At 40.8% G+C, this 57,671-nt stretch carries 54 protein-coding genes and 1 riboswitch (2 of these 55 only partly in view); of the genes, 45 read left to right on the forward strand and 9 right to left on the reverse strand.

The window, feature by feature from the left end; translation table 11 throughout:
• The 6 genes from ACXAFV_RS15335 to ACXAFV_RS15360 all read left to right on the forward strand — a co-directional run.
• A protein-coding gene (locus ACXAFV_RS15335; RefSeq protein WP_475127742.1) for a UvrD-helicase domain-containing protein crosses the window boundary here: on the forward strand, positions 1-364 show its end. It extends 1,322 nt beyond the left edge of the window; 364 of the gene's 1,686 nt are visible here — the last part of the coding sequence; its start codon lies off the left edge, out of view; its stop codon occupies positions 362-364.
• 150 nt (positions 365-514) lie between these two features.
• The gene (locus ACXAFV_RS15340; protein WP_475127744.1) at positions 515-3,592 is read left to right on the forward strand and encodes a UvrD-helicase domain-containing protein; all 3,078 of its coding nucleotides are present in this window, start codon (positions 515-517) and stop codon (positions 3,590-3,592) included.
• On the forward strand, positions 3,567-6,197 hold the full coding sequence (locus tag ACXAFV_RS15345; protein WP_475127746.1) for a hypothetical protein: 2,631 nt from the start codon (positions 3,567-3,569) through the stop codon (positions 6,195-6,197). Before ACXAFV_RS15340 ends, ACXAFV_RS15345 begins: the two co-directional genes overlap by 26 nt.
• 8 nt (positions 6,198-6,205) lie before the next feature.
• Positions 6,206-6,388 (forward strand): hypothetical protein, encoded by a 183-nt coding sequence (locus ACXAFV_RS15350; RefSeq protein ID WP_475127748.1) that lies wholly within the window; start codon positions 6,206-6,208, stop codon positions 6,386-6,388.
• A 61-nt stretch (positions 6,389-6,449) separates the two neighbouring features.
• Entirely contained in the window at positions 6,450-7,859 is a 1,410-nt protein-coding gene (locus ACXAFV_RS15355) for a 3'-5' exonuclease (RefSeq protein WP_475127750.1), read from the forward strand.
• 268 nt (positions 7,860-8,127) lie between these two features.
• Positions 8,128-9,393: a DNA cytosine methyltransferase gene (locus tag ACXAFV_RS15360; RefSeq protein WP_475127752.1), complete on the forward strand. Its 1,266-nt coding sequence runs from the start codon at positions 8,128-8,130 to the stop codon at positions 9,391-9,393.
• 36 nt (positions 9,394-9,429) lie between these two features.
• Here the strand turns inward: ACXAFV_RS15360 and ACXAFV_RS15365 are convergent, their stop codons facing one another.
• Complete coding sequence (locus tag ACXAFV_RS15365) at positions 9,430-9,852, reverse strand: very short patch repair endonuclease (RefSeq protein WP_475127753.1); 423 nt, start codon at positions 9,850-9,852, stop codon at positions 9,430-9,432.
• A gap of 368 nt (positions 9,853-10,220) precedes the next feature.
• Here ACXAFV_RS15365 and ACXAFV_RS15370 point away from each other — a divergent pair, with 368 nt between their 5' ends.
• The 15 genes from ACXAFV_RS15370 (at position 10,221) to ACXAFV_RS15440 (ending at position 26,617) form a co-directional block, all read left to right on the forward strand.
• The gene (locus ACXAFV_RS15370) at positions 10,221-11,978 is read left to right on the forward strand and encodes an AAA family ATPase (protein WP_475127754.1); all 1,758 of its coding nucleotides are present in this window, start codon (positions 10,221-10,223) and stop codon (positions 11,976-11,978) included.
• A gap of 1 nt (position 11,979) precedes the next feature.
• On the forward strand, positions 11,980-13,065 hold the full coding sequence (locus ACXAFV_RS15375; protein ID WP_475127756.1) for an McrC family protein: 1,086 nt from the start codon (positions 11,980-11,982) through the stop codon (positions 13,063-13,065).
• Positions 13,066-13,127: 62 nt separating this feature from the next.
• Entirely contained in the window at positions 13,128-13,334 is a 207-nt protein-coding gene (locus tag ACXAFV_RS15380; RefSeq protein WP_475127758.1) for a hypothetical protein, read from the forward strand.
• 70 nt (positions 13,335-13,404) lie between these two features.
• Positions 13,405-14,064 carry a hypothetical protein gene (locus ACXAFV_RS15385; RefSeq protein ID WP_475127760.1) on the forward strand — a complete coding sequence of 220 codons (660 nt, stop codon included), beginning with the start codon at positions 13,405-13,407 and terminating at the stop codon, positions 14,062-14,064.
• A gap of 510 nt (positions 14,065-14,574) precedes the next feature.
• A complete protein-coding gene (locus tag ACXAFV_RS15390) occupies positions 14,575-15,267 on the forward strand; it encodes a hypothetical protein (protein ID WP_475127762.1) in 693 nt (230 codons plus the stop codon).
• Positions 15,268-15,535: 268 nt separating this feature from the next.
• Positions 15,536-17,011, forward strand: coding sequence for a GIY-YIG nuclease family protein (locus ACXAFV_RS15395; protein ID WP_475127763.1), 1,476 nt, complete (start codon positions 15,536-15,538; stop codon positions 17,009-17,011).
• 391 nt (positions 17,012-17,402) lie between these two features.
• On the forward strand, positions 17,403-17,897 hold the full coding sequence (locus ACXAFV_RS15400) for a YehS family protein (RefSeq protein WP_475127765.1): 495 nt from the start codon (positions 17,403-17,405) through the stop codon (positions 17,895-17,897).
• 3 nt (positions 17,898-17,900) lie between these two features.
• On the forward strand, positions 17,901-18,608 hold the full coding sequence (locus tag ACXAFV_RS15405) for a M48 family metallopeptidase (protein ID WP_475127766.1): 708 nt from the start codon (positions 17,901-17,903) through the stop codon (positions 18,606-18,608).
• 221 nt (positions 18,609-18,829) lie between these two features.
• Entirely contained in the window at positions 18,830-19,258 is a 429-nt protein-coding gene (locus ACXAFV_RS15410; RefSeq protein WP_475127767.1) for a phytoene desaturase family protein, read from the forward strand.
• Positions 19,259-20,311 carry a phytoene desaturase family protein gene (locus ACXAFV_RS15415; protein ID WP_475127769.1) on the forward strand — a complete coding sequence of 351 codons (1,053 nt, stop codon included), beginning with the start codon at positions 19,259-19,261 and terminating at the stop codon, positions 20,309-20,311.
• A gap of 601 nt (positions 20,312-20,912) precedes the next feature.
• Positions 20,913-22,292 (forward strand): sigma-54 interaction domain-containing protein, encoded by a 1,380-nt coding sequence (locus tag ACXAFV_RS15420; RefSeq protein WP_475127771.1) that lies wholly within the window; start codon positions 20,913-20,915, stop codon positions 22,290-22,292.
• A 329-nt stretch (positions 22,293-22,621) separates the two neighbouring features.
• Complete coding sequence (locus ACXAFV_RS15425) at positions 22,622-24,172, forward strand: class I adenylate-forming enzyme family protein (RefSeq protein ID WP_475127772.1); 1,551 nt, start codon at positions 22,622-22,624, stop codon at positions 24,170-24,172.
• 11 nt (positions 24,173-24,183) lie between these two features.
• On the forward strand, positions 24,184-24,975 hold the full coding sequence (locus ACXAFV_RS15430; RefSeq protein WP_475127773.1) for an enoyl-CoA hydratase: 792 nt from the start codon (positions 24,184-24,186) through the stop codon (positions 24,973-24,975).
• A 23-nt stretch (positions 24,976-24,998) separates the two neighbouring features.
• A complete protein-coding gene (locus ACXAFV_RS15435) occupies positions 24,999-25,121 on the forward strand; it encodes a hypothetical protein (RefSeq protein WP_446246548.1) in 123 nt (40 codons plus the stop codon).
• The gene (locus tag ACXAFV_RS15440) at positions 25,118-26,617 is read left to right on the forward strand and encodes a sodium/proline symporter (protein WP_475127775.1); all 1,500 of its coding nucleotides are present in this window, start codon (positions 25,118-25,120) and stop codon (positions 26,615-26,617) included. The genes ACXAFV_RS15435 and ACXAFV_RS15440 overlap by 4 nt, the downstream gene beginning before the upstream one ends.
• Before the next feature lie 486 nt (positions 26,618-27,103).
• Here ACXAFV_RS15440 and ACXAFV_RS15445 read toward each other — a convergent pair whose 3' ends face one another.
• Positions 27,104-27,478 carry a hypothetical protein gene (locus tag ACXAFV_RS15445; RefSeq protein WP_475127776.1) on the reverse strand — a complete coding sequence of 125 codons (375 nt, stop codon included), beginning with the start codon at positions 27,476-27,478 and terminating at the stop codon, positions 27,104-27,106.
• 188 nt (positions 27,479-27,666) lie between these two features.
• Between ACXAFV_RS15445 and ACXAFV_RS15450 the strand changes: the two genes are divergently transcribed.
• From ACXAFV_RS15450 to ACXAFV_RS15460, 3 genes are all read left to right on the forward strand, one after another.
• Positions 27,667-28,026 carry a hypothetical protein gene (locus ACXAFV_RS15450; RefSeq protein ID WP_475127777.1) on the forward strand — a complete coding sequence of 120 codons (360 nt, stop codon included), beginning with the start codon at positions 27,667-27,669 and terminating at the stop codon, positions 28,024-28,026.
• Positions 28,027-28,238: 212 nt separating this feature from the next.
• Positions 28,239-28,338, forward strand: a riboswitch (purine riboswitch).
• A 53-nt stretch (positions 28,339-28,391) separates the two neighbouring features.
• Positions 28,392-29,390 carry an adenosine deaminase gene (add, locus tag ACXAFV_RS15455; protein WP_475127779.1) on the forward strand — a complete coding sequence of 333 codons (999 nt, stop codon included), beginning with the start codon at positions 28,392-28,394 and terminating at the stop codon, positions 29,388-29,390.
• 166 nt (positions 29,391-29,556) lie between these two features.
• Entirely contained in the window at positions 29,557-29,946 is a 390-nt protein-coding gene (locus ACXAFV_RS15460; protein ID WP_475127780.1) for an S-Ena type endospore appendage, read from the forward strand.
• A 474-nt stretch (positions 29,947-30,420) separates the two neighbouring features.
• Here the strand turns inward: ACXAFV_RS15460 and ACXAFV_RS15465 are convergent, their stop codons facing one another.
• From ACXAFV_RS15465 to ACXAFV_RS15475, 3 genes are all read right to left on the reverse strand, one after another.
• Entirely contained in the window at positions 30,421-30,549 is a 129-nt protein-coding gene (locus tag ACXAFV_RS15465) for a hypothetical protein (protein ID WP_286163102.1), read from the reverse strand.
• Between the two features lie 116 nt (positions 30,550-30,665).
• Positions 30,666-30,851 (reverse strand): hypothetical protein, encoded by a 186-nt coding sequence (locus tag ACXAFV_RS15470; protein ID WP_475127782.1) that lies wholly within the window; start codon positions 30,849-30,851, stop codon positions 30,666-30,668.
• 53 nt (positions 30,852-30,904) lie between these two features.
• Positions 30,905-31,735, reverse strand: a complete 831-nt coding sequence (locus ACXAFV_RS15475) for a type II toxin-antitoxin system SpoIISA family toxin (RefSeq protein ID WP_475127783.1) — start codon at positions 31,733-31,735, stop codon at positions 30,905-30,907.
• A 296-nt stretch (positions 31,736-32,031) separates the two neighbouring features.
• Between ACXAFV_RS15475 and ACXAFV_RS15480 the strand changes: the two genes are divergently transcribed.
• The 11 genes from ACXAFV_RS15480 to ACXAFV_RS15530 all read left to right on the forward strand — a co-directional run bounded on the left by ACXAFV_RS15480 (position 32,032) and on the right by ACXAFV_RS15530 (position 43,868).
• Positions 32,032-32,883: a hypothetical protein gene (locus ACXAFV_RS15480; protein ID WP_475127785.1), complete on the forward strand. Its 852-nt coding sequence runs from the start codon at positions 32,032-32,034 to the stop codon at positions 32,881-32,883.
• Positions 32,873-33,181 carry a hypothetical protein gene (locus ACXAFV_RS15485; RefSeq protein WP_475127787.1) on the forward strand — a complete coding sequence of 103 codons (309 nt, stop codon included), beginning with the start codon at positions 32,873-32,875 and terminating at the stop codon, positions 33,179-33,181. Before ACXAFV_RS15480 ends, ACXAFV_RS15485 begins: the two co-directional genes overlap by 11 nt.
• A complete protein-coding gene (locus ACXAFV_RS15490) occupies positions 33,132-34,457 on the forward strand; it encodes a replicative DNA helicase (protein ID WP_475127789.1) in 1,326 nt (441 codons plus the stop codon). The genes ACXAFV_RS15485 and ACXAFV_RS15490 overlap by 50 nt, the downstream gene beginning before the upstream one ends.
• A 74-nt stretch (positions 34,458-34,531) precedes the next feature.
• Positions 34,532-34,684 carry a hypothetical protein gene (locus ACXAFV_RS15495; protein ID WP_475127791.1) on the forward strand — a complete coding sequence of 51 codons (153 nt, stop codon included), beginning with the start codon at positions 34,532-34,534 and terminating at the stop codon, positions 34,682-34,684.
• Positions 34,685-35,463: 779 nt separating this feature from the next.
• On the forward strand, positions 35,464-35,985 hold the full coding sequence (locus ACXAFV_RS15500) for a hypothetical protein (RefSeq protein ID WP_475127792.1): 522 nt from the start codon (positions 35,464-35,466) through the stop codon (positions 35,983-35,985).
• 114 nt (positions 35,986-36,099) lie between these two features.
• The gene (locus ACXAFV_RS15505; protein ID WP_475127794.1) at positions 36,100-36,369 is read left to right on the forward strand and encodes a hypothetical protein; all 270 of its coding nucleotides are present in this window, start codon (positions 36,100-36,102) and stop codon (positions 36,367-36,369) included.
• Positions 36,370-36,645: 276 nt separating this feature from the next.
• Positions 36,646-37,650: a helix-turn-helix domain-containing protein gene (locus tag ACXAFV_RS15510; protein WP_475127936.1), complete on the forward strand. Its 1,005-nt coding sequence runs from the start codon at positions 36,646-36,648 to the stop codon at positions 37,648-37,650.
• A 329-nt stretch (positions 37,651-37,979) separates the two neighbouring features.
• Positions 37,980-38,807, forward strand: coding sequence for a BglG family transcription antiterminator LicT (gene licT / locus ACXAFV_RS15515; RefSeq protein WP_475127795.1), 828 nt, complete (start codon positions 37,980-37,982; stop codon positions 38,805-38,807).
• Positions 38,808-38,952: 145 nt separating this feature from the next.
• Positions 38,953-40,902: a beta-glucoside-specific PTS transporter subunit IIABC gene (locus ACXAFV_RS15520; protein WP_475127796.1), complete on the forward strand. Its 1,950-nt coding sequence runs from the start codon at positions 38,953-38,955 to the stop codon at positions 40,900-40,902.
• Between the two features lie 72 nt (positions 40,903-40,974).
• Entirely contained in the window at positions 40,975-42,411 is a 1,437-nt protein-coding gene (locus ACXAFV_RS15525; protein ID WP_475127798.1) for a 6-phospho-beta-glucosidase, read from the forward strand.
• Between the two features lie 17 nt (positions 42,412-42,428).
• Entirely contained in the window at positions 42,429-43,868 is a 1,440-nt protein-coding gene (locus ACXAFV_RS15530) for a glycoside hydrolase family 1 protein (RefSeq protein ID WP_475127800.1), read from the forward strand.
• A 103-nt stretch (positions 43,869-43,971) separates the two neighbouring features.
• Here the strand turns inward: ACXAFV_RS15530 and ACXAFV_RS15535 are convergent, their stop codons facing one another.
• Positions 43,972-44,289 carry a hypothetical protein gene (locus ACXAFV_RS15535; protein WP_475127802.1) on the reverse strand — a complete coding sequence of 106 codons (318 nt, stop codon included), beginning with the start codon at positions 44,287-44,289 and terminating at the stop codon, positions 43,972-43,974.
• 168 nt (positions 44,290-44,457) lie between these two features.
• Positions 44,458-44,640, reverse strand: coding sequence for a transposase (locus ACXAFV_RS15540; protein WP_475127937.1), 183 nt, complete (start codon positions 44,638-44,640; stop codon positions 44,458-44,460).
• An 829-nt stretch (positions 44,641-45,469) separates the two neighbouring features.
• Between ACXAFV_RS15540 and ACXAFV_RS15545 the strand changes: the two genes are divergently transcribed.
• The 6 genes from ACXAFV_RS15545 (at position 45,470) to ACXAFV_RS15570 (ending at position 51,785) form a co-directional block, all read left to right on the forward strand.
• Positions 45,470-46,006, forward strand: a complete 537-nt coding sequence (locus ACXAFV_RS15545) for a DUF4871 domain-containing protein (protein ID WP_475127803.1) — start codon at positions 45,470-45,472, stop codon at positions 46,004-46,006.
• Positions 46,007-46,262: 256 nt separating this feature from the next.
• Positions 46,263-46,547, forward strand: a complete 285-nt coding sequence (locus ACXAFV_RS15550) for a hypothetical protein (protein ID WP_475127805.1) — start codon at positions 46,263-46,265, stop codon at positions 46,545-46,547.
• Positions 46,548-46,850: 303 nt separating this feature from the next.
• The gene (locus ACXAFV_RS15555; protein ID WP_475127807.1) at positions 46,851-47,519 is read left to right on the forward strand and encodes a DNA alkylation repair protein; all 669 of its coding nucleotides are present in this window, start codon (positions 46,851-46,853) and stop codon (positions 47,517-47,519) included.
• Positions 47,520-48,154: 635 nt separating this feature from the next.
• A complete protein-coding gene (locus ACXAFV_RS15560) occupies positions 48,155-49,543 on the forward strand; it encodes a spore germination protein (protein WP_475127810.1) in 1,389 nt (462 codons plus the stop codon).
• Between the two features lie 8 nt (positions 49,544-49,551).
• Positions 49,552-50,640 carry a GerAB/ArcD/ProY family transporter gene (locus tag ACXAFV_RS15565; protein ID WP_475127939.1) on the forward strand — a complete coding sequence of 363 codons (1,089 nt, stop codon included), beginning with the start codon at positions 49,552-49,554 and terminating at the stop codon, positions 50,638-50,640.
• A complete protein-coding gene (locus ACXAFV_RS15570; RefSeq protein WP_475127812.1) occupies positions 50,637-51,785 on the forward strand; it encodes a Ger(x)C family spore germination protein in 1,149 nt (382 codons plus the stop codon). Before ACXAFV_RS15565 ends, ACXAFV_RS15570 begins: the two co-directional genes overlap by 4 nt.
• Here ACXAFV_RS15570 and ACXAFV_RS15575 read toward each other — a convergent pair.
• Positions 51,775-51,984, reverse strand: a complete 210-nt coding sequence (locus ACXAFV_RS15575) for a CLC_0170 family protein (RefSeq protein WP_475127815.1) — start codon at positions 51,982-51,984, stop codon at positions 51,775-51,777. The genes ACXAFV_RS15570 and ACXAFV_RS15575 overlap by 11 nt on opposite strands.
• Positions 51,985-52,315: 331 nt before the next feature.
• On the opposite strand from ACXAFV_RS15575, the gene ACXAFV_RS15580 reads away from it, so the two are divergent.
• Both ACXAFV_RS15580 and ACXAFV_RS15585 read left to right on the forward strand, forming a co-directional pair.
• The gene (locus tag ACXAFV_RS15580; protein ID WP_475127817.1) at positions 52,316-53,323 is read left to right on the forward strand and encodes a DUF3231 family protein; all 1,008 of its coding nucleotides are present in this window, start codon (positions 52,316-52,318) and stop codon (positions 53,321-53,323) included.
• Between the two features lie 437 nt (positions 53,324-53,760).
• Entirely contained in the window at positions 53,761-54,258 is a 498-nt protein-coding gene (locus ACXAFV_RS15585) for a DinB family protein (RefSeq protein WP_475127818.1), read from the forward strand.
• A 228-nt stretch (positions 54,259-54,486) separates the two neighbouring features.
• Here the strand turns inward: ACXAFV_RS15585 and ACXAFV_RS15590 are convergent, their stop codons facing one another.
• A complete protein-coding gene (locus tag ACXAFV_RS15590; RefSeq protein ID WP_475127820.1) occupies positions 54,487-55,089 on the reverse strand; it encodes a LysE/ArgO family amino acid transporter in 603 nt (200 codons plus the stop codon).
• Positions 55,090-55,187: 98 nt separating this feature from the next.
• On the opposite strand from ACXAFV_RS15590, the gene ACXAFV_RS15595 reads away from it, so the two are divergent.
• Positions 55,188-56,609, forward strand: coding sequence for an aminotransferase-like domain-containing protein (locus tag ACXAFV_RS15595; RefSeq protein WP_475127822.1), 1,422 nt, complete (start codon positions 55,188-55,190; stop codon positions 56,607-56,609).
• Positions 56,610-57,022: 413 nt separating this feature from the next.
• On the forward strand, positions 57,023-57,671 hold the 5' portion of the coding sequence (locus tag ACXAFV_RS15600; RefSeq protein WP_475127824.1) for a copper homeostasis protein CutC. 41 nt of this gene lie beyond the right edge of the window; 649 of the gene's 690 nt are visible here — the first part of the coding sequence; the start codon lies at positions 57,023-57,025; the stop codon falls past the right edge of the window.

The following is a 57,671-nucleotide window of genomic DNA, read 5'->3' on the forward strand; positions in this document are numbered from 1 at the left end:
GTCAGGATATCCACAGCATGGACCTAAGGTATATCTCATCGAGGCAAAGGCGACCAAAGGACTGGAATTCGATTATGTTTTCATTATGGATATGGATAAAAAGCATTATCCACACAAGGACGAGGTGGAAAACCTGAATAAAGTGAGACTCGTCAAGTCAAAGTCACCGGATTTCGAAGCTGACAAAAAGGAACTTGAGGAAAAGGAAAAAAGGATTCTATACGTATCCTTGACCCGGGCGAAGCAAGAGGTTTTTATGTATTACCACGCTCCTAGAAACCCTGAAATAATGATTTCCCGATTTGTGAAAGATTTTGAAACAAGGGATTACGAAGCAAGTGGATTCAGGAAGACATTATTATAAAATCAGATGTTCCCCTGACAATTCAGGGGACTCCATATTTTGTTGAAAGAAGTTCGAGGGAATTGTCGAGTTTTGTAAATTCATTCCCATTTCATACTTAAGTTTTAGTATAATGAGACTAACTCGGTTTATTTTGGAGGTTTGTTTACATTGTTTATTGAAGGAACGGTTGTTGATTACAGACCGGGAATCGTTGCAGAGCGACATGTTTGGGCCCATGTGAAATCATTATTTTCAGAGCGGGACAGCTTCGGTTTCCTTCACTTTCCCATGTTCAAGAAAAATCACTCGAAAAAACGGGAGATTGATATATTACTATTGGATCGCGTGTTGGGGGCGACCGTCATAGAAGTAAAAGGGCTCACCATTGACAATATTGTTGGAATCCAAGGCCATAAATGGCTATATGAAGATTTTTATTCAAAGCAAGGGGAGCCATACAATCAGGCAAATCAACAGCTTAATATGCTGTGCGATGATATCGAAAAGAGGGCATTGCTATACCGTTCATTCACTAAACGGGCGGTCGTGGCGCTTCCTTATATCACAAGCACTCAGTGGAAGGAGAAAGGCTTCGATGTTCTCCTCACAACCCCCCCCATCCTGTTCAAAGATGATTTTGAGCAAGGAACATGGGTACGAAAGCTTAATGGAATGGAAGTATATAAAGCAAGAAAGCCTTTGAATGACCACAAGTGGCTGGCACTGAAGAAGCATTTTTACATCAAGGAACATGAAGAGATGAATTTTGATCAGGAAGGTTCCTATTCCCGGTTATATCTCTTCCATGATAAGCAAGCTTTTTTAAAGGAAAAGGAAGCGATTGAAACTTTCATAAGAGACGGCATCAAGATTTATCTTTTCTCTACTTTTCCACTAGAGAAGGCTTGGTTGGATACATATAAGGGCTTTCGGAAAGAATTCCAACTCCAGGTGTTTGTGACTGATAGATGGAATGGGCATTTGGAGACGGTGGTTATGAAGGATGGGAAAGGTGATGTAGCATTCCTTAAGGATGTCCTCGCCCCTGCTTTCCCTGACTTTAACTATGGGCAGTTTACCGCAGCACATACACCTCCTTCAAACCACTTGATGATAACAGCTGGGGCGGGTACCGGGAAGACTTATGTGATGATTGACCGGATATTATTTCTAGTTGAAATGGCGAATATCAAATTAAAGGAAATCGTCATGATCACTTTCACTAATGCGTCCACAAATGAAATGAAGGAAAGGCTACAAAAAAAATTGTTAACCATGTTCGAACTGACAGACAAAACAAAGTACCTTTTATTGGCTGAAGATGTGAAAAACATGCAAATCAGTACGATTCATTCCTTTTCAAAGACCATTTTGACACAGCTGGCACATGAGTTGGGATTTGGTCGCAATATGAAGCTGAGGAGCTTCATCAAAAAGAAAAAGGAAATTATTGAGGAATTGGCAGATGCATATTTCAAAATCCATCCCATCACTGACTTGGTATCTCTTAAGCTTGATCATTATGAAGTTGTCAATTTGATGAACAGTTTTTGGGATGAAATGGAAAAGAAGGGTTTGACAAAGGAAGAAATCCAGAACTTGGAGTGGGGGAAGGTTATCGATGAAAGATATACCGTCCTTCATAACCTTTTCAAATTTGTATTCACTCGTTGTGAAACAATGCTGGAAGTTGAGAAGAAGAAAGAAAATGCCATTGACATGGGCGACCTTATCCGCAAGTTGAAGTTGTTTACAAGAGACGGTAATAAAATGAATCAGCTTGAAACTGGAAAGTACCTGTTTGTAGATGAATTCCAGGACAGCGATAATACTCAAATAGAGCTTGTTGCAAGTCTTCAAAGCCTCTTAGGTTATAAGCTATTCGTTGTGGGGGATGTAAAGCAATCCATTTATCGTTTCAGGGGGGCGGACTATACCTCTTTTGAGCGTCTGGAAGAGTTTGCAATGAAAACTAATCAATCAGGATTTGTTCCCATTTCCTTGAATCAGAATTACCGTACCACCAGGAGCTTGCTGAATGAATTGGATAAACTTTTTTCTGTGTGGGGGCAAAAGAAATGGGGCAAGGAGAAGAATCGTCAAAGCCTTCTTCCTTATTCCAAGGCAGACCGCCTTATTGGGATGGACACCGATTGTGCAGACAATGAATTCTGTACAATAGAATCGAAGGCAAAAGAACTTGAAGTAAATACGGTCCGTGAGATTCAGGATGCATTCCAACATGTCGAAAAGTTACCGGAAAAGGAAAATAAGAAAATTGCCCTTATCGTTAGGACCAATAAACAAGCGTTAGATGTCCGGGAATGGTGTGATAGAGCCGAAATAGGCACTGTGCAAAATCTGGATGGGACTTTCTTTAAGTCAGATGCTGTGCTGCACTTCAAGATGCTACTGGATGCTTTAATGTATCCACATGAGGCGACGCATTTGATCAACGTCTTGCAGTCACCGTATTTCGGTTATTCTATCCCTGGCAAACTTTTGGTTCCTTTCAAAGGGGATGGCGAGAAAATCATTAAATTCCTTCGTACCCATCTCAAAGGGGGGTTCGACCGTTACTTGGACGACTTGCGTTCATTACCTGCGATGGCGGTCATCCAGAAGGTGATTTCAGAAAATGGCCTGCTTTGTAATGTCGAGGAATTTTATAAGTCAACCATCGACAATGAAAGCACACTCAGGAATGCTATAAAACAATATGAAAAGAATCTGTTCCATCTCCTGAATCTCATACAACAACAATTCGATTCCATGAATGGAACGATATGGACCCTGCACGAGTGGCTGTCTTTGCAAATCCGTGTGAATCGTACGGAAAATGAGCCTATGATTAAGGCTGAAGGCGTGGCAGTAGAGATTACTACGGTTCACCGTTCGAAGGGATTGGAATATCATTCGGTAATTATTCCCAAGGTCGGCCATAAATTTTCGAGCGATAAGACCGCTTTTTACGTTCAGGATGAAAAGGAAATTGATGGGCATCACCGATTGGTTGGTTGGTCAATCAAAGAACACACGGAAAATGACCAATATTTATCCTTGAATTCTTATGAGGCGTTTGAAGTGGAGCGCGAGGAAACACGCCTACTATATGTAGCCATGACTAGGGCCAAGAAGCGATTAATCCTTATGATGCCGAAGAGGGTCCAGGACTTCACTTGGGGTTCCCTATTAGATCAGGCAGTTAAAGGAGTTCACAATGAAGATAAAAGTTTACACTTATGATGATCCTAAGGGGTGGAGGCATCATTCTCAGTTTGAAAAAATAAATAAAGCAATCCACATCTGCGCCACAAAAAATATGGCTGATGGCATTGCGGATGCATACAGGGACAAACAGAAGGGCGAGTTTCATTCCATTTTTACGATTCGTGAAGTCATCGACTCATTATTGTTCCAATGGAATATGCCAGAGGAGGAATTAAAGCAGTATCTTACGCTTTCAAAAGTAATAGCTGAAAGTAATCCTCTCAACCCACTATTGAAGGAAGCCTTCAGAAATAACATAGCTGATACTCTTGAAACCATCCGATTATTGACTAATACAGGGGTGATGCCCGGAGATTTATCAGGGCTTTGTCGCACTGAAAAAGAAGAGTACTTTCAGCAAATCTGGTCTGAGGCGGAGGAAGCAGATAAATCCTATAATGCAATCAGAAGGAAACTGAATAATGGTTGGTCTATCACTGATGTAATGAAGAAGTTAGTCGAAATTATTACGAAGAGCAACGAGAAAAATCGAACAAATTTTAGAATCAATACCAAGTGTGAAAGAATTGTTTTACATGGCTTTTACTTCATAACCCCTGAACAGCAGGTATTCTTACAGGCACTTGCAAAAGCGGGGTTTGAACTTGTTTTTTTCAATTTTTATGATCAACGATTTTCCGAGACATTTGACTTTACAAGGGCCTTCATTTCAGAACAATTCAATTGGACTGATGAGTGGGTTATTGAAAGTAACCGTGAAATCTTGAAGGAGACAATCGGAACTAACTTCCTATCGGCCTTTGAAGGGGGGGAAGCTCAGAAGAAAAATCATGGAAGGAATATCATTAAATATGATTCATTTTTTGAGTTCCTTAATGAAGTGATTGTACCTTCTTATCCAATCGGAATGGAAGAGGAAGATAAAGAGGATGTTCAAATAATTGCGACGAATGCCGACATGCTGAATGATATCCTTGTTCAGTACTACCCGGAAAGGTTTGCGGAGAAGCGAAATTTCCTACAGTATCCGATAGGACAATTCATAAGCAAAATTCACGGGATGTTGGAGGGGAAGAGGTTCATCCTTGATGAAGATATCCTGATGTCGACCTTTTCATCAGGCTGGCTTTACAATCCCAATAATAAGAAAAACGCGAGGGACTATACCTACATCCTGAAACAGCTTTTGCCATTCTTTTCGGGTTGCGAAAGTACACAAAGCTGGATGAAAAGATTTGAAGAGCTGCTGGGTCATTACGAGAATGTACTCCCACATTTCGAAGAACCCGGGGATGACAGGATAGTAAAGAGTGTCCGGAGTCCATTCACCAAGATTGCACACTTCTCTTTTACTAAAAAACAAGTGGTAGATGTCAAGTACTTCATCAATCAGCTGATATTCATCGCTGAAGAGTTGTTTGATGCAGGGGCAGAAGAAACATCGATCACACGACATTTCACTAAGCTACTCAGAATCGTTCAAAAGCGGAATCCCTTGAAACATTCAGTCTTATATGATAAAGAAATCAAGGTGATTAATGAGTTAAACAACAAGTTGGAGACAATCAAAGATGATAATTTCTTCCTTTACGACGACATCGGGGAAGCAATCAACCTTTATCTAAGCGGAAAACTTTCCAAAAAAGATAATACATTCATCAAGCCTTTCATCGAAGTCGATGGAGAAGCCTTCAAGAAGGATGTGAAGTCCTTTTATTTGACAGGGTTGGATGAGAAGGGCTTGCCTCTGGACGAGTTCAGTACGCCTTGGCCACTTCAGGAGGAGACGTTTGAAAAACTCTCACTACGTCATGAAGTGCTTGAATTGAACATTCTTCGGAACAAATCCATCAAGCAGATATCAAGGTACTTGCTTTTTATCGCCCTGGAATTTCTTGATGGAGATAACATGAACCTTGAACTTTCATGGATGGCGAACTTTTTAGATCGAAAAGATTTACAGCCGGCGGTATATGTCCATCAGCTTGGAATGAAGATATTGGACCCCAAAAAAAATGGGGAGGGGAAACAAGAGGAATTCTGTCCAAACCCTGTCAATTTCAATGAAGTGCAATCAAGCGGTATAGAAGAAGCCCTTCACGAGCTTTCTTTTGAAGATTACTTAGTTGAATTCAATCAATGTCAACGTAGATTCTACTATAGCTATGTCACGAATGAATATCCTGTTTTTGCTGATGATTTCGTCCATCAATTTCTTTACACTGAGTTGATTCGGACTGTGAAAAGAAGCACTACCCTGAAGAATGATGATATTATCCAAGTGGTTGGGAATTTATTTCCTCAATGGACGCTGTATAAAAAGGAATCTATCGCTCGGAAGTTCATCAATGGCGTCTCGCCTGTAAATCATGATGAAGTTAATGAAATGTTCAGCGTAAGTTCTTCAAGGAAAGTGGTTCAGTTCCCGGGATTGAGTTCATATAAACGAAACCGGCTGTTCCAAGAAACGTTGGAAAACAGAGAATCGTTACAAGAAATGATGATTGAAAGTTTTCAAGATGATTCAACATTCCCACCAGCAACAGCAGGAGAACATTGCAAGTTTTGTCCGCACCAAGATACATGCATGGATGCAAGACTGGCCATAGATAAGGGGTGAAGTGAAGAATGGATTCCATATGGAAGCAAGTCGCTGCTAACTGGAGAATGCTGATTGATGATGCCCCTTCAACTTCAATCGAGGATTTGACTGATGAAGCGTTGGATTTGATTGAGTTGGGAGGATTGATTGGCCACCATCAGGACGAATTCGACGATGAGGATGATGACGACGATGATGACTGGCCTTAGAGTGATTGAGGATTGAGAGGTGTAAGGAGTAAAAGGGGATTTTATTCACCTTTTATGTATTATGACAAATTTAGAACCGACTCTGACGAAAGAACAACAAGATATAGTGGATTACAAAGGCAGTGAAGTATTGATAAGAGGGATTGCAGGAAGTGGAAAAACCCTCGTAATGTTGAAAAAAGCCAAGAAGACAGCCATTAAATACCCGGGAGATAAAATTGTCATCTTCACATATGCCGGGGCCCTGAACAATTCAACAAAGCATATTATTGAAAAATATGACCTTAAAAACTTGGAGGTCAAGACCTTCCATTCTTGGGCAATGGGAGCATTCATGCGGGCCATGAAAAAGAAATATTGGTTGGTGAAAGGGAAACAGCAGGATAATTTCATTAAACAAGGAATCGAAAAGGTGAAGTCTAACCGCTCGCATAGATTCGTGGACACGGGCGATTACTTTGATTTCTTGAAGGAAGAAATTAAATGGATTAAAGGTAAAGGCATACAAACCAAGGATGAATACCTGGATGTCAACCGAAGGGGCCGTGGCACAAGTACACGTGTAACGATGGGAGACCGTGAAATCATATTTGATATTTTCGAAGCCTATAACAAGGAAAAGGACTATCGGAATGACTTTGATGATGCTGCAGTGGCGTTATTCTTTAATAAAGAAAAAATCTCTGATGGGGATAAATACGACCATATCTTTGTAGATGAGGCACAGGATCTTCAGCAAGTCCAATTACAGGTGCTAAAAAATATAGCACGTAAATCGTTCATTGTTGCGGCTGATAAAGGTCAGAAAATCTATAAGACCTCGTTCACCTGGAAGGAAATTGGGATAAATATCACTGGTGGGCGCACGAAGGTCCTCAAGGAATCTTACCGCTCCACCAAACAGATAATCGAATTGGCAAATAGTCTTCAGCAAAATGACAGTGTAATTCATGATGAAGAATACGTAGCACCGACATTGCCGACAAGGGAAGGCCCTGTGCCTATCCTGTATAAATGTAAATCGGAAAGTGTCCAGGACGATGAAATCATCAAATCGATAAAAAGAATTCAGGCGAAAACTCCAGACTGCACGATAGGGATATTATATCGTAATGGGCTTGCTTGGAGGAAAGATTCATCCAGGAACCGGATACTTAGAAAATTAGAGACAACAGGGTACCGACCTGAGGATATCAAAGAAGGTGGCAATCCACATACACCTGGTATTAAGTTATGTACGTTCCACTCTGCTAAGGGACTGGAATTTGATTTTGTATTCATCATCGATTTAGTTGAACCCTCCAGTGCACCTGACGAAGAAAAAGAAGAAAACTATTGGGAGATTGAAAGACGTTTATTATACGTTTCAATTACACGTGCCCGAGCACATCTTCAATTATTCACTCATGGGGAGCCATTGCGTCTTCTGAAAGAGTTGGATACACAATTATATAAAAGTATGAAATTGTAATAATATAAGAGCTGGAGATGCCGGCTCTTCTTTTTTTGTAATGAATTTACTTATCACAACCATAAATATGCATTTATTTACTATTATATTAAATTATGGAATAATGATTCAATTTAAGAAATTTACCTATAAAGGAAGACCATTGTTCTGCTATAATATACTTTTGTAAACTTATAATATATTTTATTTTTTGAGATAAAAAAGTTGATCTTTTGGACAACTTTTATTATAATGAACCTAGGTAATAAAACCGAAAGGATGTTCGGTCATGATAAATGTAATAGAATTATTTGCCGGAGTTGGCGGCTTCCGAATCGGCCTTGAAGCTGCAGGTGGATTCGATGTTGTATGGGGTAATCAATGGGAGCCTTCCAAGAAGGCGCAGCATGCATTCGACTGTTATGCACGTCGATTTGAAGGTCAAGGTGAACATTCCAACGAAGATATCAGCATGGTGGATGGAGAGACATTCAAGAACCAGGGTATCGACATGATCGTTGGTGGATTCCCCTGCCAGGATTATTCAGTGGCGAGGAGTTTGAATGGGGAAAAAGGACTTCAAGGAAAGAAGGGTGTCCTATTTTGGGAAATCACCCGACTGATGAGGGAGACAAGCCCCAAATATGTTTTGCTTGAAAATGTCGATAGATTGCTGAAGTCCCCTTCTAAGCAACGGGGAAGGGATTTCTCCATCATGTTGGCAAGCCTCAGAGACTTGGGATATTCAGTGGAGTGGAGAGTCATCAATGCGGCAGAATATGGACAAGCCCAGAGAAGAAGGAGGGTATTCATCTTTGCCACGAAGAATGAAACCCCTTATGTCGTTAATAGAAGAGGGTTCGATGAAAGCCAGATGATACACGAGAAAGGCTTCTTTGCGAAGGCATTTCCGGTGAAGGAAGGTATTTCTGAAAAGAAAAAGCCTCAATCTTTCATCATGAAGAAGGATCTTGTCGAGATTTCAGATGAGTTTTCGATGAATTACTATAATGCTGGCATCATGAGGGACGATCTGGTTTATACGGAAGAAGTTACACCTGTAGTAGAAGAATCACCGACTCCATTGAAGGATATCCTTCAAACCGATGTTGACGAAAAATATTATTTGTCGGAATCGGCCGTTGAAAAGTTCACATACCTAAAAGGTCCCAAAAGGATTGAAAGGACGTCAGCAACAGGGCATAAATACACATTTTCCGAAGGTGGCATGTCTTTTCCTGAGCCATTGGACAAGCCTGGAAGGACGATGTTGACGAGCGAAGGCACTGTCAATCGCAGCACTCATGTGGTGGAAGATCCCCAGACGAAAAGGCTGCGTATCCTGACACCTGTAGAGTGTGAACGCCTGAATGGATTCCCGGATGAGTGGACGGAAGGGATGACTGACAGGATGAGATACTTCTGTATGGGGAATGCATTGGTCGTCGGTTTGATAGAGCGGATGGGTAAACGCATCTCGGAAATCGAGAAAGAAAATATCGAGGGGAATCAAGTTGAACTTGATTTGGTCTTTTCGGATACGGACTCACAATAAATAAAGGACTTTCCTGGATTGATCCAGGAAAGTCCTTTATTTAAATTCCGCTTTTGCTTCATCGATAAAGTCACATATCTTATGGATGGCACTTTCGAACTCCCCGCGTATCTCATGCTCCCAGAGGCGTAGGATATACCAGCTTCTTTCCTTATAAAATTCCGTCACTTCCTTGTCGCGCTCTTGATTTCTGGTCAGTTTTTCCGTCCAGAACTCGACGTTGGATTTAGGTATCTTGCCATGGATTGGACAAAGATGCCAAAAGCAGGAGTCGATGAACACCACTACTTTATACTTCTTTATGGCGATATCGGGCGTTCCTTTTAATGACCTTACATTTCTCTGAATCCTGTAGCCTCGGCTCCACAATTCTTCGGTCACCATATTTTCCAATTTCGAGACAGCTTTGATGGACCCCATGATTTTGCTTCTTTCCTCTGTTGTTTTAGGGTTCTTCATTTTAACGAACTCCTTTGAAGGCTATATGTTTATACTACCTAGCTTATTATAAAGATAAACATATTAAACAATTTTTATCAGAAAACCTGCTTATAGCCTTGGTGATTTTGTGCATAGGCTTTCCAGCAGTATATAGTGTTTGGGGAATAGATATTTTATGGGCAAAATATTTTTCTACTGAATAATATTTTTGATTTACCTCGTGGAAACTGTAGACGCTGCTTTTGGAGCTTTCATATATACTCACCATTCTACTGCAATATTATTGAAGTAGAGTGGTGAATACAAAGTTTGAGCTTATGTGATAAAATGTAAATTATGTAAAATGTATATTGCAACATACACATTTCCAGGGGATGAGATTATAAGTGATTGATTTATATAAAATGACAGTAAATGAGTTCCGTGATTTATATAACGATGAAGAGAATGAAACGTCAGAACGGTTACTGAGAGGCCTAGTAAAGGTGATAAAGGAAGTAGAAAATAGATCGGTATATTATGGATTTTTGATGGTGTTGATAGGTAAACAAAGCCCAGGTAGAAGATTTTGTGAGATTAGCTTAATGGAAAAACTAACTACAAATATTCATTCTATGAAAAATAACTTTATTCAGAATGGGAATAAAATATGGAATTTCAAAGATGAGGTTGGCTTCTGTAATATTTTGTTTGGTGACAGAATTAATGCAAAAGATGATCGAAAGATGTCTGATGATATGGAAGCTTTTATAAAGAAAGAGGTTTCTATTGATAACACAATTGAGGATTGTTATCGTGACTTATTATTAAGAATTGAAAATAGTATCTATTCTAGCGTAGAAAATCGGCAAAACTTAATCGCTAAGATAATTAAATGCTACGACGAAATGAATATTTCAGGTGAATATCTTGAAGCAAAGGAAACAAACTTATCGTCACCAGACAAAATTAGTACGGAAAAGTGGGTGGAACTCTTACAGAATGAGGATGTGTTCGGAAAGAACGATCTCCTCTACCTACATAAAATGTATGAGCTTGGAGGAGAGGCAACAGCTACTCATTTGGCTGGTGCGCTTGGGAAGCATCATTCTTCATTCAATGCTCCGGTTGTTAATCTTGCAAAGAGGGTGATTGATGTAACGGGGATTCAGGTGCCAGTAAAGGATGAGGGTACTGATTGCTATTGGTACGTACTTTTTAACGGGGAATATGAAGAAAACAACCACTTTATCTGGCGATTGAAACCGAATTTAAAAGAAGCAATCGGGATTATTCATGAGTATACTGCGGAAGAACTGGAGAGCTATTCGAAAGTGGATTTCCTTGAAGAAGTGTTCATAGATGAAAACCAATACAACAAAATCACCAGCCTTCTCCGCTACAAGAAAAACATCATTCTTCAGGGGCCTCCGGGAGTAGGGAAGACTTTTGTGTCCAAGCGTTTGGCTTATTCACTTATAGGAGTGAAGGATTCTTCCCGGATTGAGATGGTTCAGTTCCACCAGAATTATGCTTATGAAGATTTTGTGATGGGGTTCAGGCCGGATAAGCATGGCTTTTCCCTTCAGTATGGGGTGTTCTTTGATTTCTGCCAGCGGGCATTGGAAAATCCGGATGAAGACTATTATTTCATTATCGATGAAATCAACCGCGGGAATTTGTCCAAGGTGTTCGGCGAGCTATTTATGCTGATTGAGCGTGACAAGCGGGATGAATATGTCACGATGGGGTACTCGAAGAAAAAGTTCACGGTGCCGTCCAATGTGTATTTGATCGGTACGATGAATACGGCTGACCGTTCCCTGGCTCAGCTTGAAGTGGCCATTCGTCGCCGATTTGCCTTCATTACGCTCCAGCCGGCATTTAATGAAAAGTGGTATAAGGCTGTTCAGGAGACAGGAGTATCTCAAGGCATGATGCAGCGAATCACGAATACAGTCACAAAGATTAACGATGAGATTGTAAATGACTTTCAACTTGGTGCGGGATATGCAATCGGTCATTCCTTCTTTGCCGGTAAGCCTGAGGAGATGGATGAAGAAGCTTGGTATCAAGGGGTTCTCATGTTTGAAATCCAGCCGCTTTTGGAAGAGTACTTCTTTGATCGGCCGGATATTGTCACCTCTCTCGTAGAAGGTCTGTAAGATGGAGAGGATGTTCAAAGTACCAATCCGCAATCTATTCTGCCTATTAAGCTATGTCAATGACATGCCGGAGTTGATTGAAAGTCTGAATGATGTCGATGAAGATCTGATTACCTATGACTTCATCGTCAATCAATTTATCCGGGAAGTGGAATGGCTTCACAGGCGGGGATTCGTCAAGGACTATGTCGAGAAGCGGGAAGTGACTAACCGGCTGGGTGGAAGGATGATGATTAACGAATCTATCCCCTACCTAGTCGGAAGAAAGCCGATGCTTGTTTGTGAAAAGGATGAGTATTCACCTGATATCTTGCTGAATCAAGTAATAAAATCAACGCTGCAGTCAATCTGTGTGAATCAATATGTGAAAAAAGAGACCCGGAAGAAGAGTTTCATGCAATTGGATTATCTCCATGAGGTTGGGGAGATCCAGCTAACAAAGAAGATATTTTCGCAGATCTATTTTGGAAGACATAATGTGCATTACAAACGGATGATTCATCTGGCTAAGATGTTATTCGAGCTTAGTTTGTTGTCTCACAAGCAAGGCAAGTGGAGCTTATTCTCCGCTGAACTTGATGAAAAGGCACTGAATGGGATCTTTGAAAAGTTCTTGTTTCATTTCTACAGGATAGAGCAGAAGGATTATCGTGTGTCCTCAGAGGTGCTAAAGTGGGGGCTTGAAGGGAATACTGCCTTTTTGCCGCAGATGAAGACGGATGTATCGCTTACCCATAAAAATGGCCAGGAGAAGGTCATCATAGATGCGAAGTTTTATAAAAACGTCTTTCAGGAGCACTTTGGGAAGTCCTCTTTTCACAGCCACAATATGTATCAGTTGTTTACGTATTTGATGCACCAGAAGAAGGAGCTTCAACTAAGAGGGATCTTAATCTATCCGACAAATGGAACGGAAGTTGATGAGAAGTATCAGTGGAATGAGAATGTCTGGATGGAAGTGATGACAGTTGATTTGGATGGTTCTTGGAAGGAGATTTACGGGAGGTTGATCCGTGTGGTCCAAGGTGAAGATTCAAAAAAGATAGAACAGATTCAAGCAAGAATTGATGAAATCTTCAAGGGATAGAGATCCGGCCGGAATATTCGACTGAGGTCTTTCTTATCACGGAGTATAAGTGGAATGGGAAGATGAACGATTTTAGAGTTGAGTATTTTGTCGAAAGTACGAAATATGTGTTTCATTATCCTGAAAGGGTTTGCCCAGAGCTGGCTGTTTATAAAATCAGTGAAGATCCCTTGGAGCAGTTTGAGAACGAAGTAATGTATGTGAAAAGAATGATGACTAGAGGGATTGGGGCGAAGGAGTATTATCCATTGACGGAGGTTCTGAGATAAGAGTTCCGGAGCAGAAATTGTAAAGGAATCCCTTTTTACTGTGGGGTATGGAAATGAGGAGGAAAAAGTTTTGCGGAATATTTATAAGTATGTTGCTGCATCCTTTCTGTGCGGAGCAGTGTTGGCCGGTTGTTCAGCTGAAGAAGCGGCAGAACCGAAAAAGACCGAAGAAACCGCAGCGAGTGTGGAAGTGAAATCGAAGTCGATTGACACGAAACCGGAGTCTAAAGACAACGAAGTCGTTATGAATAACAGGGAAGATGCGGTGAAAGTCGTAGCCAGCTTAAAAAGGATTCTGGATGAGCCCATGGATCCGGCCCTTGTGGAAAAGGGATTTGATAAGGAATATGACTGGTATTTGAAGTCAAAGTTAGTATCTAATGAGGTTGATAGATTTTTAGCACGACAGGATGAACCGATATCCAGTGACTTGAGGAATGTGAGGATGCTTGCCGGAATGATCGGCCATCTGCAGTATGTGAGAACAGCTCATATTGATGATACAGGCGGAGAGACAGAAGCTCAGACAGCAGTTGAAGATTGGAAGCCGGCAAGCCTTGGTCTGAATTATTCTTATATGTATATGAAGAGGATTGTCCATGATTTAGGTGTTGCTTTGAATCATGATGGTCAAGGAGAGACGTATGGCGTTACTTATTTGCTTGATGGTGAGAAGTTGGAAGAGTTGAAGTCGTTTATGAATGGTGGGGAATATGTAGGGGATGAGTAGTCTTCCCACTTGATTCAAGCCGTCAGTATCCATAAGGGAGCCATTCTATAAAAATGGTATCAAGAACTATGAGCATGGGGTGTATAGTATGTTTAAATCATTGAAAGCGCGACTTATCTTATCTCTCTTTGTAGCCGGGGCGTTTATTTATCACTCTCTCTCTTATGTTGAATTCACCGGGGAGTTTAGGTTCAATCAGGTGCTTATGTATGTGATTATGGTTGTGTCAGTGTATAATGCGGGGCTGATTACGCAGAGGTATGTTGAGGCAAAAAAGAAGGATCATTGATAAAGGTTTTTTGTGAAGTTGCGCAGTTTCCAGTTCTACTTTTCTCATTTACAAAAATTAGGGTAATAACCGTTCTAAGATGACGCTATTTTAATTTTTGGTGGTGTGAGGATGTGAGAAGTTGCTGGTAGCAAAAAAAATTCTTGTTTAGTTAAACCGAAGTTATAAAGATTAGAGTTGATTCTGAAAGCATATTAACACTCTGAAAGTGGGGAAGTAATTTGTTTTGGGAAAATGAATGGGTTATTGGAATTAGTGTTGGGATTATTAGTGGCTTGATAATTTACTTTATTCAAATATTTGTTGCTTCTTTTCTTACAAAAAGGGAATATTACAAAAATGTAGAATCTGCCAACGAAGAAATATTATCACTGTTGAAATCAGTAATTTCCGAAGGGGAGTATCCTTCTATATTAATTCAAAATTCTCTTATAAAATCAATTGCGAGAAAATATAGAGTGAAAATAGATGATTTAAACACAATTCCAGATGTATTAGATGACTTGATTAGAGAGGTTTTTGATACTAGTTTCATGTCAATAGATAAAAAAATTGAGAGTGCAAATAAATTACTAGAATTAAAAAACCAGTATAGTTCTCAGAATACTGATAATGCAATTAATGTTACTTTAAGGAACACATATTATAAGAATACTACAATTGCATCTACTTTAACCACTTCTACCTTATTGGCAGTATCTAGTGCTTTTATAGTTAGCATAAATAATAGTAATAAATTTTTTTATGAGGATTTAGTAGATAAGTTGTCTTTTTCGTTAATACCAATAGGAATAACCTCATTATCCTTAGTACTAGGGATATTGAGCTTTATAAACTACAAAAAAAATAAAGAGTTAGATCAATACATACAGAAGACGTTAGAAAAATTCAAGAAATTTAAAAGGAATGATTAGTTGGCAGAAAGGAAGCATAGGGACGGTTCTCTTGCTTCGGAAGCGCAAGAACCCTCCCCATGTTTCACGCCTAAAATGTATTAATATTGAGAAGGAGTCCATTAGTCATAACCGGACTTCTTTTTTTGTTTGGTACCATGCATATTTTTTGAAAGGGTAGAAATTTATACTAAGATTAATAGCTACTAAGAATTAGTAATAATTGCAAATGGAAAGTATAGGGATATTAAAGTAGTATTAATAATACTGAATAAATGGGGGATAGAACATGTTCAAGAACATAAAAGAGTTATTTACGATCAATAAAACACTACCATTAAAAGAGCAGCAACTTAAAGAGCTGGATGAAAGGATTGAACACCGCGAGAAGCTAATTGAAGAATTGAAGATAGAGGTGAAGAAATCACTTCAAGAAGAAAGCGACCTAATAATAACGGCTGCACGGGAAGAGGCAGCGTCGTTGCGTACCCTTGCTCAAAAGGATGTATCTGAGCTAATAGAGAGAAAGAACGACTATGAGGTGAAAATATCTGAAGTAGAAGAGGATTTAAACCAGAAACGTACGGAACTTGCCAAGATCGTAAAAAAAGCAAGGAAGTTTAGTACTGAAAGTCATGGTATCAAGAACTTGATTGAAAGATTTCCGATAGCAGTCAATTTTGATGAAATCCAAAAAGAACTTGAGGTCCTTGAGGAGTCATTAAGAGAAGGCGTATTAGATACGATTGTTCATCTTGATCTTCACCATAAAGATTCAAAATTGCTTCGCAAAGAGATGACGACCAATAACCGTGACATTAAGAATCTGTTAAAATCCTATCAATCACGGTATACCACGAAGGCCAATATCGCAATCTATAACCTTATGGTAATCGGGTTACAAGCTGAATTACAAAACATCTTATTTACCTTAAGCTATTCTAAAATAGATAAAGCCGAGGAAAATGCCAAGGCCTTGATTAATAAGTACTTGACGATAAGCGGTGAAGGGAATGCCAGCATACTTCCAACGGTAACACGCTTCCTGACGGAATTGGAACCGTTATTTATCAATGCTATCAGGATAGAATACAAATACTATATTCAAAAGGAAAAAGAAAAAGAAGAACAGCGCCGCATTAAAGAACAAATGCGTCAAGAAGCTGAAGAGAAGAGATTACTGGAGCAGGAACGTAAGAAGATTGAAAAAGAAGAAGAGAAGTATCTCAATGAGATGGCAAAAAACCAGGCACTTCTTGAAAAAGAAAGCGACCTTGATAAAATTGCCGCTCTTCAAGCAAGACTGGCTGAGCTTAAAAGCCAAGTGGATCAACTTGAAGAACAAAAAGAAGAAATTGTTAAAAGAGCGAATGGACGGGCCGGATATGTATATATCATATCTAATTTAGGTTCATTTGGAGAAAAGACGTTTAAGGTTGGTATGACGAGAAGACTGAATCCATTAGATAGAATAGATGAACTTGGAGACGCATCAGTACCTTTTAAATTTGACGTTCATGCCATGGTATTTAGTGATAATGCTGTAGAGTTGGAGCAACAACTTCATCAGAGACTTGAAAGCAACAGGGTTAACAGAATAAACCTAAGAAAAGAGTTTTTTAATACGGATGTACAAGAATTACAGGAACTTGTCCAAGAGATTGACCCTACGGTTGAATTTACAACAACTATGAAAGCAGTGGAGTTTAATCAGAGTCAAAGTATCATGAAAGAGGAACAAGAGGAGTTGGAGCATAGTGTTTAAATATTAATTTTTATTATTAGGTGGGGACGGTTCTTTTAATGAAAGGGAACCGTCCCCATTCTTACCAAAACACCTTAGTTTTTCAGGGAATGCAATCCGTCCCTGTTAATCCTTATTGCTGATATTTTGAATTTTCTACCTAATACAGGCGGCATGGGGACGGTTCTCTTGCTTCCAAAATACAAGAACCGTCCCGTGCTTTCATGTTGGGTCTACGATGGGGATGTGGTTTTTTGGTTTGATGTAAGTTGTGGGGTGGGGAGGGTTCCCGCTCTACTTTTTTATTTAAAGAAGCAGGATGAGAACCGTCCTCAAATTAATACTATGTAACAAAGCTTCTAAAGTGATAAGCTAGTGATTAAGTGTCAAGATAATGAACAGGAGGTCAATCATGAATATAGATAACAACGATATACTGATTCGTTTACGATATGCTTTGGATATAAAAAATACAGAGATGGTGGAGATTTTTAAGCTTGGCGGCATGGATTTCTCTAAAGATGAGGTGATGAAGGTCCTGACCAAATCAGTGGATGAGGATGATCAACAGGAAAATCATATCCCATGTGATGATGAAATGTTCGAGTCTTTCTTAAATGGCTTCATTACATATAAAAGAGGCAAACAGGAGCCTAAGCCAGGACAGCCGGAACGGCCGGCAATAACGTATGAACACGTAAATAATCTTCTCCTCAAGAAAGTGAAAATTGCGCTCTCTTTGACAAGTGAAGATATGATCGACATCCTGGGAGATGCGGGTGTGAAGGTCACCAAAGGCGAAATGAGTGCCATTTTACGGAGAGAAGGCCACAAGAATTACCAAATTTGTGGTGACCGATATGCCAGGAATTTCTTAAAAGGATTAACGATTAGATACAGGGGATAAGTCATGAATCATACTTTTTTAGGTGAGACGATACATTTTGATATTAAGTACAAAAATCGAAAATCCATCGGTATTTATCTTGATAGTTATGGAAATGTCGAGGTGCATGCCCCGAAAGGCACACCGGACGAGTCTATCATTCAATTAGTAGAGGATAAATGGGATGTGATTCTAAGGAATTCGAAAGAAAGGAAGGACCGTCTGAATGGGCCCCAGGAAAAGGTGTATGTTCAGGGTGAGCAGTTTCTATATTTAGGTAAGGTCTTTCCTATAGAAGTCCATCACGATCCATCCAACCCGCAGGATCACGTCCTGTTTGATGAAACGACAATCCATGTCTATGTCAAACAGCTGGAGGATGAACGAATCAAACAAGCTTTGAAACGTTTTTATTACCAACAGTGCAAAGCGTTAGTAGAGAAAAGTATTTCTTCACACCAGCATTATTTTAAAACAAAGCCGCATTCCGTCCGAATTACAGACAGCACCAAAACATGGGGAACCTGTAACGCCAAAAGGCAGCTGACCTTCAATTGGAAGCTGGCCATGGCTCCCCGGGAAGTGATCGATTATGTAGTCGTCCATGAAATGTGTCACATGGTGCATCTCAATCATGACCGTTCCTTCTGGAGACTTGTTGGAAAAATCGTGCCTGATTATAAAGAAAAAGAAAACTGGCTGGCTGCATCCAGTTGGAAAATGACGGTGTAGCAGGGTGGGAGAGTAGTGTAATCCGGTTTGACGGAAGCTTTGCTGAGGGAGCGGTTGAGGGTAGGAAAACCACGGGGACAGGTACCCTGGTCTTTTGATAAAAGACCGGAGTACCTGTCCCTCTGGTTTTTGCACATCCCAACACCTCCATTTTTATCATCTCAAGTCATTAAGGGTATAATGTTGGCAAACGACAAGGAAGCAAGAGCGGAGGTGATCCCTTGTCTAAGTCGGTTTGTATTATTGGTGCGGGTGTGGGCGGATTGACGGCGGCTGCCTATTTGGCGAAGGAAGGGTATAAGGTGACGGTCCTTGAGAAGGCCACGACCATTGGAGGTTCAGCGGGGTGGTATGTACGGAAGGGCCGGAAGTTTCCGACAGGCGCAACGATTGCGTTTGGATTGGAGGAAGAGGGCCTGTTGAGAGCCGTGTTGAACGAGCTGGATATCGACCTACCTGCTGAGGAACTGCTTCACCCCATGGATGTCATTTTGCCGGAAGGGAAGGTTTCGATCGTTAAAAGTCCAGCGTTGTGGGCACAGGAACTGAAGGAAGCGTTTCAGCCGAGAAGCGGGGATGTGGTCAGGTTCTGGGAGGCTCTTCAACGGATAAGTGATGATGTCCTGGCTGTGACAGAAAGCAGGGTTTAGTTGCCCGTCAGAAAGCTTAATGACTTGGGAAGCCTGCCGCGTCACGCTGTACGGCATCCAAGATCGATGGCCCGCTTGGCACGATATGCGCTGTATACAGTGGAAGATCTCATGAGAAAGTATCAACTTGACTCGTATGAACCACTTCGTCAGCTGCTGAACGCCCAGCTTCTTGATGCGGTGCAGACGGATGTCAGGGAGGCAGCCTTGCTTCCATCAAGTCTGGCCCTGACGATTTACCGCAGAGGCAGTTTTTTTATAGAAAATGGTATGGGCCAGCTGGGAAAAGCACTGGCACATCGCATTAAAGAGCTCGGCGGCGAGATTGTGAAAGTGTCTCCGGTTGAAAGCCTTGTCTATGATAAGAGCCGGAAACAATGGGATGTGGCCAGTCGCAAATGTACGTCTTCGTTCGATTTTGTGATCAACAATTCAGGCATCTCCTTCGGGGAGGGAACGAGCTACGAGAGCGAGGACGAGTTTTCCTGGGGAGCATTTAGAATCGATGCCATTTTAGCTGAAGAAGGGTTGAGCGGGTCGTTAAAGGAAATGACATTCCCTTTCGCTTATCAAATCGTTCCGAGTCTGGATTCTCCCTCTCTCAGGGCAAACACCCATGGACCTGTCAATGTCACCTTCAATCATACTGTTGACCGGAAAGGTGAACGGGTTGAAGGGGAAGTGATGATGACGGTCTCACTGCATACTGAATTAGAGAGCTGGTCGGGATATACAGAGGGTGAGTACAAGCGAATCAAGGAGCAGGTGACAGAAGAAATTCTCGCTGAGATCGGAAAGGTCATCCCGGTAAAAGAGAACCTGCTGTTTGCAGAAGCGGGCACGCCCCTGACCTATGAGCGCTATATCGGAAAAATGGCCGTCGGGGGCTTTCCGCTGAACGTTCGAAATGCCATCACCAGGCCGAAAAGTGTCCGGTCTTCACTGCCGCAGCTGTACATTGTCGGCGAACAGGTCTTTCCGGGACCGGGGACGTTGTCTTCGGCTCTTAGCGGGTATTATGCGGCTAGGAGTATTATGTGGGATGATAAGTGAGGGTGTCGTATGTTTCGAAGAGCATTACGACATTTTTTTGTTTTTATTGATCACCAGGGTAGAGTGGGGACGGTGGTACCCGTCCTTATGATTTTTTGCAGGATTCTGTTCATTTTTTTGCCTAAATGGACGAAAAAATTAGCAAATTTCTATATGGGGCAGGGGACCTCATGTTGAAAACCGCAGGGGTAAGGGATTTTTAGATGAATGAGGAGCCTTTTTAAAGTTCCGATTTTCGTTTTCGATCCACTTTTCATCTTTTTCAAACCACATTTTGAAAATACGATCCACTTTCCAGATTTACGTTCCAGATTTTCATTTTTCATTCCACTTTCTTTTATTTTCGTGCAACTTGTCGAATAATCTTTATGGTAGTTATGAATTTTCAATGAGAAGTTTATGAAAAGCCGCGGGGACAGGTACCGCAGTTTTTATCTGTAGAAATACCGGCATCCCTGTCCCCATGCTTTCACCGGAGTACCTTACCCTATGGCTTTATGAATTTATATCTGACTATTTTTAATTTTCAATTTACTAATACTTAAACCTGGTTAATCATGCTACTATAAAAGATAGAAAGCCAAAAAAAGGGGATGGTCTTATGAGGGGTACCGAGCTGTTTATTAATGACCACTTGCTTGATCTTATATTTGAGAGTGCTTATTACGGGATTGTCATTGTGGATCGCGATGGGATGATCCAATACATAAGCAATAACTATTGTGCGTTTCTAGGGGTAGACCGGGATACGGTGATTGGCGAGCATGTTACTGATGTGATTGAAAACACCAGGATGCATCTGATACCGCGGACAGGGCAAAAGGATATGGCAGATGTGCAGCTGCTTAGGGGGGAGTTCGTCATCGCCAATCGAATTCCCATCATTGAAAACAATGAAATCCTGGGGGCGATCGGGACCATCCTTTTCAGGGATCTGGATGACTGGAAGAAAATGAACAGTCATATCAAGGATGTCCTTTCAGAACTTAATTATTATCGCAATGAATGGGAAGCTGAAAATGGTCTTAAGTATTCTCTGCATGATCTAATCGGGCATACACCGGAGGTCACGGGGTTAAAAGAACGTGTGAAGCGGGTGGCGAACGGGGATATTTCCGTCCTTCTCAGGGGAGAGAGCGGGACCGGAAAGGAGATTCTGGCCCAGAGTATACATAAACTGAGTGAGCGGAGCGAGAAGCCATTCGTCAAAGTCAATTGCGGTTCGATTCCGGAGCATTTACTCGAATCGGAGCTTTTCGGGTATGAGGAAGGAGCCTTTACGGGGGCGAAAAAAGGGGGGAAGATCGGGAAATTTGAGTTCGCGGCCGGCGGGACGATTTTTCTCGATGAGATCGGGGATATGCCGCAGCATATGCAGGTAAAGCTGCTGCGTGTTCTGCAGGAAAAGGAATACGAGCCGGTGGGGGCACTGCAACCCAAAAAGATCAATATCCGTGTCATTGCCGCAACGAATCGTCCCTTGGAAAAAATGATCGAAGACAAGCTGTTTCGTGAGGATTTATTTTACCGGATCAATGCTGTTCAGCTGTTCATCCCTCCGCTAAGAGCACGGACGGAGGATATCCGTTTGCTTGTTGATCATTTTCTTAAAAAAGTAACGGCCAGGATTGGCAAGCGTGTCACATCTGTCAGCCCAGAAGCCCTATCCCTTATTGAACAATATGACTGGCCGGGGAATATAAGGGAGCTTGAGAATGTCATCGATGCAGGTGTCCATCTATCAGACGGTGAAGTAATGGGGATTGAGGCGCTGCCGGATTACTTAAGAAACAGCCAAACCACCAAGATGGAAAAGCGAAGCCTGAAGAGCATCATAGAGGAAACAGAAAAGAAAGCAATTGAGAGAGCGTTAAAGCAGTGCGGTTACGACAAAAATAAGGCTGCTGAATCGCTTGGAATAGGGAATTCCACGATATACGATAAAATTAAGAAGTATGCTATTACGGAGTGTGTTGAATAAATCCGGGAGCTCGGAATCTTTTCCGAGCTCCCGGATTTTTCTGCTTTTTATCCATATTCAATGTGTTTAAAGGATTTACTTGTCCAAATAAATAAAAAGAAAATTCAGAAAAGTAAAAACATATTCTAGGGATTCGGAAAAAACACCCATTTTAGATGCTCGCAAATTCCAGGGAAATCAAGTGAATCCAGGATTTTTATTTTTGGCACGAATCTTGCAATAGGTATTTGTAAAGGGAAAGAGAAGGGAGGAAAGCATGTAAAAGAGGAAAAAGATCGTACATTCTTACTCGAAATTGTATGCGCTTACATACAAAGGGAGGGAGTCTATTGGATGTCGGATATTTTACAAGAAGAATGGCGAACGATTTGAACCCCCAGAATCCATCTAAAATCGCCATTAGAGAAGAGTCGGGAAATTCGTGGACATACAGGGATCTTCATGAGGTATCGAATGCTTATGCAAATAAGCTTCGCGAAATGGGTGTGAGAAAAGGGGATCGCGTTGGGATTCTGCTCTATAACTGCCTGGAATATTTCGGTCTTTATTTCGCTGCTGCCAAGATCGGGGCGATTGCTGTCCGGCTTAATTTTAGGCTCTCAAGCAGGGAGTTTGAATATCTGCTGAACGACTCTGATACAAAAATACTCTGTTTTCATTCTGATTTGGCCAGTGAGCTGGAGCCGGTACGGAGCGGAGTCTCAGTGCAGCGGTATATTTGCCTTCAAAACGAAGACGGGCACATTCCAAATTGGGCTGAGAGTTGGCGGATTTTAGAAAATGGTCCAACAGACGAACTGAAGTCTGAATCTATAAAACTGAACGAACCGGTCATGCTGATGTATACGTCGGGCACGACCGGCAGGCCCAAGGGTGCCATCTGGACTCACGAAACGACCTTTTGGTTCTCGTCTATGCAGGCATTAAAGTGGAATTTTATCGGAAATGAGATTGGCATGACGACCGGACCCCTTTACCATGTGGGTGCCATGGAGGATATCGCCCTGCCCATCCTGATGATGGGCGGAACGGTAATCATTACAAAAAGCCAAGGATTTGAGATTGGCAGGATCTTGCGAGTGATGGAAAAGGAGCGTGTGAGCGATTGTTTTTTATTCCCCTTCATGATTTATGAAATGCTGAATGATCCGGATATTGGCAGGTATCAATTGAACGACTTGAAGACGATTTACACAGGTGGAGATCCCCTCATGCCCTGGGCGCTTGAAAAATTAAAAGATCATTTTCCGCATATAGGGGTCGTTCAGGTTTACGGGCTGACGGAAGGGACGCCGATTGCTGCCTCATTGAATCCAGAGGATGTATTTTCAAAAGGTCATACGGTTGGGAAACCTCTGCCTCTTACGGAGATTCATATTATTGATGAAGAGGGGAATCCGCTTCCTGCAGGGGAGGTTGGGGAGATTGCCATCAAGAGTCCTGCTGTTTCAGCAGGCTATTGGAGAAAGCCTGATGCCACACGGGAAACATTCGTGAACGGTTATTGCCGGACAGGGGATTTGGGCCGGTTCGATCAGGATGGCTACCTGACAATTGCAGGCAGGAAGAAAGATATGATTCGAAGCGGCGGCGAGAATATTTATGCAGCTGAAATCGAGGATGTACTCTACCGGATTGATGGCATAAGGGAAGTCTCGATTATTGGCGTACCGGATCCTCACTATATCGAAGCGGTTTGCGCCATTGTCGTGAAAAAGGAGGGAGCGCATCTTACAGAACACGAAATTATTGATTACTGTAAAAGCCAGCTTGCCAGCTACAAAAAGCCAAGGAAGGTCATATTCGTTAATGAATTGCCGCGCACACCATCCGGGAAGGTGCAGAAATTTATTTTAAGAAATCAATTCAGCCATAGATAAGGAGGGTACGGATGAAAAAAATCCAAGTTGTTTCATGGTCAAAACAGCAAGGTATCGCCACGGTCACCATTGATAATCCACCTGTGAATGTGCTGAGCGCCGAGGTAATTGAACAATTGTCAGCTGCCGTTGATGAAATTGGAAGCGATTCCAGTGTGAAGGTCGTCATTCTGACTGGGGCCGGTGAAAAGGCATTTGTAGCTGGAGGAGATATAAAGGGTTTTCCTGACTGGACTGGCAAAGGGGTGGAACTGGCCAAGCGAAAGTCACTTTGGCTGCAGGAACCGCTCAATAAGATTGAACGGCTGCCCCAGCCTACGATCGCGGCGATTAATGGCTTTGCATTAGGCGGCGGCTGCGAACTTGCTATAAGCTGTGACATTCGGATTGCTGAAGAACAGGTCAAGATCGGTCTTCCTGAAATAAAGCTGGGGTTATTCCCGGGGGCGGGAGGGACGCAGAGACTGCCGAGGCTTATAGGGAAAGCAAGGGCGAAGGAAATGATTTTTACCGGAGAGCCATTGACCGCTGAAGAAGCGAAACAAATTGGCCTCGTCAATCACGTTGTTGCAAAAGGCGGGTCATTGAATAAAGCAGTTGAGCTTGCCGAAAAAATCAGCCGGTATTCTTCTCCATCCTTATCTTTTGCCAAACTCTCCATTGATAACGGTTTTGAGCAGCATGTGGATGAAGGGCTTGTCACCGAAGCTGAATATTTCGGGCAGGTATTTCAAACGAAGGACGTAAAGGAGGGGGTAGAGGCTTTCATCCAAAAACGGGAGCCGAATTTTCTTGACAGGTAATTATTTTAAAAGGAGGAATTGACTTGTTTGGATTATCACCGCTATTGACATTCATGTTATTTGTATTTTGGCCAGGTGCCATCGTGGCAGCAGGAATTTGGGGAGCATTGGCATTTAAAAATAATGAAGAGGAGGATGTTTCATGATATTAGCCATTGGGATCATTTATTTGCTTGTGATATTGGTTATCGGACTGCTTTCCATGAGGCATCAAAAGGATATGGATACGTTTTATACGGGAGGGAGGAGGTTCGGGCCCTGGCTTGTGGCTCTCGCCGTTTCTTCCACCACCATGTCGGGGTACGGGTTTATCGGGCTGACGGGACTCGTTTATGAACATGGCTATGCCATATTTATGATCGGGATCTTTGCCACGGCAGGAATATTTGTCAGCTTTTTAGTTTTGGCAAAGCCGATGAGGCGGATCACACAAAAATTTGGTGCATTGACGATTCCAGATCTTCTTGAAGTCCGGTACAACAGTAAGGCCATTCGTGCGATCACCGCTCTTGCGATATTAGGCGGTGCGATCGGCTACCAGATGGCTCAATACAAAGCGCTGGGGAACATGCTGCAAACTGTTCTTGGTGTGGACTATAAGCTCGCCCTGTTCATCGGTGTGGCGATCTTGACGGTTTACGTGGTCGGCGGAGGTATGATCAGCGCTGTCTGGACGGATTTCATTCAGATGATCGTCATGGTGGTAGGTGCTCTGATCGTCTTTATCGGCGGCATGAAAATGGTGGGCGGTATGTCCCAGCTTAACTCCGAACTTTCGGGCATAAACCCTGATATGGTGCAGGCATTCCATACAACAGGCCCGATCGGCATTTTCGCATTCATCTCTTATTTCTTCATTTATGTAATCGGACATCAAGGACAACCGCATGTTGTATCGAAGTTTTACATGATCAAGAAACTTTCCATGCTGAAATGGGCGTGTATCATTGCCGCAGCTACATATGGACTCACTGCCCTCTTATGGTTTGTCGGCTTGTACACAAAAGTCATGGTCAATCGCGGGGAAATGGCGGCTCCTGCCTCTCCGGATATGGTGGCACCCATGTTTATCGAAAACTTCTTCCCGCCAGTGATTGCCGGATTGATCTTCGCCGCAGTCATGGCTGCCATCATGTCGACAAGCGAGGCGTTCCTGCTAGTTGCCAGCTCATCCATTGTCAGGGATATCTATCAGCAGATTATTAAAAAAGGAGAAAAGCTTCCGGAAAAGAAAGAATTGTCCCTGTCGAGATGGTTTACATTGGCCATCATCGTTTTGACATTCCTGCTTTCGCTGAATCCGCCGGATCTCGTCGGTTGGCTCGGCAACGCTTCATGGGGCATTTTTGCCGCTTCATTGGTGCCGGTATTAAGCATCGGAATCCTTTGGAAACGAGCAACTCGGACAGCGGCCATCTGGTCCTCGGCCCTTGGATTTGTCTTCAGTATCGGCCTTTATATTTTAAAAGTGAAGGGCGTCTATGTTCCAGCCCTTGACACGGGGGCCATTGCGATGATTATCTCAACCGTGTCCCTGGTCGGAATCTCCCTTATTACCAAACAAGAAGCAAGTCCTATATTCGAAAAAGCCTCAAAAGAAAAATCAGCTGGGGAAGACCCGACCGCAGCGAACTTTTCATAATTGCTGGTGACAGGTGCTTTTGCGCTTTGGGGCGTGGAGGGTGCCTGTCGTCTTTTTTGTGATGAGAAGTGAGCGGGGGACAGGTGCTGTGGCTCATTATTTATGAGATCGGAGTACTCTTTCCAAGAAAATTTGCTGGATTCTATTCATTTTCTAACATAAATGAAAGAAAAGGCAGTAATTCTTTAAATGGGCCACGATACTTCAGATTGTAACCCCCGGTACTAAGGGATTCTTAGATTAACGAGGAGGAGGTTTTATGCATCCATCGGACGTTTTCATTCCACTTTTCATCTTTTTCAAGCCACATTCTGAAAATACGTGCCAATTTCCAGATTTACGTGCCACATTTTCATTTTTCAAGCAACTTGTCGAAGAATCTTTAGATGGTCGTTCGGAAAATGATCGGTTTCCCAGTGGGGGAGTGCGAAGGGACAGGCACCAGCCGTTTTACAAAATAGGCCAGAGTTCCTGTCCCTTTGGTTATTATTCGTTCACTATTTCTTTTGGCACATCCCAAATAATATAATGCTTGGAATATTGTCTTGTCTCAATTGTGATGACTTCATCCTTTTTTTCAAATACCAGTCCTGAACCTATTTGCTCCTTAAATGTCCAGCCTGCGTTCTTCATCCATTCCTTAGCCATGCCTCGCGTGTCTTTATTTCCATTTTCGGATAAGTACCTGATTTCGTCAGTTGCTGTTTGGTGTACTTTTTCATACGCGCTTCCGGACAGTTCATATTTAGCGGCTGAAATCAGGTAAGGTATTGGATTCCCTTCTTGTATTAAGGCACTTCCAAACCACAATGTGATGAAACCGGCAATTAATAAAAGTATGACGGAAACTGTTGCTGCCACCCTTTTTATAGTGAATCCCCCCTTATAGACAGGTTCATTTTATCATGAAATTTCCAATATCGGCTGAGGTATAAAGGATATTCCTTGTATAAGTCGAATTGTGATATATAGGTATATTGTAGTGTGACGGTGTGGTTATTACTTTAATACTGCCCTGGTAAGGATAGGGGCTGTAAGGGGGCAAGGATATGGCTTGGGAAACTCTTCCTGCTTGGTTTTGGGCTGTGTATTATTTCTTCTTTTTAACAGCGCTGGGAACTGCAGCGTGGTGTGTTGTAAAGAAAGTTCATAAGTGGGCGGCTGCTATAGCGTTATTATTTTCGGTCACGATTCCGGCGGTGGGTATGATGAAAGGCATTAAGAGAGCGGAAGGAATGAATGAAGTTGATTATTTTATCAGTCAATTGCAGCAGGGGGCCGGTTGGTCTTTCTATTCTGTGGTCGGGTATTTGTTCTTGGCAGGGTGGATGTTCATCTTTGCGTACAAAGGTATGAAGAGGTTGATACGTGCAGGGGCAGACGGAGGTAAGTATAATTGGGGGGAATGAAATCAAGAGGATTACGATCGTATCAAATTCTTACGTCACGACGGGTATCCTTTTTGGGGATGCTAACAACGTGCTTTTTCAAGAAAATGACTTTCCTTGTATATGCCCTTGACTGATCTCCTGCTTTTTGTTCCCTCTCAATTGAGCCACTGTACCTGTCCCCCCGGCTCTCCACTTGACAAGAAATGAACATTTTATTATCTTAATATAAAGCTTAATATGATTTTCACATTCGTATAACTCCAATAATATGGTTTGGAGGTCTCTACCAGGAACCAAAAAATCCTGATTACGAAGAAGATACTTTTTCTTGTATTTTCTTCGTAATCAGGATTTTTTTTATGAAACATTGAGGAGGTCCATTAATGAATATTGCTAAAATGCCAAAAATTGAACTGCACTGCCATTTGGATGGGAGTGTCCGTCCTGAAACAATCATAGATATTGCCAAAAGGGATGGCATCCGTATCCCATCTGTGGATATAGAAGAGATGAAGGAAGAACTCATTGCTCCGTTAGACTGCAGGTCATTGGATGAATACTTGGAGAAATTTTCGATTCCCAATGCTGTTATGCAGTCAAAGGAAAATTTAAAGAGGATTACCTTCGAGCTATTTGAAGACGCTGTAAACGAACAGGTGAAATATATGGAGGTCCGGTTCGCGCCGTTGCTTCATACACGACAGGGATTGACGGTTGAAGAAATCATTGCAAGTGTGATCGAGGGGTTGCAGGAAGCAGAAGAGCAATTTGATATCAGAGGGAATATCATTTTATCCTGCATGAGGACGATGGCTCCTGAACGTGCTTATGAGGTCGTTGAAAAGGGGAAAGCCTTCATTGGAAAAGGAGTCGTCGCGATTGACTTATGTGCTTCCGAAGAGGAAGGATTCTGCGCGAAATTCATTGAACCCATTTCACTCGCCAGGGAATATGGCTACAAAGTCACGATCCACGCGGGTGAAACGGGAATCGGAAAAAATGTGCTCGAAGCCGTTGAATTGCTTGGGGCTGAAAGAATCGGCCACGGTGTATATATAAAAGACTGTGAAGAAGCCTATCGGGTTGTGAAAGATAAAAGGATCGTGCTGGAGATTTGCCCGACCAGTAATGTGCAGACTAAAGCTGTTACTAGATTCCAGGATCATCCCTTATACGATTTCCACAGGGACGGAATCAGCATCACCATCAATACCGACAACAGAACGGTATCCGATACAACGATGACAAAGGAATTTAATGTTGTCTGGAATCAGTTTGAAATGAGCGATGAGGATTATAGGGAGATCTATATGAACAGCGTGGAAGCATCATTTGCGTCGGATGACATAAAAGAAGAATTGAAGAAGTATTTGTTGGAGTAGAGAGGCAGGGGGACAGGTACCGCGTTTTTTTGATAAAAAAAACCGGAGTACCTGTCCCTTTGGTTTCATCGTACTGCGAAATTCACCTTTAAGTGAAAAATGTATAAAAGTCAAGGTACGAGCTTCTCTTTTAATTAATATAATATTAAATAAGGGGGTGATATTATTGAAAGAATGTAATTCGAGAAAAAGTGAATGTTCAAATACTTGCGGTGCCTATACAATCTCTTCTCCACCTATAAACTTTGGTTTTGTACAACTTCCATGTGAGGGACAGACAATCCAAGTTTATAAGGCAATTACAAAACACCTTCCTACAATTACACTCACTGCTCGGGGTGGGTTTGGAACACCTAATTGTCCCTATCAATTAATTGTGAAGCAAGTAGACAAAGAGCGTAGTTTCGAAATACCGCCAAGAGAAACTTTTAACTTTACATTTGATTGTGTTAAAGAAATAAGCGTTATGTGTGCAAATAACCCCTCAAGTTTTTGTAATGTCTCTTTAGATATGTATATTTCTGGTTGCATTTCTTGTTGTAAAAGGGAAAGTTAGAGAAACTTAAGTATCTCAATTTTAATTAGTCTATTACGTAGTATGTGTCTTTAGTGCATTTGTTCTTACCATTATTTTAACACCTTTTTTTATATGCAGTGCAAAATTGCATATTAAAACATTAAGACAATGCACAATCATTATAGCAACCTGAATAACAAGAGTCTGCTGACTAACAGACTCTTGTTATTCGCTATGCGAATTACGAAGTGTATTTGGATGATAAATCGTCCATTATGTTGGTAAATCAACAAATAACCAAATACCAATTGGTATGCGAAATATGTTGTTAAAAGTGGTGCGAATTACTCTTTTGTACTTCAAAACCGAACCCTTTAACATGATTAGGGGCTTTTTATTTTGGAGATAGTAGTTACCCACCATATACACATCAAAAAAAGCGAGCTCTATGCTTGCTTTTTTGATGTTTCCGATTCTTTTTAGAACGATTCCATCCTGCTGCTATCCACGAACTTACCCAAACATCCCTTTAATCGATTTAATGACCTTCAGTGCTTCTTTATTCTTTTTATCTATTTTGGTTTCGCCTTTGAGATGCGTGACTTTTTTGGGGGTTGGTTTCTTATTTGGGTTCTTGTCCATGTTTTTTCCCTCCTGTCAGGGTTTCATTACTATCCATCTTATTCAGGAGGGGGAAGAAGTATACAGCTAAACAAAAAAGCAGGATGCATGATTGCTTCCTGCGAGTCGTGTTACTTCTATTGATTGTTGATAAATTGCAGCACCTTTTTATTCAACTGCTGGACATTGCGAGACATTTTACTCGTTGATTTCTCAGATAGATGGGTCACTCTGGAAGCGGTGGCTGACACTTGCACCCGCCGGCCGTTTACCGTGATCACTTTGCCTTTTCTTGATTCTTTTTCTTTAAATTTCCCGATCATGTTAAACCCTCCCTTAATGAAGTGGTCTTTCTATCATTATACCACGGTTCGTTTTAAAGCGAATAGAAGAGATAGATTAAATTGGTGATGTGGATCGCATCTACCTCTAACACATCACCCATTTCCTTTTTTAAGACGATAATGAACTGGTCTGTATTCATAAATACCGGTACAAGCATGCTTTCGTCATCAACAAGGGACACGACAGCTGATTGTGCCAGGCTTTCTACATCATCTTCCTCACTGTTTAAGTCAAAATTATTAATGGTTTTGATTTGTTCTACTGTCATCCTGATTCCTTCTGTTAAGCGATAGGCTTCGACAAGCATTTGGATCTCATCATCAGTCAGTCCTCCTATCACGGCCGGATCTACATCATCTGCTGAAAACTCTATATCCCTGACCCGGTGAATCTGCACGTTGAATCCAAACTTCTCAGCGTACATATCCAGATAATTTTTTAACTCTTGTTCCGTGTAACTTCTTGAGGGTGAGAGAAGCTCATTGTTTTTCTGAATCATTTCAGACATCACTTCAACGCGGTAGACCATGGCCTTATGAATCTTGTCATTGGTCTTGATGATATCTTCCACATAATCGGTGTATTGAAACTCGGCACTCCAAATCTTCATAATGCTCGGAGTCAGAAGAATGGCTAAATCCATGAAAATCACAATTGCAGTCAGGGTCAAGATAAACTCCCAATTAGACAATTGGAGTTCATCCATCAACAAACCGAGGGATACCGCTCCTATAAACAATGTATAAAGGGTTTTCCGCAGTGTCCGCAGAGACAAATGATATTTTAATGGTTGAAAAATGAAGAAAACCAAATTCGCCACCGAAAATACCAACAAAACCACGATGAAAATTTTAAACGCCATATCAACCCTCCATTGCTTATTTCGTTTCCTGTCTAACAATCTATTATTCTAATTTTCAGTAAACTGTCTGTCTATTTTATCTTACCGGAAAATAGGTAGTTGATTCCATTTATTTTCCTTAGGTAGAGGGGGGCTTACCCCGTGCTTCTTTATTACAGCTGGGAATGGCCCGTCCCGGATTGCGTGAATGCAGTGGGACGGGTTTTTTATCTTTTTTGAAAAAGATTTGAATCAGGGTGTCCTTTTCAACGCTCATTCACTATATAGAAAGTGAATATGAAAAAGGAGTGATTTGTATGTTGTTAAGTGGATGGATGAAGGTTGAGAAGGAGATTTTGCAGTCGAAGGTGTTCTTTCACCCCGAGGATGTTCGGATTTATTTGTGGATTGCGGGTCATGCAGCAGTGAAAGATGGTGCCGTATTGGGGGACCGGGTTCTGAAGAAGGGGCAGTTTGTGCAGTCGATCAGCAAGATTAGGGAAAACCTTTGGTTCTATAGCGGGAATAAGAGGGATGAATATAGTAATTCGAGGATCCAGCGGTCGATTAAAAGGCTGGAGAAGTTCGGGCTGATTACGACAGAGAAGTTCAAGCATGGTTATGTGTTTACGGTGCGGGATGCAAATGATCCGGCAGGTGATTCAGAAGTTCTGGACGTAACTGGGAACGAAGGGGATGAGGCGGATAATGAGAAGCATGAAAATCGTGCTGATATTTTTTTGACTTCGAGACTTGAATCAGGGTTGGGGGAGCGTTGCGATAGGGTTGAAAACAAAAAGAAGATTGTAAAGAAGGTAGAGAAAGAAAAGAAAAAAACACTCACCACCCTAACGAATACTATGGCAGATAAGTTGACGCTGATCACGGAGCATTTCCTGGTTAGGAGGGGAGGAAGCTTTTCCCTGTCACCAGTCGACCAGATGGCGCTTGAGAAAATCAGCCTGCATGAGATGTCGGTGGACGAACTGAAGGCATTTATGGATGAGCAGTTTGAAAAAATCAAGGTGCATGAGCCGAACGCAACGATTCACAGTCCGAAGTATTTGCTGAAGGCGCTAGAGAGAGTGGAGTCACCGAGGGTAAGGATGGACAAGCTGGATGAGATGCTTGACCGGCTGGAGGAGAGCCTGAAAGACTATGACAACTGATGAGTTCAGGGAGCTTATGAGACAGCTGCATCTGGCTTATCCGACAAAGAAGCTGCCGGATACAACGATGAATATGTGGTTCGGACTGCTTCGGGAATGTGATTATCATCAGGTGAAGAGACGATTGGAAGAGCATATTAGACAAAACAAATATATACCGAGTGTATCGCAGCTTTATGTGATTCCTGAAGCGGAAACGACGGTGCTCGACATGCTGGGGGAATGGGAGAAGGAGGGGGTGGAAAGGATTGAACACGTTGAGCGGTGGGGAGGACCCAAGAAACCTTGGCAGCGATGAAGCGGTCTTACGGCTGCTGCATGAAGCAGAGAGTATGATCCTCGGGGCTGTGCTGTTGGAGCAGGAAATGATCCACCAGCTCACCCTTGAACCGAAGCACTTCACACAGTCGAGGAACCGGATCGTGTTCGGGGCGATGAAGGAGCTGCAGAAGAAGAATGTCGATATCAATCCGGTGACACTTGTGGAAGAGCTGCAGGATCAAACCGAGAATGCAGGCGGCGTCACGTACTTGCTGGAGTTGACGGCTTATTGTCCGACGGTCTTCAATCTCGAACACTATGAAAAAATCGTAAGGAAATACTATGAACTGAGCCTGATAAGGAATTCGGCCAATCATTTTTTGAATGATTACACACCGGAATCCGCACAGGATCTGTACAAGGCACTCATCGAGATGCACGCCGAACGGCCGCAGGATGAGGAGACGAAAGAGAGCATCATCATGGCACTCTATGAATCTCTTTATGAGGAGCGGAGCGGGATGCCGGGGGTGAATACCGGGTTCCCTGCGCTGAACGGACTGACCGGGGGCTGGAAGGAAGGCGAACTCATCATTCTGGCGGCACGGCCGTCGATGGGGAAGACGGCGCTCGCGATCCAGCTCGCATGGGAATGCACGCGTGAAGAGGGGGTGTCGCTCCTCTTTTCCCTCGAGATGAGCTCGAAGCAACTCATGCAGCGGCTGCTCTCCAATCTGTCCGACATCAACATGATGAAATGGCATAACCCGTATAAATACTTATCGAAGGACGAAATGCCGAGGATGCAGGAGGCGTTGAACTCAGTCTATAAAGCGAATCTGCAGCTCTCGGAAAACGGGCTGATCACGCTGATGGAGATCAGGCAGCGGATCCTGAATCTGAAGCGAGAACATCCGACAGAACCGTTCCTCGTCGTGATTGATTACCTGCAGCTGATCAATGTGAAGGAGCGGTTTGACCGGCACGACCTGATGATCGGGCATATCACGAAGCAGCTGAAGAGCATGGCGAAGGAATTCGGGATCCCAATCATCCTGCTGTCCCAGCTGTCGCGGGGCGTGGAATCGAGGGATGATAAGAGACCGAGGCTGTCGGATCTGCGGGATTCCGGTAACATTGAGCAGGATGCAGATATTGTGTTGTTCCTGTATCGGGATGAGTACTACAACAGCGGTACTGAAACGGCGAATGAAGTGGAATTGAAGGTTGCGAAGAATCGGAATGGTCCGGTGGGGACGGTGAAGCTGAGGTTTAAGAAGGAGTGCGGGCGGTTTAGTGGGAATGGGAAGTGAGGGGGACAAGGGGACAGGTACCTTGACCCGGTTGGGGTGGTCAATTTTATAAAAAGAAGAGGGGGATGATGGCGATGTTTATGACAAAGGCTGCGGTTGAGGCGGGGGATTCTTTTTTAGAGGAGGGAAGGAAGGTGTATCGGCTGGTGATCGACTTGATGGGGGCAGCGGATATGAGGGAGGATGGGCTGGGGTTCTTGAGTTATGGGGAGATTTGGCGGGCTTGATGTGAGCGGGGGATGTTTTTGTTAAGGGATGAGGGATTTGCGGTGATGATGGATGTGTTGACTTGGATGGAGGAGGAAGGGCTTTTGAGGAGGGAGAGGGTTACTGGGGGGAGTTGGTTTGGGGTTGGTGGACTTTGATTTGAATGAAACTGTGGGCGGTTCAATTATAGGATCCTTTAATTGAATAACTTATTATTACAATGTAGGCGATATACTGTGCAACATCGATGCATAAATTAGGAGAAAAAGAACAGCAATTTTTTTCCCTGGTATGATTTTTGTATGGATATTTCTGATAATGGGAAGTTTTTCACTTAAACTGATAAGGAGAAAAAATGAAATGGAGGTGGCTTGAATGTTCGATCGAATACTTAGATTTTTTAATATGGTGAGTAAAATAAAAAAATGGTTCAAAAGAAACGGTTTCGTTTTATTTGTAGCTATAATAATTTTAGGGATGCTTATTTTTGCTATTTTAGTTTGATGAGGTTGTTACAACGCAAATCTTTTGTTCAAAGGATTTTTAATGGAATAAAAGATTGTATATAATCACTTTTTTTGAAATAATTGGTATCATTATAATTATTTAATTTAGCAGAGTAGAAACCATCCCAAGTTAACCACTGTGATGGTTTTTTATTTGTTGAGAAAGAGAACAAAGAGCGGCCGTTTGTCTCAAATGAGGAAATCAAAAATACGTTGGAAGAGAACGATAGATAAATAGAACTGTCGTGTGATGGTCAGTCATTCTTCAGCCAACTCAATCGCAGGGGGATTTTATGGGTAAGAGAAAAATAACGATCTTGATCGCTGCAGTGGTGATTGTTGTCGCCGCCTATGCCTGGTATCAATCTACTAAGGTATACGGTAATGATAAGCAATCCATCATCAAGGTGATAAAGTCGGTGGATGGCTATGAGGATAAAGACATTCACGTTGTGCAAATCAACGATTTTGATGATGTCAGAATTGCAGGGTTTCTAGCCAATCATCAGCCGTCCTATATTGAGTTTGCTAAAAACAATAAGGGGAACTATGTGTGGCAACATATTGAATCCAATCAAAACGAGGCACTTGCGATGTTTTTACCTGGCAGGGACATAGAAAAAATCATGTTCGTGGCGAATCATGAAAATGACGTTGCGAAAATGACGGTAGATATTAATGGGGAGACACTGGAGCAAACGTTCCCTCCTGAGCCAAACGTAACCTGGGTTGATTTGCCTGAATCAACTGATGGTGGATATGAGTATCGAAACTACAAATATTATGATGAAAATGGGGATTTGATTGAATGGTGAATCTTTAAGGATGACTGGAGATTGTGGAGGGTCCCTCTCTACCCACCCTGGGGGACGAGATGCATTGGGAAAAGTAGAGTGAGATAGTACCCTATTAATAAGAAGGGAAGATATATGAATATGGACGAGATTTGCAAACATTTAAGACCGATCCTTAATAATGCTTTAGAAAATAACAATTATGTTAAAGAAAAAAGCAAAGGCTGGTCATATGCAGATTTAGTATATGATATGGCAATGCCACTGAACTTTAAAGAAATCAGTAAACTATGCTTAGATAAATGCGTAGTTTTATGGGCTAATAAAGACACTCATTATAGCATTCAGGATGGCTTTTATTGTAATATTTGTAAGCACTCCATTGCTGGACCACCTGCAAAGTAAATACCTGGGTAGAGTGGGGACTGTTCCCACTCTGCTTTTTTATTTTGTCAACAATGAACCGCGCCAACAAATAGCTTCACTGAACGGCGGGGACACCCTCCACGAAAACTAGACTTAGAACCGTCCCCGTCTACTCTGGTCTACTTCCCCTTTTTGGGTTTTCAATAGCTGCTTGAGTCTTTTTTTTCGTAACTCAAGCATCACTTGATAGGAAAAACAGTCCCCGGCACCTACACTTGATTTATACTAATGAAAGAGGTGATGGGTTTGTTTGATATGAAGAAAGTTGGGAAGGTAATAGCTGGGTTAAGGAAGGAAAAGAAGATTACCCAAATGGCGCTTGCGGATCATATGGGGGTCAGTTTTCAGGCGGTGAGTAACTGGGAGCGAGGGGAAACGATGCCGGATATCTCCAAGCTGCCCGATCTTGCCAGGGTATTGGATGTGAGCATTGATGAGATTTTATCTAATGCCAAAGGGACACAGTTGGTTAAGAGTCTGGTTGAAGACGAGGTGAAAATGAAGGTCACATCAGTGGATAAGGACGAACTTTTACAAGCGGCTCCGATTATTACGCAGGATCAAGCAGATATGGTGTATCGGAACCTGGATGGTGAACTGTCATCGAAGGAGCTTTCATTGATTGTCCCATATATTGGCCAAGACTTGATTGATCGTTTAGCAGAGGAGGAGTTTGATAAGAACGGCTTAAAAGGTCTGGCGGCTATCGCTCCTTATATCGGTCAGGAAAAAATCGATTCGCTGGCAGAAAAGGAAGCCGGGCAAAATAATTTTTCGGCTTTGGCTGTCGTTGCACCTTTCATAAGTCAGGAGATCATCGACAAATGTGCTTTGAGGGAACTTGAATCTAAAGGACTTGCAGGTTTAGCTGCATTGGCACCATTTATCAGTCCGGAAGTTGTAGATGAATGTGCCCGGAAGGAATTTGAGCGATCTGGTGGAGAAGGCTTGTCTCCTTTAGTACCCTTCATTAGCCAAGAGGTCATTGATGAGATTGCAGTTGAGGAATTTAAACGGAAAGGGCTGGGAGCTTTATCGGCAATGGCCCATTCGATAAGCGCGGATGTACTAACGGAATGTGCACAGAAAAGCTATGAAGAAAAGGGAATTCAATCGCTTTTACCTGTTGCTCCTTTCATTGATAAAGCCCTATTGAATGAACTCGCTTTGGATGCTTTAAATAAGAAGGGACTCAGTGAGGTCAGTTCTGTCATGCCGTTTATTGATTCGAAACTGTTTCAGGGTTTTTTTAGTAAATAACCATTGATTTTGTTGGGGGGGCTTTCTCGATTTAGTGAGGAGGCTTCTTTTTCGTGAAAAGGTTTTAGGGGGGACAGACCTCCCCCTAAAACATATGGGGAAGCATGGGGACGGTTCTCTTGCTTCGGAAGCAGTAGAACCGTCCTTGTGCTTCTGTACAGATAACCATATTTCTGAATTTTATAAAAAGTGGTTGCATAGAACTAACACATCATGTAATATACTAAGTAAGCGCATACAGAACGGGTTGTTACTGTTAAATCAGGCAAAACCGATTCCTTATTAGAAAAGGGAAGGTTTTGCCTTTTTTGTTATCGGGGGTGAACGAAGTGAAGATTAATAAAATACTGAACAACAATGTGATAGTCTCCTTGAAGGAGAAGCAGGAAGTAATTGTAATGGGGCGGGGGGTCGCCTTTAATAAGCGGGTTGGAGAAGACATCGAGAAAGATATGATAGAAAAGATCTTCACTTTGGAAAACCAGGATGTTACAAAGAAGTTTAAGACCTTGATTGCGGAAATCCCAATGGAGTATATGGAGTTGTCGGAGGAAATCATTCACTTCGCCAAGCAAAAGCTTGGAAAGAAGCTGAATGACAATATCTATATCTCTTTGACAGACCACATCCATTTTGCGATTGAACGTTTTCATAATCATCTTCCAATCAAGAATAGACTGCTTTGGGAAACGAAGAACCTTTATAAAAAGGAATTCGAAATCGGGCTTGAAGCTTTGAATATGATCTGTGAAAGCTTCGGTTGTCTTTTGCCGGAGGATGAAGCGGGATTCATCGCACTGCATCTTGTGAATGCTCAGCTGAATGAAGATATGACAAATACGGTTGACATGACCAAAGTGATTCAAGATATTTTAACCATCGTGAAATACAGCTTTAAAATTGAATTTGATGAAAGTTCACTAAATTATCATCGGTTTATTACTCACTTGAAGTTCTTTGCCCATCGGCTGGTCAAGGGCGAGCATTATAAAGAGAGAAAAGACGATCTCTTGAATGTCATAATCAATAAATATCCTGAAGCCTATCAATGTTCCTTGAAGATCAAAAAATTTGTGGAAAAGCAATATCGATATGAATTAACGGAAGAAGAGATCCTTTATCTGACGATTCATATTGAAAGGGTTGTAAAAAAGTAAATAACTTATTCCATATTAGGATTGTTACTCTGTGAGGCAAAACCTAAATTACGGGAATGACGGGCGTTTTATGTCTGGTCTTCACGTAGTTTAGGTTTTTTCTTTATAAAAAAATGGACTACAACATTATTTGGGGGTGTATGGCATGAGCCATCAACAGCTGGCAAGACAAATTTTAGAACTGGTTGGCGGTAAGGAAAATGTGAATAGCGTTTTTCATTGTATTACAAGACTTCGCTTCAAATTAAAAGACGAATCAAAAGCAAAAACAGATGAACTGAAAAAGTTAGATGGTGTCGTAACTGTCAGGCAAAGCGGCGGACAATATCAAGTTGTTATAGGAAATCATGTGCCCGATGTTTACAAGGAAGTTACAGCAATAGGAGGTTTTTCAACCAAACAAGAGCAAGTTGAAATCGAAGAAGAAGACAAAGGGAATCTATTGTCACGTTTCATTGACTTGATCTCTGGAATCTTTACCCCAATCTTGGGCGTATTAGTAGCAGCAGGTATGATCAAAGGTTTTACTGCTTTATTTGTTGCGCTGGGTTGGGTAATCAATACAGGAGGAACTTATCAAATTTTGAATGCAACTGGTGACGCGCTGTTTTATTTCTTGCCTGTCATTCTTGGTTACACAGCAATGAAGAAATTCGGCGGAACACCGTTCATGGGAATCGTCATTGGTTCTGCGCTGGTTTATCCCGCCTTATCCACAGTAACTGCAGGTGAACCCCTTTATACATTGTTTGCAGGCACTCTTTTTGAATCACCAGTATTTATTGAGTTCTTAGGAATTCCGGTTATCTTGATGACTTATTCATCGAGTGTTATTCCGATTATTTTAGCCTCTTTCTTCGCTGCAAAAGTAGAACGGGGATTTGCTAAAGTTGTACCAAGTGTTGTAAAAGCATTCCTGGTTCCAACATTGACTTTGTTGGTAGTTGTACCATTAACGTTTATCGTTATTGGACCTATTGCTACTTGGGCAGCTAATTTTGTTGGTCAAGGAACCATTTGGGTATATGATTTAAGCCCGATAGTTGCAGGGATTATACTTGGGGCTTTCTGGCAAGTGTTTGTTATTTTCGGTTTGCATTGGGGACTTATTCCGGTTGCCTTTAATAACTTGGCAACACAAGGTTTTGATCCTATTCTAGCCATGATTTTCGCAGCTTCTTTTGCTCAAACAGGGGCAGTACTTGGAGTCTGGTTAAAAACAAGAGATCAAAAATTAAAAACCCTCAGTGCGCCTGCATTTATCTCTGGCATCTTTGGGGTAACAGAACCAGCTATCTATGGTATTACACTCCCGAAGAAAAAGCCATTTATCATCAGTTGTATTGCAGCTGGGATTGGTGGAGGAATGATTGGCTTTTTTGGAACTAAATTACACGTTATGGGTGGATTGGGGGTATTTGGATTCCCAAGTTTCATCCATCCTGTAGAAGGAATGAACACAGCATTCTGGGGATTCGCCGGGGCAGTCCTGGCAGCCACTATTCTAGGTTTCGTTTTAACTTACTTCTTCGGCGGCGTGAACAAAAATGAAACGCCTGTAGAAAAAACAAACAGTACAGTGAAACGGGATGTCACAATTGACAGCCCGTTAAAAGGCCAGATCGTCCCAATAAGTGAAGTTTCTGATCAAGTTTTTGCTTCAGAGGCAATGGGAAAAGGAATTGCTATATTACCAACTGAAGGACGCGTTGTTGCCCCAGTCAGCGGAACGGTTACAACATTATTTAATACAAAGCATGCAATCGGTCTTTCTTCAGATGGAGGAGTGGATATCCTGATTCATGTAGGAATTGATACTGTTCAGCTAGAAGGTAAACACTTCACTTCTCATATCAATCAAGGAGACAAAGTAAAGGCAGGAGATCTGCTTGTAGAATTCGATATTGAGAAAATTAAAGAAGCCGGTTATGAAGTGGTAACACCCGTGATCATTACAAATCACAGCAATTTTGGAGGCGTGGAAGTTACAAAGGTGAAAGCTGTAAATGCTAATGATCCGTTAATTTCTATTAAAGCTCCAGAAGAAATAAACGTAGAAGTTAACGAAAATAACTTGGCAGATGTAAGAGCTTAGTAATTGAATAGATATGGTTTTTGCAATGTGAAAATCATATCTTTTCTTTCTTATGAATAGGGAGGTAATAGGATGGAGAAAGTTAGTGGGTTTTCAAGCGATTTTTTATGGGGCGGTGCAATTGCGGCAAACCAAACGGAAGGGGCTTACCTTAAGGGTGGAAAAGGATTAACCATTGTAGACTTACTTCCGACTGGCAAGAAACGCTGGGACATCATGAATGGAAAGATTGAAAGTCTCGTGCCGGAAGATAATGAATTCTATCCAGGGCATGAGGCTATCGATTTCTATCATCGTTATAAAGAGGATATTGCCATCTTTGCTGAATTGGGTTTCAAAGCGCTTCGGCTTTCTATTTCATGGGCAAGAATTTTTCCAAATGGGGATGATGAAACACCAAATGAGGAAGGTCTGAAGTTTTACGACGATGTATTTGATGAATTATTAAAATATGATATTGAACCGGTTGTCACAATCGCTCACTTTGATGTTCCGGTCAATCTGATAGAAAGGTACGGCAGCTGGAGGAATAGAGAACTGGTTGGTTTCTTCGAGCGTTATGCCAAAACAATTTTTAATCGCTATAAAAATAAGGTGAAATACTGGATGACCTTCAATGAAATCAATATGCTGCTTCATTTGCCTTTCATTGGTGCTGGCCTTGTTTTCAAAGAAGGAGATCATAAAAAACAAATTCAATATCAGGCGGCCCATCATCAGCTGCTTGCAAGTGCATTAGCCGTGAAGGCAGGCCGTGAAATGAATCCTGAATTTCAAATCGGCTGCATGCTGGCTGCCGGGATGACTTACCCATTTACTGCAAATCCTGATGATGTTTGGGATGGAATGGACAAGGATAGAGAATCATTCTTCTTTATTGATGTTCAAGCAAGGGGAGCATATCCGGGTTACGCAAAACGCTACATGTATGAGAATGGCATTGAAATTGACATGCATCCTGAAGATGAAGAAATCTTGAAAAACGGTACCGTCGATTATATCGGCTTCAGTTATTACGCATCCCGGACGACAAGTACTGATCCTGAAGTGCTTAAAGACCAAACATCAGGAAATGTATTCGGTTCAATTGAGAATCCTTATTTGGAAAAATCAGAATGGGGATGGACGATAGACCCGAAAGGTTTCCGTATTACGATGAATCAATTGCATGACCGTTATCATAAGCCGTTGTTCGTTGTTGAAAATGGATTGGGTGCCCAGGATGTGCCTGATGATAATGGCGAAATTCAAGATGATTATCGAATAGACTACCTTCGTAAACATGTGGAACAAATGAAAGAAGCAGTGAAAGATGGTGTTGAGCTCATCGGATACACAAGCTGGGGACCAATCGACATTGTAAGTGCGTCAACAGGTGAGATGAAAAAACGCTACGGCTACATATATGTCGATAAAGATAATGAAGGTAATGGAACGTCAGACAGAAAGAAAAAGAAAAGCTTTTACTGGTATCAAAATGTAATTAAAACAAACGGTGAAGATCTATAAATATAGGAGGTAAAAGTATGAGCAAAACATATCATTTTCCTGAGAACTTTTTATGGGGCGGCGCAACAGCAGCCAATCAATTAGAAGGTGGATACAATGAAGGAGGCAAAGGGCCGAACCTTGCTGACGTTTTACCTGGAGGGAAAGTTCGTCTAAAGCTTTTATCGCAGTCTGGTTTTGATTTTGAATTGGATACAGATAAATATACGTATCCGAACCATGAAGCGATTGATTTTTATCACCGCTATAAGGAAGACATTGCACTGTTTGCTGAAATGGGCTTCAAAGTGTTCCGAATGAGTATTGCGTGGAGCCGTATTTTCCCTAAAGGTGATGAACTTGAGCCAAACGAAGAAGGCTTGGCATTCTATGACCGTGTCTTTGATGAACTTCATAAACACGGAATCGAGCCGTTTGTAACGATCGCCCACTATGAAACTCCGTTGCACTTAATCAAAGAATATGGGGGATGGAAGAACCGTAAATTGGTAGAATTCTTCGAGCGTTATGTAACAGTACTGTTCAACCGTTACAAAGATAAAGTGAAATATTGGCTGACGTTCAATGAAATCAACGGGGCAACACACTTCCCTCTATTCGGGCTTGGATTCTCAGCAACAAGTGACGAAACACGCTTGCAGGAAAGCTTCCAAGGATTGCATCATCAATTTGTGGCAAGTGCTATTGCTGTAAAGCTTGGACACCAAATCATTCCTGGTTCTCAGATCGGCAATATGCTGATTTATGCACCAACGTATTCTTATGATTCCAATCCGGAAAACGTTATGTATGCATTGGAGGATGCAAGAATGTTTAATTTCTTCTGCGGAGATGTTCAAGTTCGCGGAGAATATCCTTCGTTTGCAAATCGATTCTTAAAAGAAAATGATATTGTCATTGAAATGCAAGAAGGTGATTTGGAGACGATCAAAGAAGGAACGGTCGATTTCATTTCTTTCAGTTACTACATGTCAAGAACAGAGAAAAAGGAGAAAACACCGGAGGAGATCGGAGAAGGAAACTTGATCGGCGGTGTGAAAAATCCATTCCTGAAAGCAAGTGACTGGGGTTGGGAAATTGATCCCACTGGACTTAGGATTGCATTGAATGAGCTGTATGACCGTTATCAGAAACCGCTGATGGTTGTTGAAAATGGTTTGGGTGCTTACGATATGGTCGAGGAAGATGGAAGCATCAACGACGATTATCGTATTGAGTATCTGCGTGATCATATTAAAGCAATGGGCGAAGCAATTGAAGATGGTGTGAATCTGATTGGTTATACATCATGGGGATGCATCGACTTGGTGAGTGCATCGTCAGGGGAATATTCCAAGAGATATGGTTTCATTTATGTTGACAAGCATGATGATGGCAGCGGGACATTGGAGAGAAGTAGAAAGAAATCTTTTTACTGGTATAAGGATGTTATTGCTAGTAATGGGGAGGAACTGTAATTTTTATATCAGGTGGAGGGCGATCCTTCCACCTTTTGGGGCTTTCTCGATTTAAGAGGAGGCTGCTTTTTCGTGAAATAGTTTTAGGGGGGCAGACCTCCCCCTAAAACCGATGGATATTCGTAATCTGCGTAATCGGCACGCCGGCCATCGGAAGCAGCAGCTGCAATTCATCCGCGATGACACTGATGTAATCGGCACCCTCGCGGAATCCATACCGTTCTTTTATATTGATGTCGAAGTTGCATTTGACCTGCAGGGCGATATCGCCTTCCCGGTCGAACGGGGGTGAGACGGTTTGGACGTCGAATCTATTGCCATTTTTGCTGAAAGAATTGATGGTTTTGATTGCTTTTGGTTTATAGTTTTTGACGGCTTTGGGTGTATAGGAAAAGGTCACCCACCCGGTTGCATTAATCATGATGAACACCTCGGATTTTAGTGAAAGGTATTCTAAAAGTATAGCAAAAGAGTGGGGAAGTGGATAGGGATGGGATTGGGAAGCACTGGGACGGTTCGAGACCGAGGAAAAAGTCCGTATTCAAATGTGATAAACGTTATGTTTAAGAACCTCCAGGCTTTTCAAAAACTAAAAGACCCCATAAAAAGAGAAAAGTATAGTGAGAACCGGTTCTTTTGCAGGCCGTCCAAAGTTTTTACAATAGGAGCTCTCTAGTAGACTATTAATAAAATTGAAATATACAGCTCTCAAAACTTTTCTAAGTATATGTTTTTCGGTGATTTTATCAAGAAAAAATAGGGGCCTTTTCATCAAAAAGCTTTACTGCACGGCTTGATCCACCGTAAAAAGCAGCAGAAGTATTGCCACCAGCCACCTAAATTCGCCTACAATTAAGATTACAAGCCACTTTCAGAATTTACGTTCCACTTTTGAAAAATACGATCCACTTTCCACGTTTACGTGCAGCATTTAAAAAATACATTCCACTTTTCCAATTTTTCAACCAACTTGTCGAAAAATCTTTGGGTCAACTTGTGAAGGCCCGGAATAGCGAACCATATAAACGTCACATTCATTTTTTTTACAATTATTTGGGTTGTGGGAAACAATACATACATATTAGGGAAAACAAAGATTAAATTTCTATTGAGTATATTACCTTATTTTGAAATAATTGGTATTAAGTTAAAGGGCAGTATAGTTGAATAATCTGAAGCTTTTTCTCCAAGTGTATCGTCTTTAATTATAAAGCATTTTTTTATGAGGGAGTGAATTAAATTGAGACTGTTTGTCGGCGTTTCTTTTATTCTTATAGGTTCTATCCTGATTGGACTAACTATAAACGATATTAGCACTTTAGGGAACATAGTTATGAAGATATTAGGAGTCGGTACTATTTTATTCGGGGTGTTCTACTCCAGAAAGAGGAAAGGGTACTACCCAACCAGTGATTACCACAACTTTCCCTAGAGAAAATAAGTAGTAAGGTTAAAGTTATTAAGCTAACGGGAGCAATACCTGAAGATCAGCTAATTGATCCAGCAATTGTCTTGTTCAACTAAAGGGCAGGTTAATGTAAGAAATTAAATGAAATCTGCTTCTGCTTTTACTCGTCTAGGATATGAGAGGGAGTGTATAAGTGAAAAAAATCACTTCAGCCTTAGTTATGATTTCATCGTTATTGTTAATGGCTGCTTGTACTGAAGATACAAAGGAAAATGAAATCCAAGAATCACAACAAGAAGTAAGTGCAAATGCAAATGAGGTTGTTTATGAATATCCAGACAACGGATGGGACTTGACTCCAACATTTGAACATTCAGTGGTATTTGAAAGTGGAGAAGAAGGTTCATATACGATTGTAGGAGGTAAAGACGGCATAGGTTTTACAGGTCCGTTTCCAATTATGGCTAAAGAAAAACAGAAATATTTTTGGTTTTATCTTGGAGAGGAAAACATCTACGATAAACCAGTAGAGGTAAGAGCCATAAAAAAAGGGACAGAGGAACTTGTTGATGTTCTTTGGAGTCCAAGTACCTTTTACGAGAGTGCTGAGGTAAGTCCTGATAGTGTAAATATGCCATCTACTTTAAAGTTCCCATCCCCAGGGATATGGAAAGTCCTCGTGTATATAGATGGAGAGCTTTATGAAAGTATTGTTATTGAAGCTGTTTAAGAATTGTCAATTGCACCTACTCCCTATCTTCAACTAAAGGGGGGGCATTAACCGAAGATCAGCTAATTGATCCGGTTATTGCCCTTCTTCAATTATTGGAGCAGGTTTGTTCAATAAGAAATCACAAAAGGAGGAGCATTTACTATAATATTAGATTTAACGTATAAGTGTCTAATAAGAAAGTAATGCAAAAAAATGAGATGATGCACATTAGTATTATTACACGTCATACATAAAAATATATGGAGGTATAGTTATGTGGGTAATATTAGGGGTTATTGCTATAGTAGTAACTTTTATAAATCTTTATATGTATAAAGCAGGAAAGGATTATAAGCTTGCTATGGCGATGGGATTATCATTTACAGCATTAACACTTTGTGCAGAATACAGTCTTGTATCGGAGTGGGTAGAAGTGGAAGATTGGGCAGCTTTAATGGATGTAGTACCTGGTATGGAAAGGGCATTATGGTTGTTGACAATTGTTTCAATCTTACTAAATATAGCACCTATACTTTTAGAACGAAAAGGTAAGAAATAAGGACTTATTGTCACATCAATTATATACTAAGCAAATATTGTGTAAGTCTTATGTATAACTAACGGGAGCGTTTCTTTAAAAAGGAATGCTCTTTCCGTATCCAATTAAAAGGAAGTAAATGATATTATTATAGTAAAGATGGTTGCTCTTCTATTATAGGTGGAGAAAGCTTTAATACAATATATACTACAATATTAACTTGGGGCACACCACTGCAATAACACTTATAACGAAATGAAGGTCTTGATATATCCCATCAAGGACATATTATGAAACAGTTCTTTAATAAAGGAGTTGTATAAAATGAATGAATATAAAGGTACAGAAATAAAACGCTCTTCAAAAGCAGAAAACATTCTAGCTCAGATCGATAGTAAAACTAAGCTAGGCGACTTACGAAAAATCGCGAAGGACATTAAAAAAGATCACGAATTAGCTATGGAACTTTGGTCAACCGAAGAGTTTTTGCCCAGACTATTAGCAATCTTAATTATGGACAAAAAACTTCTTTCGCAAGATGTGCTAAATAAGCTTGATAAGGATATGCAGACTCATTCTTTTGATGAGCGAAATAACTTAATGGATTGGTTAATGGCTAATCAGCTCACCAAAGACAAGAAGAACATTGCATTGATGGAGTTATGGGAAAATAGTCCTTCTGCTCTTCAAAGGCGAACTTTCTGGTATTATCAAGGGCGATTGAGATGGACTGGACAAACACCGCCTGATAACACAGCATATTTGCTATCTGCATTAGAAGCTAATATTACGAAGGAAGAACCGGAAGTCCAATGGGCTATGAATTTCACCGCAGGCTGGATAGGCGTTTATGATGAAAAGAATCGTGCACGTTGTATTAAACTTGGTGAAAAAACGGGTCTTTACAAAGGTGAAATGGTATCAAAAGGATGTACTCCCAATTATTTGCCGGAGTTCATTACGATTGAAGTTAACAAACGAATTAATAAGTAGTTACCACTGAAAAATCCATAAGGGTTTCCCGCTGAACAGTACAAATATACTGTTCAGCGGGAAAAACAAAAGGACGATTTCCACATAAATGGTGATCGTCCTTCTTCAACTAATGGGGGTAATAACTGAAGATCTTCTAATTAATCCAGCTACTGCCCTTCTTCAATTATTGGGCAGATTAGTTCTTTTTTACTTTTACACGATAAAATGTGCCTCTTTATCAAAAAGCTTCTCTGCACGGCTGTGTTCATCGTAAAAAGGAGAATAAGTACCGCCCCCATTTAACCCGGTTAATCTCACTAATATATACAATCCACTTTCCACATTTACGATTCACTTTTGAAAAATACAATCCACTTTTCTCATTTACGTGCCACATTATAAAAAATACAATTCACTTTTCTATTTATCAACCAACTTGTCGAAAAATCTTTCGGTCAAACAGTAAAGGCACTAATCCATTCTGGATAATTGCATATATGTAACTAAGAAAAGATAACGATAGTGATGATCGTTTTATCACATTCAATATGATAGGAAGGAGCAAGAAACGTTTAATCGATTGAAATATATACTACATAAAAATATCAAATTGAGGAAACTTATATTGAGTAACTCCTTAGGAGGAAAGTGAAATGTATAACGAGATCGTTTCCTTATTAGAAGGGCAATCGGATGTCATTTTTTTAGAAAAAGAAATAAATAACAATCAGGTCATCTTCATCTTTTTGGAGGGGTTTGTCGGGATATCATACATTGAGGATAAGATCATTCCAAGAGTTGCAAGCTTGAATGAAATGGATCATTCAGATTTAGTAGAAAGCTCAGAGGCCATTGAGTCAATCTTGAGTGGGAATATTGTTGTTATTATTGGTGAAGCAGCGTTTAAGATGAGTGGCGGCGGGTATGAGATACGCTCAATTCAAGAGCCTCAAAATGAGGCATTAGTGCGTGGACCAAGAGACGGTTTCGTTGAATCATTGACAACAAATATATCACTGTTAAGAAGACGGTACTTATCAACGGATTTAAAAATAGAAATCAGTACAAAAGGTGAGCGAACGAAAACAAAACTTGCAATAGCATATATAGATGGAATTGTAGATAAGAAGGTGCTTGAAAAAGTAAAAAAGAGAATTGATTCAATAAAGATAGATGGAGTATTGGATAGCGGCATCGTAGAGCAGTGGATTGAAGATAGCTGGTATACGCCGTTTCCTCAGGTTCAATATACAGAAAGGCCAGATAAAGTTGTTGCTTCTTTGTTGGAGGGACGAATCGCCATTTTGGTTAACGGAACTCCCATTGTTCTTCTTGTTCCAGTAGTATTGTCTATGTTGTTCCAATCCCCAGGTGATTATTATGAGAGATGGATTGTAGGCTCTTCCATTCGCTTTGTAAGGTATTCAGCTGCATTGATTGCACTTATACTTCCATCTTTATATATTGCTTTAATTTCGTTCCATCCGGGACTAATTCCAACGAAATTTGCCATTTCGATTGCTGGGACAAGGGCTACCGTTCCCTTTCCAAGCTTATTAGAAGCTCTCATGATGGAGTTTACATTGGAAATGCTGCGTGAAGCCGGTTTGCAACTTCCAAAAGTTATTGGACAGACAGTAGGAATCGTAGGTGGTTTAGTGATTGGTGAAGCAGCGGTTCAAGCGGGAATAGTAAGCCCAATGATGGTTATTGTTGTTGCATTAACAGCTGTATCATCTTTTCTTATCCCTCATTACAACGTAGCTATTTCATTCAGATTACTCAGATTTCCTTTGATGCTCCTTGCTGGAACGATAGGCTTATTAGGTGTGATACTCGGGCTTCTGGCAATCCTGGCACATTTACTCTCAATAAAATCATTTGGCATCAATTACTTTTCCCCTATTGCGCCATATCGAATAAAGGATTGGAAGGATTTTGTGGTAAGGGGACCTTTGCCGCTTTTACAGAACCGTCCAGAAGTCCTCCACGTTTATAATCAGAAGCGGATGGATTTAAAACAAAGGAAAAAAGGGTGGTAAACAAAGTGATGATCAAAGACAAGATTACACCCGCGCAGCTGGCCGTTACGATAGTGTCTGTCATGGTTGGCGTGGGGATACTCTCGTTTCCCAGGGGTGTGGCAGAAGAAGCTGGGGTAGATGGGTGGATAGGGATTTTAATCTCAGGAATCATTTCACTTTTTTCATCCTTTCTCATTATTTCACTAGGGAAGAAATTTCAGTATAAAAGTTTGGTGGATTATGGCCCGAAATTAGTGGGACGATATCTAAATATCATCATAATGGGTTGTTTCATTCTGTATTTTCTAACATTTCTCTCCATGGTTGTACGTATTTCAGCTGATGCAACAAAAATTTTTTTGTTGGACCAGACACCAATGGAAGTTGTAGTACTAGGCATATTGATCATGAGTACTTATTTGGTTGTTCATGGTATTAATCCTATTGCACGATTTAACGAGTCCTTACAGCCCGGTATTATTTTTATATTGGTTGTAGTCTTATTCCTTACATTAAAAGATGCAGAATTCGGCAGAAATCTACCAGTTTTGGGGGATGGGGTTGTACCGGTAATGAAAAGCGTCCCTAAGATATTTTTTTCTTTCTTAGGATTTGAAATATTATTCTTTCTGCTGCCATTCTTAATGAAAAAAGACAAAGTGAAGAGAATGCTATCAGTGGGAGTCATTAGTGTCACTCTATTTTACACATTTATTATGGTTTTAAGTATTGCTGTGTTTGGTCACAAAGAAGTGGTGATTTTGGAATACCCAACGATTGCCCTGGTAAAGAACATTGAAGTTCCCGGTACATTTATTGAACGATTAGAATCAATCATGATGTTTGTTTGGATCCCGTTTTCAGTTACAACGGTGGTCATTTTTTATTATGGTGCCAGTCTTCTCACATCTGGTTTGTTAAAACTTGAAGAACACCGGACAGTATCTCTGCTGTTTTTTCCAATCGTTTTTCTAATGGCTGTATTACCTGAAAATGTACTTCAAGTGGGTGATATAGCTGAAAAAACCAGCTATGTTGGTATAGGTTTATCAATTGGCCTTCCATTGTTTTTATGGAGTGTCTATGGATTGAAAAAAGGGATGAAACTCTTATGATGGGAAATAAGTTCTTGAAAGTGACGCTTATGATAATCCTTACATCTTTGTTAACAGGCTGCTGGGATTCAGTTGAAATTCAGCAGAGGACCATGATTCTTTCGGTTGCTCTTGATAAGCCTGAATCAAATAATGAAAAAGACCGGTATGATATGACCATCCAAATCGCAGAACCAACTGCTCTTTCTGAAAAACCTATACCAGGAACAGAACCTGTTTGGAATTTATCTACTACTTGTCCATCTCTATTTGAATGTGTAAGGAATAATGCAACCGAGGTAGCCAGGCCAAGCTACTATGGTCATTTGCAAATTATCTTGATTGGAGAAGAGCTAGCGAAGGAAGAAGGGATCGTTGATGCCCTGGACTTATTCTTTAGAGACCATGAAATGAGAAGGAGAACGAAAGTCATTATCGTGAAAGGAAAAGCAAAAGATGCACTAAATATTAGGCATCCTTTAATTCCTATCTCAGGGCAATACATATCAGATCTAACGCAAGAAGCATTGGATAAGACTGCTTTAATCCCGATTACATTCACGGTTGGACAATTTTCAAGTGAGTATCATAGCGGTGCTGATGTATTATTGCCAATCATAAATGTGAGAGGCGAACATGTAGATATGAGCGGTGGAGGAATTATGAAACAAGGAAAGCTAATTGGCTTTCTAACAGGGGAAGAAGTGAAGTTACTCCGTGTAGTAAAAGGAACCTTTACAAAAGGTGCTTACTTATCCTCTTCGGATAAAATGAGTGAAACTGATTCACCATCCACATTTGAGGTAAAAGGAATGCGATCGATCATTCATCCAAGTATAAAAAATGAAAAGCCTACATTTAATTTGGAGGTACTAGTAGAAGGGCATTTAGCCGAGGACGGAATTAATGGAATGGTTAGTGAAGGGAAGATTAAAGAAATTGAAAGTGAGCTGAACAGCAAAATTAAAGATGATACTCTGGAGTTTATAAAAAAAATGCAAGATGAATATCAAGCGGATGTCTTTGGATTTGGTGAAACGTTAAGAAGACATGAGTACAATTATTGGAAAGAAGTGAAGGGCGACTGGGGAGCAGCATTTGCAAAAGCAGAAATAGAAATAGAAGTAAATACTTCTATTAGTCGGTACGGGAGAATCAGGAAATAATAAAGTGTGCAATTAATACAACTACAGATAAAAACAGGCAAATATAGCCACCCCATTTTGCTGTTTGAGCATCCCTGACTAATTTTCTATCTTTATAGGCAATGTAATACCGAAAACGTAAAAAAAGACCTATTACAATTAAAATAAAGACTAAATAGTATGATGAGAATGATTCCGTGTATCCAATTACCGTGGTCATGAATTCCCCGCCTTTTTATATACCTATTCATTTTATTACCTTGTAAACAAGGGTTTATTCATTAATAAGATGGATTCGAAAATTTTACTATATAATAGTTTTTCAAATCATTAAAGAAGGACTATCATTAGATTGGGGCCTACCCCCCGGCACGTTTAAGCTTAACCGTGCCGGGGGTAGGCCTAGATTTATTATGAGTCCAATGTTTTCTCAACATTCATGTGATTGTGCATAACCTTTTTTCGATTATCCTCTTTTGATGCATTTTCTCTTATACATAACCCATAGAGACTACGGAAATAATAAAAAAAATTTATGATGGGGTGAGAGTTTGGTACAACACACACCTAAACTAACTTCTTCTGAAGTCTCGATGTTATGGAGTACCTATATTGGTGACACCATGTCTATTTGTGTTCTGACACATTTTTTACACACCTGTGAGGATCAGGACGTTAAACCTATTATTGAACTTGCACTTGGCTACTCTAATGAACATGTGGCTCAAATATCCGATTTATTTACAAAAGAAGGTATTCCTATCCCTAACGGATTTGGGGAGCAGGATGTTAATCTGCAAGCAAAGAAACTTTTTTCGGATGTAACGTATATGCGTTACTTGGATCATATGGGCAAAACGGGATTGAATTCTTACAGTCTGGCTAAGTCTGTTTCTGCTCGTAAAGATGTCCGTACCTTATTCAAAGAGTATTCAAATCAAACCGAAACGTTGTATGACCGAAATGCTGAACTGATGCAGGAAAAAGGGGTGTTTATACGATCTCCCTATATGGCTTATCCAGAAAAAGTAGAGTATGTTACCGAGCGGAAATTCCTTGGTGGACTGGTGGGACACCGACGTGCACTCCTTGGAGTAGAAATTGCACATTTAGGAATAAATATTGAAGTGGCCAATGTGGCTAAAACAATTCTCTTGGGATTTAGCCAAGTTGCTCAGTCCAAAAAACTTAGTGACTACTTTAAAGATGGATATGAGTTAGGTAAGAAGATGGTTGAAGATTTTATGATAAAACTAAAAGAAGACGATAATTCTTATCCCTCCACATGGGATTCTACAATTACAAATAGCAAAGAGGCACCATTTTCGGATAAATTAATGCTATTCCATACGAATGCACAAAGTGCCATCGGTATTGGAGATTTTGGACTAGCTATTGCGGCATCACTTCGAAAGGATATAACATTAAATTATGAAGGTTATATCCTTAAGCTTGGTGCATATGCTGAGGAAGGTGCTAAACTATTAATTGATCACGGATGGTTTGAAAAGCCTCCTCAATCAATTGATCGAGAGTCACTTAGGAATCAAAATGATTAAAGAATAGAGGCTAGTACAAAACGAAAAATCAAATACCTAAAGACGAATATTTCAGTGATGGCTCTAAATGAAAGAGTTAAACCTAAATGTACATTTGAACATATTAAAAACCCGAATTAATTTGCTGTCTAAATACAAATTAATTCGGGATTATTTAAATTAAAAAACTTTTTGTCCCAGTCTCATTATCTTTGGATAATCACAATCCAGAAACCGCAGGTATGTTCAATGATTGTATTTAGAGTGCCTTGAATACAGCTTGGGTACTTTCTTTGTCATAATGAAGGAATAAAAGCTGGAAGAGACGAATAAGTCATAGTGAACATGGTTTTGTTGTATTCTCAAAAAAAAAGATGGAGTATTTGATTGAGAATATTTTTTCGTTTTTTGTCTTTTAACTTTGAAAGATTACACTAAACAGTGAGGGGATTGGTTGTATGCAAGTTGTAACCCAAATGTTTTTAGAACAACTCGACATGCATTACCATGAGAATGATTGGTTTGCATCCATGGATCAGGCGCTTCATGGAGTTACCGCAGCTGAGGCAGCATGGACAAGTTCGGGGATCAGCAATTCTATTTGGCAGATTGTCAATCACTTGATATTTTGGAATGAAGACGTAATCCATCGAATTAAGGGCACAGAGAATCTACATAAAGCAGAAGACAATGAAGAAACCTTTGGAAATCCGGGGGATCCTGAAGACGAAATAGGGTGGGCCCAGACAGTGAAGAGCCTTAATGAAGTCATGAATAAATTAAAAACAGTCATTGCGGACCTTGACGATGAAAAGTTAAAAACTCCGTATGCAGCTGACAGGTACTCTATTGAGAAGTTACTCAGCCATATCATGATGCATGATACTTATCATGTCGGCCAAATTGTTCTGTTGCGAAAGCTGCAATCCTCTTGGGGTGGGGTTGATTGGTCCTAAATCACCTTTATTCAGCGACCATCCTCGCCAGGCCGTAGAAGCAGTATTGGCGGTGTGAAGCCCTTTTCCTTCTCTATGGTGAAGCCTATAAATATCACCCTTTTTTTAAAAGAATGATCCAATTGAATATAGAAAAGCGTGTTTTGATCGATCTTTTTTCAAAACACGCTTTTTCTATTTGCTCTTTATCAAGGTTTATCAGCTTTATTTCAAGGCTGCAACAGTACTTTACGTTAATCCAATAAACAGATAAATCGCTGTTCCCCAGATAAACAGGGCTGAGCATTTGTTGAATATGTTCATTAAACTTCCAGTATTATCTATCCTTTTCACAACTGAACCCGCTATTGTTAATCCAAAGAACCAAATCCAAGATACTGTAATACACCCGATGGTAAAATAAGCTTGTTCCGTTCCGACATATTTTAATGCACTTGTCCCAATGACACCGACTGTATCTATGATGGCATGTGGATTTAATAAAGAAACTGATAAAGCGAAGATGATTTGTTGACGGATGGGTAATGCTTTGTTCGTTTCAGCCGTGATTGGTTCAGAACGCCAAATTGCATACCCCATGTAAAGTAAAAACAATATCCCGGTTATCATTAGGGTAAGTCGCAGCCATTCAAATTGTAAAACGATAACAGATAGTCCAAAGACAGCTAACAGGATTAAAAATGTATCACATAGTGCAGCCGTAACAGTTGCTGGAAGTGCCCGAAGAAGTTTTGGCTGCGTGGCTCCTTGTGAAAATACAAATACATTCTGTACCCCTAAAGGTAAAATAAGGCCGAACGCTATGATTACTCCATGAAGAATGGCTTCCATGTATTCAACTCCCTTTCAATTACTATCGTACTATGATACAACTAAAAGAAAACACCCAATTGGGTGGTTTTTTATCCACCCAATTTAGGAGGGGAGTTATGAATTGGCAACCAAATCGGCATTCACATTTGACCGTTCAAGACCAAATTGTAGATTGGATAAAATCTCGTATTGAACGAGGTGATTGGACTGTTGGTACAAAGATTCCAACACAGCGCCAACTTGCAACGGAATTTAATGTGAATAGAAGCACTGTGCAACTTGCACTTGATGAATTAAAGGCAGAGGGTTTGCTTGAATCAAAAATGGGATCAGGAGTATTTGTGGCTAATCATTCGTGGAATGTGCTGTTGAACAGTGCTCAACCGAATTGGCAGCGACACATTGAATCAAGTATCCACAAACCGAACTATCATACGATTCAACTCATCAATGAATATGAGCAAACAGATCATATCATACGACTTGGAACAGGTGAATTATCACCAGATTTACTCCCAACGCAACAAATTGAACAGTCGCTAAAAGAGATTTCACTCGAATCAAAGGCGATTGGTTATTCATCACCGCAAGGAAGCGAAAAGCTTAGAAGAGTTTTATGTGAGTATTTAAAAAAACGTGGTATTCAAACAGCACCAGAAAATATTTTAATTGTCTCAGGTGCACTTCAAGCACTTCAATTAATTGCGATTGGGTTATTAGAAGAAGGATCCATTGTCTTCCAAGAGCAACCTTCATATTTAAATTCTGTGCATCCCTTTCAATCCGCCGGAATGCTTATGATTTCAGTTTTACGTGATGCACAATTAACAGACAATCTGCGGACACTCAAAAGAAAAAGGCAATCTATATTTTACTGTGTACCAACATTACACAATCCGACAGGGCATAATTGGTCGATTGAAGAAAAGAAAAGCCTATACAATGCGTGCAAAAAGTTACAAATCCCGATTATTGAAGATGATGTGTATCACGAACTTTTATTTGAATCATCTTCCCCTGCCATAAAGTCATTTGATGCATTAGGGCAAGTGCTTTATATTGGCAGTGTATCCAAAACGCTGAGTCCTGGTTTACGGATTGGTTGGGTTGTTGCGCCTTCACCTGTTATTAGGCGATTAGCGGATATTAAAATGCAAACAGATTATGGTTCAAGTGCCTTCTCTCAAGAAATCGTCGCACACTGGCTCTCATCAGGCTTATATGAAAAGCATCTGAATAAACTTCGTGAACAATTGAAAAGAAGGGCTGGATTTATAGAAGAAATACTAGAACAGCAATTTCAACAAATCGCTACGTGGAAAAAGTCTGAGGGTGGTTTCTATATATGGATCAGGTTTCATGAACCTATTGTAAATAAGGCTTTATTTCTAAATTTACTTAAACAAAATATTTTGATCAACCCAGGTTATATTTATAATTCAAGCGATTTACATCATATTCGTCTTTCTTATGCTTATGCTTCATTGGAAGAATTAAAAGAAGGATTGTCTATTTTACTAGAACTAACCCGGCATTAGTTCGCTGTGATTGCTGCAGAAGATTGCCTACATGCGGACATTCCTACGACTAAGACAGCGGATAAGATCGTTACGGCGAACATGTTCCTTCTCTTCATTGTTAAAGCTGCAATCTTTTGTTAAATATGCAGTACTTGAATTATTTTAACATATCCAGATATATCCTTCTAATGGAACCGAAACGCGGGGAAGGATATTGTGATTTCTTTATATATATGAAAGTATTTAGTCGTTAAAAAGGAACAGGAAGATGCAGTGATGATGGATGTGTTGACTTGGGCGCACAGCTGGACAGGGGCTGCTCTCCTAAGTGTAGATTTAATCAATGCGTGATTAATATGGTACACTTTTATTAAAATCTCTCAACTGTATATAGAAAGAGAAGGAAGCAGCATATAAGAAAGGTTGATACGATGTTCATAGAATTTATTGCGACAACATTAGAAGATGCTATATTAATTGAACAATCTGGGGCCGATCGGATTGAGCTAGTATCCGCAATAACAGAGGGCGGCTTAACACCAAGTCACTCCTTAATCGAAGCCGTAGTTAACCGTGTAAGCATTCCGGTCAATGTGATGGTAAGGCCGCATAGCCAATCATTTTGTTACTCTTATGACGACTTTTTGATCATGAAAAATGATATTAAAATAATCCGTTCATTAGGTGCAAATGGTGTTGTACTAGGAGTGTTGAATGAGAAACATGAAGTTAACCAACACATGCTTGAAGAGTTATTGATGGAATGCAATGGTTTAGAGGTTACATTTCACCGGGCAATTGATTGTACAGTCAATCCTGTTCAAGCGGCTAAAACATTAGCCCAATACAAAGAAATAACAACGATTTTAACTTCTGGAGGAAATGTTGAATTTTCCAGCCGCCTGCAAACCATTCAGCAAATGAAAACAGCATGTGGGCATATTTCTATTTTGGTTGGAAGTGGATTAAATGCAAGCAATATTTGTACTGTTCATTCAACAGTAAATACAGGATATTATCATTTTGGTACAGCTGTGCGAAAAAATCATAGTCTCATCGAAGGAATTCATCTAGAAAAAG

The organism is Rossellomorea sp. ABR4_012 (genome assembly GCF_056159545.1).

Excerpts from the sequence above, each read along its gene's own strand:
- ACXAFV_RS15560 (WP_475127810.1), top strand. The coding sequence starts at position 48,155 with ATGTATAACGAGATCGTTTCCTTATTAGAAGGGCAATCGGATGTCATT.
- ACXAFV_RS15430 (WP_475127773.1), top strand. The coding sequence starts at position 24,184 with ATGAAAAAAATCCAAGTTGTTTCATGGTCAAAACAGCAAGGTATCGCC.
- ACXAFV_RS15465 (WP_286163102.1), bottom strand. The coding sequence starts at position 30,549 with ATGGACAAGAACCCAAATAAGAAACCAACCCCCAAAAAAGTCACGCAT.
- ACXAFV_RS15595 (WP_475127822.1), top strand. The coding sequence starts at position 55,188 with ATGAATTGGCAACCAAATCGGCATTCACATTTGACCGTTCAAGACCAA.
- ACXAFV_RS15495 (WP_475127791.1), top strand. The coding sequence starts at position 34,532 with ATGTTTATGACAAAGGCTGCGGTTGAGGCGGGGGATTCTTTTTTAGAG.
- ACXAFV_RS15355 (WP_475127750.1), top strand. The coding sequence starts at position 6,450 with ATGACAAATTTAGAACCGACTCTGACGAAAGAACAACAAGATATAGTG.
- ACXAFV_RS15500 (WP_475127792.1), top strand. The coding sequence starts at position 35,464 with ATGGGTAAGAGAAAAATAACGATCTTGATCGCTGCAGTGGTGATTGTT.
- ACXAFV_RS15395 (WP_475127763.1), top strand. The coding sequence starts at position 15,536 with ATGTTCAAGAACATAAAAGAGTTATTTACGATCAATAAAACACTACCA.
- ACXAFV_RS15485 (WP_475127787.1), top strand. The coding sequence starts at position 32,873 with ATGACAACTGATGAGTTCAGGGAGCTTATGAGACAGCTGCATCTGGCT.
- ACXAFV_RS15380 (WP_475127758.1), top strand. The coding sequence starts at position 13,128 with ATGAACGATTTTAGAGTTGAGTATTTTGTCGAAAGTACGAAATATGTG.
- ACXAFV_RS15505 (WP_475127794.1), top strand. The coding sequence starts at position 36,100 with ATGAATATGGACGAGATTTGCAAACATTTAAGACCGATCCTTAATAAT.
- ACXAFV_RS15400 (WP_475127765.1), top strand. The coding sequence starts at position 17,403 with ATGAATATAGATAACAACGATATACTGATTCGTTTACGATATGCTTTG.
- ACXAFV_RS15510 (WP_475127936.1), top strand. The coding sequence starts at position 36,646 with ATGAAGAAAGTTGGGAAGGTAATAGCTGGGTTAAGGAAGGAAAAGAAG.
- ACXAFV_RS15375 (WP_475127756.1), top strand. The coding sequence starts at position 11,980 with ATGGAGAGGATGTTCAAAGTACCAATCCGCAATCTATTCTGCCTATTA.
- ACXAFV_RS15585 (WP_475127818.1), top strand. The coding sequence starts at position 53,761 with ATGCAAGTTGTAACCCAAATGTTTTTAGAACAACTCGACATGCATTAC.
- ACXAFV_RS15540 (WP_475127937.1), bottom strand. The coding sequence starts at position 44,640 with ATGAAAAGGCCCCTATTTTTTCTTGATAAAATCACCGAAAAACATATA.
- ACXAFV_RS15405 (WP_475127766.1), top strand. The coding sequence starts at position 17,901 with ATGAATCATACTTTTTTAGGTGAGACGATACATTTTGATATTAAGTAC.
- ACXAFV_RS15550 (WP_475127805.1), top strand. The coding sequence starts at position 46,263 with ATGTGGGTAATATTAGGGGTTATTGCTATAGTAGTAACTTTTATAAAT.
- ACXAFV_RS15420 (WP_475127771.1), top strand. The coding sequence starts at position 20,913 with ATGAGGGGTACCGAGCTGTTTATTAATGACCACTTGCTTGATCTTATA.
- ACXAFV_RS15555 (WP_475127807.1), top strand. The coding sequence starts at position 46,851 with ATGAATGAATATAAAGGTACAGAAATAAAACGCTCTTCAAAAGCAGAA.
- ACXAFV_RS15365 (WP_475127753.1), bottom strand. The coding sequence starts at position 9,852 with ATGAAGAACCCTAAAACAACAGAGGAAAGAAGCAAAATCATGGGGTCC.
- ACXAFV_RS15570 (WP_475127812.1), top strand. The coding sequence starts at position 50,637 with ATGATGGGAAATAAGTTCTTGAAAGTGACGCTTATGATAATCCTTACA.
- ACXAFV_RS15440 (WP_475127775.1), top strand. The coding sequence starts at position 25,118 with ATGATATTAGCCATTGGGATCATTTATTTGCTTGTGATATTGGTTATC.
- ACXAFV_RS15590 (WP_475127820.1), bottom strand. The coding sequence starts at position 55,089 with ATGGAAGCCATTCTTCATGGAGTAATCATAGCGTTCGGCCTTATTTTA.
- ACXAFV_RS15535 (WP_475127802.1), bottom strand. The coding sequence starts at position 44,289 with ATGATTAATGCAACCGGGTGGGTGACCTTTTCCTATACACCCAAAGCC.
- add (WP_475127779.1), top strand. The coding sequence starts at position 28,392 with ATGAATATTGCTAAAATGCCAAAAATTGAACTGCACTGCCATTTGGAT.
- ACXAFV_RS15480 (WP_475127785.1), top strand. The coding sequence starts at position 32,032 with ATGTTGTTAAGTGGATGGATGAAGGTTGAGAAGGAGATTTTGCAGTCG.
- ACXAFV_RS15525 (WP_475127798.1), top strand. The coding sequence starts at position 40,975 with ATGGAGAAAGTTAGTGGGTTTTCAAGCGATTTTTTATGGGGCGGTGCA.
- ACXAFV_RS15350 (WP_475127748.1), top strand. The coding sequence starts at position 6,206 with ATGGATTCCATATGGAAGCAAGTCGCTGCTAACTGGAGAATGCTGATT.
- ACXAFV_RS15470 (WP_475127782.1), bottom strand. The coding sequence starts at position 30,851 with ATGATCGGGAAATTTAAAGAAAAAGAATCAAGAAAAGGCAAAGTGATC.
- ACXAFV_RS15360 (WP_475127752.1), top strand. The coding sequence starts at position 8,128 with ATGATAAATGTAATAGAATTATTTGCCGGAGTTGGCGGCTTCCGAATC.
- ACXAFV_RS15450 (WP_475127777.1), top strand. The coding sequence starts at position 27,667 with ATGGCTTGGGAAACTCTTCCTGCTTGGTTTTGGGCTGTGTATTATTTC.
- ACXAFV_RS15565 (WP_475127939.1), top strand. The coding sequence starts at position 49,552 with ATGATCAAAGACAAGATTACACCCGCGCAGCTGGCCGTTACGATAGTG.
- ACXAFV_RS15475 (WP_475127783.1), bottom strand. The coding sequence starts at position 31,735 with ATGGCGTTTAAAATTTTCATCGTGGTTTTGTTGGTATTTTCGGTGGCG.
- ACXAFV_RS15345 (WP_475127746.1), top strand. The coding sequence starts at position 3,567 with ATGAAGATAAAAGTTTACACTTATGATGATCCTAAGGGGTGGAGGCAT.
- ACXAFV_RS15520 (WP_475127796.1), top strand. The coding sequence starts at position 38,953 with ATGAGCCATCAACAGCTGGCAAGACAAATTTTAGAACTGGTTGGCGGT.
- ACXAFV_RS15530 (WP_475127800.1), top strand. The coding sequence starts at position 42,429 with ATGAGCAAAACATATCATTTTCCTGAGAACTTTTTATGGGGCGGCGCA.
- ACXAFV_RS15575 (WP_475127815.1), bottom strand. The coding sequence starts at position 51,984 with ATGACCACGGTAATTGGATACACGGAATCATTCTCATCATACTATTTA.